The following is a 57,671-nucleotide window of genomic DNA, read 5'->3' on the forward strand; positions in this document are numbered from 1 at the left end:
CTGTGGGAGGCGCGCCCTCGCGGCGACTGTCCAGGCACCGGCCGACGCTGATGCAGGCGCCCTCCGGGCAGCGCAAAGTCAGAAAGCAATCGCCCCGAGGGCGGGCCTCCCATAAAAAGCGCAAAAGCCGCAGCGGCGGCGCCCCTGTGGGAGGCCCCTGGCGACGGGCGAGGAGCCGGGGCGGGACCAAAAGGGGCATGGCCCTCAATAAATGCGTGGCATACCTCTAAAATGCACAGACATAGTGCTCCCGGTCCGAAAGCGGTGCAGTTTCCGCGGAACCAGAGGCACTCCTTTAAAGGCTGAAAAACCTCAGGCGCTGCCGCCTCAATCTTCCGCAAATTTTAATTCTTATCTTTTCAGTAGCTTAGCAACTGGCCTCGGCACGGCGTCGTTCATGGCATATGCATTGCTAAATACTTCCGCAAGAAAAAATATCTCGATCGCAATACGGCAATGGTCCGTCTATTCCGGATTCCGGATCAGACAAGCACAGGGCTGATGCAAACGAATCGGAGAATAACTAAGCCATGATAGCCTTGCGTGAACATGCGTCCCCGAATACCCGCTTTACCGGAAAGACCGACGCCATCCGTTCAATTATCGATATCGATGGCGTCTGCAAGACATACGACACCGCCTCTGGCGAACAAGTAAATGCACTTCACGACGTCAATCTTCATATAGGCGCGGGAGAGTTCGTCTGCGTGGTCGGCGCCTCCGGATGCGGCAAGACCACCCTGCTGCGATTGATCGCCGGGCTCGAGAAGATCACCAACGGCTCGATCCAGGTCAACGGCAGCCAGTTGGCCAAACCCTCGCGGGACGTCGGCGTCGTCTTTCAGGATGCGACGCTGCTTCCCTGGCGCACGATATTGCAGAACGTGCTGCTGCCGGCGGCGGTACTCAAGCTCGAGCCGAAGACCCATGACGAACGCGCCCGCCAGCTGCTCGGGATGGTCGGCCTGCAGGACTTCCTGAAGAAGTATCCGCACGAGCTGTCCGGCGGCATGCGCCAGCGGGCCGCTATCGCCCGCAGCCTCGTCCACGACCCCGCCATGCTGCTGATGGACGAGCCGTTCGGTGCGCTCGACGCCCTGACCCGCGAGCAGATGAACCTCGACCTGCTGGATATCTGGAACTCGACGGGCAAGACCATCCTGCTGATCACCCACTCGATTTCCGAGGCGGTCTTCCTCGCCGATCGCGTCGTGGTGATGTCGCCCCGGCCGGGCCGGGTCGTCGACGTGATACCCATCGACCTGGAACGCCCTCGCCGGCTGGAAATGATCAACAGCGAGCGCTTCGGCAGCTACGTCAGGCACATCCGCAGCTGCCTCGGCGGCAATGGCAACGGCCAATAGGAGGCGACATGGAAAACAAGATTGCGCCTGTCGCCAGCCTCGTCACGCCCCGCCCCCGGCCGGCGTCGATCAGCCGGCTGTGGAAACCCATCGCCAAGCAGGCCCCCGCGCTGCTGTTCGCGCTCTGCGTGGTCGCCTACTGGGAGCTGCATATCCGCCTGTTCGAGGTGGACGCCCTCCTGCTGCCGCCGCCCAGCGCGGTGGCCCAGGCCTTCTGGAGCGGAATGACGTCCGGCCTGTTCATGGAGCACTTCCAGATAACGCTGTTCCGCGCGCTATCGGGATTCCTGCTGGCGGCCACCCTGGGCATCGCCATCGGCACGCTCATTTCGCAGTTCCGCTTTTTCGAAACGACCATCTACCCCTGGATCATCGCGCTGCAGACGGTACCCAAGATTGCGGTCGCGCCCTTGATCCTCGTCTGGTTCGGCTATGGCTCGACGTCGAAGATCATCACCGCGGCGATGATTTCGCTGTTCCCGGTACTGGTCAACACCATCGTCGGTCTGAAAAGTTGCGACCAAGGCAAACTCGATTTAATGAAATCCCTCGGCGCGAGCCGCTGGACGACATTCCGCATGGTGCAACTACCGAGCGCACTTCCCTATATATTCGCCGGCCTCAATGTTGCCGTGGTATTCAGCATACTCGGCGCAATAGTCGGTGAATTCATCGGCTCCCAGGAGGGAATTGGCTATCTCATTCTGGATGCCAACTTCCAACTGAACATTCCCCGGGTATTTGCATTGCTCGTCCTGCTCGCCGCCTTCGGCATGGCATGTTTCGTATTGCTTCAAACCGCACGCAACAGGCTCCTGTTCTGGAACAAATAGAAGTTTCGCCAGGCAGGCTGCAAATTGGCAATAACCAGAACAAGCTACAAACAAGGAAACAAGGCATGCAGAAGATCAAGCTTTGTGCGATAGGGCTTTCCCTGCTCGTCATAGGGATGAGTGCGTCGGCCGCCGACCGGCCCAAGGTGGTTTTCTCGCCCACCACTACGGACATCTCGGCCGGGCATGCGGCCCACTCGTCGATTCCCCTGGAAATGGGCTTCTGGCAGCAGGACGGCGTGGACGTCGACGTGATCGGCATCCAGGGCTCGACGGCCGGCGTCCAGCAGGTTGCGGCGAAACAGGTGGCCTTCGCCACGGTCGGGCCGGAAACCGTGCTGCTGGCGCGCGCCAAGGGCGCCAAGATCAAGGCCATCTACACCTACGCCCGCATCACCATCCAGCGCGCGCTGGCGCTCGAGGGCAAGGGCATCGAGCAGCCGGAAGACATGCGCGGCAAGACCATCGGCGTGGTGTCCATGTCGACCGGCTCGGTGCCCTATTGCCGGCAGATGCTGGTCACCGCCGGCATCGACCCGGACAAGGACGTGAAATGGCTGGCCGTCGGCCAGGGCTCGCAGGCGGCCATGGCGCTCAAGCGCGGCACGGTCGACGTCTATTGCACCTGGGACACGGCGGCGGCGCCGCTGGAGGCCGGCGGCATGAAGTTCGTCGAGATCGAGCCGCCCTACCACGACGACCTGATCGGCAACGTGATCATCACCCACGAGGACTACCTCGCGGAGCATCCGGACATCGCCGCGACGGTCGCCCGGGGCATCGCCAAGTCCACCATCTTCGGCCTGGCCAACCCCGAGCGCGCCATCGGCATCCACTGGAAGCGTTATCCGCAGACCAAGCCGAGCGGCGACGAAGCGGACGTGCTCGCTGAATCGAAGGTGATCTTCGAGGCCAGGTTCAACCGCTTCGCCACGCCCGAGGGCGTCCGCTGGGGCGAGAACATCGACTCCAACTGGAGCAACTTCGCCGACCTGCTCAAGGCCGAGGGGCTGATCCCGCAGGACTTCGACGTCTCCCAGGCCTACACCAACGAGCTGATCGACGACATCAACAACTTCGACCCCGACGCCATCGCCGCCCTCGCCAAGGCCAGCAACGACTAGCGCAGTCCTCGCCAGACGCCCGGCCGCGCCGGCCGGGCGATTACAAGATCAGGGAGTTTCGCATGAACAACGCCGCCGAACTGTTCCACCCCAGCCACTTCGCCAAGGTCCGGCTGCCGGCCTATGAAGCCGAGCCCCTGCCGCACTGGGCCTATACGTCGCAGGCCTGGTATGACCGCGAGGTGGAGCGCATCTTCCACAAGGCCTGGAACTACATCGCCCACAAGAGCCAGATTCCCAACCAGGGCGACTACATGACACGGGACATCGCCGGGGTGCCGGTCATCCTGGTCAGGGGCAAGGACGACGAGGTGCGCGCCTTCTACAACTCCTGCCGCCACCGCGGTTCCAAGATTCTCTGGGACGAAGGCAACTGCAACCGGATGCGCTGCCCCTACCACTCCTGGTCCTACGAACTGGACGGCAGCCTGGGCACCATCCCGCTGATCGATGACGACCACCTGGTCAAGAGCGAACTGTCGCTGCACGCCGTACGCCTGGAAGAGATGAACGGCTTCCTCTTCATCACCTTCGACGCAGGGGCCGAGCCGCTTTCCAGCTACCTCGGCAGCCTGCCGAAGGAGTGGGCGGCCTACGGCCCGGACGACTTCGTCTGCACCCGCCGCGTCGTGCACCAGGTCAAGGCCAACTGGAAGCTCTACTTCGAGAACTTCAACGATTCGCTGCACGTGCCCTTCGTGCACCGCAGCACCCTGGCCCGTCAGAAGGTCTCCGGCCGCCAGCGCGCCTCCCATGTCGAAACCGACGGGCGCTACATCGCCCACTTCACCCACCACGAAGGCAGCCGCGGGCTGCTCGAGGAGGACCAGGGGCGGGGCTTCCCCCTGTTCGAAGGGCTCGAAGGCCGCTACCTCACCGGCACCTACTATCCCTGCATCCTGCCGGCGACCCTGTTCGCCTTCACCATCGACAGCGCCTGGGTGTACGAGCTCAACCCCAAGGGCCCCGGCCTGACCGAAGTGGCCCTGACCTCCTTCTTCTCCAAAGACCAGGTCGCCCGCCCGGATTTCGAGGAGGTCGCCCAGCGCTACTACCGCCGCGGCGACATCATCGTTCCGGAGGACAACTTCGTTGTCGAGCGCCAGCAGGAAGGGCTATCCCTGCCGGTCGGCATGTCCGGGAAGTTCACCAGCATGGAGACTCTCTGCCACGCCTTCGACAACTGGGTGCTGGACCAGATGGTCGAGCCGCAGCCGGCCTGACGGACCGACCGGAAAGAAGCGCCGCCGCTCAGCGAGCGCGCGGCTTGGCCCGGGCGGTGGGTTCGGCGATCAGCGGATCGTCCGGCCAGTAGTGCTTCGGGTAGCGCCCCTTCAGATCCTTCTTCACCTCGGCGTAGGTGTTGCGCCAGAAGCTCGCCAGATCCTGGGTGACCTGCACCGGCCGGCGCGCCGGCGACAGCAGGTGCAGCAGCACGCCCTGGCGGCCGCCGGCGATGCGTGGGGTGTCGCTCAGGCCGAACAGTTCCTGCAGGCGCACCCCCAGCACCGGCGGCGTCTCGCCGTAGTCCAGGCGGATGCGCGAACCCGAGGGCACCGCGATCGCGGTCGGCGCCTGCTCGTCCAGCCGCTGCGGCAGCGGCCAGGGCAGCAGGCCGGCGAGCATCGCCGCCAGGTCGAGCTGGGCGAAGTGCGCCAGCCGGGTGACACGCCCGAGGTAGGGCGCCAGCCAGTCGTCCAACCGCGCCAGCAGGCCTTCGTCGCTCACGTCCGGCCATTCGCTGTCGCGGCCCTGCTCGAGGTCGAGCCGGCGCAGCAGCATCACCCGCGCCTGCCACTGGCGCAGTTCCGGCGTCCACGGCAGCAGGGCGAGCCCCTTGCGCCGCACCAAAGCGACCAGCGCCCGGCAGCGCGCCGTCTCGTCCAGCCCGGGCAGCGGCTCACGCGCCAGCACCAGCTCGCCGACCCGGCGCTGGCGTTCGGCACGCAGCGCGCCTTCGCGTTCGTCCCAGTCCAGTTCGTCGCGCAGGCTGACCTGCTCGGCGAGCACGTCGTCGAACAGCGCCGGGTCGAGTTCCGCGGCGCGGAAGATGCGTTCCTCGCGCTGGCCCTGCTGGCCGCCGAGCTCGGCAATCACCAGCCAGGGCGACTTCATCAGCGGGTCGGGTTCGACGAAGCGCGCCGCGCGACCGTTGGCCAGGCGGTAGTCGCCGCCCGCTTCGCGGCGCTGGCGGGCGACCCGGTCCGGGTAGGCGAAGGCGAGCAAGGCGCCCGGCCAGCGGCGGTCATCCGGCGGGAACGGCGGCGCGCCCGCCGGCGTGCGCAGCAGCGCCGCGAACTGCCGGGCGAGCTGGCGCACGCGAGCCACGCCCGGCGCCTTGCCGCCGCTTTCCAGGGTGATCAGCCGGGTGGCCAGGTCGGCGCCGCCACCGCGCTGGATGTCGCGCTCCACCAGCAGCGCGGCGATGTCCGCGGCCAGCCGGCCGACGCCCAGCGCCTGGCCGCGCAGCAGCAGATGGGCGATGCGCGGGTGCGCCGGCAGCTCGGCCATCGCCTGGCCGTGCGCGGTCAGCTGCCAGCCGCCGGCGGGCCGTGCCCGCAAGGCGCCGAGCCGTTCCAGCAGCGCCTGCGCCTGGGCATGGGCGGCTGCAGGCGGCCGGTCCAGCCAGACCAGGTCCTCGGGCTCGGCGCCCCAGCGCGCCAGTTGCAGCGCCAGCCCGGCGAGGTCGGCCTGGAGAATTTCCGGCTCGTCGTGGGCGGCCAGTTGCTCGTGCTGGGTCTGCGACCACAGCCGGTAGCAGGCGCCCGGCGCCAGCCGCCCCGCCCGCCCGGCGCGCTGGGTCGCCGAGGCCCGGGATATCCGCCGGGTGTCCAGGCGGGTCATGCCGCTGGCCGGATCGAAGCGCGGCACCCGCGCCAGCCCGGCGTCGACCACCACGCGCACGCCCTCGATGGTCAGGCTGGTCTCGGCGATGTTGGTGGCCAGCACCACCTTGCGCCGTCCGTCCGGGGCGGGCTGGATCGCCGCGCGCTGGGCCTCCAGCGCCAGCTCGCCGTGCAGCGGGCAGAGCATGAGGTCGGCGCGAGTGCCGAGCGTGTCCTCCAGCGCTTCGTGCACGCGGCGGATCTCGGCCTGGCCGGGGAGGAACACCAGCAGGCTGCCGGGCTCGCCGGCCAGCGCCTGCAGGATCGTCTGCACCACCCGCGGCTCGATCCGCTCGCCCGGCTGGAAGGGCGCGCCCCAGCGGATCTCCACCGGGTGCATGCGCCCCTCGCTGCGCACCACCGGCGCCTCGTCCAGCAGCCGCGACAGGCGCTCGCCCTCCAGCGTGGCGGACATCAGCAAGACCTTCAGCGGCTCGTCGCGCAGCAGGCCGCGGGCGTTCAGCGTCAGGGCCAGGGCCAGGTCGGCGTCCAGGCTGCGTTCACGCATTTTGCCATTCGCATGGATTTATCATTAGATACCTAAACCCAGCAAATACGGGATCTTCCACCCCAAAGCAAGGACAAGAATTCGTTGACAATCATCAGCAGCACCCTGTTCTTACCCAACTATCCATTCCGAAAAATTTCGGAGCCCCTAGCCAAGGCCTTTCAAACCCACGCGTCGTCGGAGTTGATTAACGTTCCGCTGAAGCTGCTCGAGTGCTACCTCCAACTCATCGAGGCAGAACTCTCCTACGTCCATCTGTCGAGTCGAAGCTGCGAGCCGATCATCATCGGTTTTGTCGGTGCATTGCGATCAAGAACTTTGGCCGATAGCAAAGAGCCTGTTCGGATTCGCTGGGCTCGACGTTTCGTAGAAACACTTACAAGTCTGCGCGACGAAATTCCAGGCATGCCCAATTTCGACTATTTGATGGCCGACCTCGAAGAAGGGAAAGAACTCTGGGATTCCCAGCAGAAAAAATTGAACCCATTGGCCTTGCGCTATTGGAACGGATGGCAAGTCGACTCCCTAAAAGGAGTACCAAGTTTTCTCGCGCTGGGAGAACTATGGCACTCCCATGGCCCTGAGTTTACAGAAGAGTACTACCGGACATGGAAGACTTTTTCGGCCAAGCAAGCAAGATGCAACACCACATTGTGCAACAAGCTGGCCAGCTATTTATCGAAGAACTCTTTGGAGTGGCCAACTACAACCTTCCAAAACCCAGAAAATATAAAATCATTCTTTTTGCACTTCATGAAGGAGCACTTCTTAACCGCATATAGAGAAAATCTAAATATACCAACCCAGATAAAAACGTGGAACAGGTTCATATCGAACTGCGAAGAGGCCTTTATACAATCAGGAGTTTGGGCAACCCCTTTTGGGGATGGACTACCACGGCCCATCCGCCCCAAACAACACAGAGCGCAAACAAGAGTGTCCGTGTCTGATGAGGGGGTGGAAATCCATGAAAAACTTATCACTAGAGTCCCTCTCGAAATAACTGATAACGAGGCAATAGAAATATTATTCAAAAGTATCCACAAAGACATCGAAACCGTAAAATCCTGGGCAACAGAACAAGCCAATGAACTTTACTCGAGAGTCCAACTTCGTATACTCGCAACCACACGGATAAACTCCTCGGAAATCAAACCTCGAAAAGGCTGGCAGCGTCGGAGTTACGATCACGAATCAATTTGCGCGATTTTTCAAAGCAACGGCTTTCCATCCTCGCGCATGGACTTCGAACACCAATACGGATACACCATATTATCTGCTGATGTCGCAAATATACTTGGACTTCCGGCTGCTGGCACTCTTTATCCCTACCAATGCTTACTGGTAGCAGAGCACAATGAGATCACAGAATCTTTCCTTAAGAATTTTCGTTTGTATGACGACAAAGGTAGAAGATCCGGCTTTGTGAAAACCGACACCGGGTATCAGTTGGTCGGCTTCAAGGATAGAAGAGGTGGAAAGCTAAGCGAGCAGAAAATACAACTAAACGCGAACTCAACAAAGCGAATCTTCGAAGTAATAAAGATCACAGCACCGTTAAGAAAATATCTCAAGGGAATTGGCGACAGCCGATGGAAGGAGTTATTCCTGACCTGCGGGAAGGGTTTCGGTCACCCGCGGAGCGCTGTAATTCCGACTTGGAACAAAGCGCTATTCGATAAACACACACGGATTTTTGAACGACTTGCACAACAATTTTCAAATCATACTTCCTTGAGGGGTACTGAACTAAAAAATTTCTTATCTCGAGTCACCCTTTCTAGTCTTCGAGCCTCATGTGGGGTAGAGGTATATTTAAAAACCCAAAGCGTCGAAGCCATGTCCAAAGCGCTCGGCCACGCAAACCACGACTGCCTGCAACTTTCTCACTACCTGCCGGAGTCAATACTAGCCTTCTTCCAAGCCCGCTGGATAAGAATTTTTCAGCGCGGCTTAATCTGTGACGCGATGAAAGATAGCAGCTTCCTCATAGAGGCCGCAGACTTCGAGACAATGGAAGAGTTAAATCTATTTCTTAAGAACCATGCACTAAAAGACATCCCTGACCACCTGGTCAACCCGGAGAACACTCAAACAACTGAACCCTATTCAGCGAATCAGTACTCAGAGGTCTACATCTCAGTGGATCCAGGGATAATGACCGCCCTCGTATCATTAGAGAAAGCAGTGGCTACAGCGGAACGACCCGAAGAAGTGACAGGAGTAGCACGATACTGGGCAGATCTAACGAAGGCCGTTGTTGCCGAGATCAGAAGGGATAATGACGCACTACTGAAAGACCACCTTTATGTCGCCGAGCAGAGGTGTAACCCCCGCAGAATGGAGAAGTTGATATATGAATGTTGAATTACCAGCAGAGCTAGACTTCCTAAAAGCGTTCTACACCGACCCTAGGACAGAATACAAAAAATCAAGTTGGTTGCTGAGTGATTTCGACTTGCACATATGGAAATATGATTTCAATTTTGCGACCCCCAACACGATCAACTGGGACATTACATTAGACGACGAAACTTCTCTGCTTGCCCAAAAAAACAAGCCATTACTAGACGGGCTAAAGTATTTTTTAACAACATCTACACGTTCTGTTCGAGGATCGGCGATCGAATTAGGTTCACTAGCCGCACAGATGACGATGTTTAACAGGGCCATTCACGTTGCCGATTACATTCTTCTGAATGCAAAAGAATATCAGCTATCCAGATTCGGATTGGCTGGAATCAACAGCCATCACATGAAGAGAATGCTAGACGTCTTCTCAAGCGTCAACGGTTCGGAAGAGTCGGTTTACGAGTGGACCAAGACTATCAGCAAATTTTGTTTAAGCTTAATAAACACTTCCAGTTCTATCGAACTCGATAGCATTCTAGATCAATATCCACGAATGCGCATTGTGACTGACGAACAACTAGATGAGCATCACCTGGAAATACCTTTTGATTTAATACCTTATGCAAGAGCTGCCTTGCATTTGCATGGATATTATAAAAAAAGATCAACTGCTGGAGTCCGCACCCCTAACACCTTGCAGCTAGCGAAATCGCTTTATGCCAACACACTGAAAGGCGGGCATCTAAAACTAAAAACATTAAGCTCATTAGAATTCTATACTGATAATGAGAGAGAAATAATATCGAGAGAGTATCCCGGTTCATCGGTCAGGACAGGTGACCATGAAGCAATGACATCCGGTCCATTTCGCGCCTACAGATTTTTAACATACAACCTTGGAATTCTTCATGAAATTGGGCTTCCAGCTCCCGAAGTATCAGAGCTGAAGCAGATACTTGATTATGAACCATCACTCTCTGAAGCTGCTCGGTTTCGGACGCTGCCGTACCCAATAGTGAGAGACGCCTTCAGAAAATCAATCGAGTACCATTTCAAGTATGGAGAACTTCTAATAGAAGGTTTCTGCCGCATGGCAGAGCATTGCAACCTCAATGGAATTGCCCCTACGCAACTTACCAATGGAGAGTTACAAGACATTATGCCCCCTGAGCTTATCGACATGGGAATTAGGAAGCTTGGGCTTGTATGTCAAACGGTGTCTATTAGGCACGGCGCACTGAGAAAGCAGTCAAATTACTTCATAGAACTCAGAAATAATGTGGGACTGATTGAGTGCTTACGCATCTATATTGGATGTGTCCAGATGGTAGTTGGAACAATCATGGCTCGCCGAATAGGAGAAATGCTCGATTTGCACTCGACTGACTGCCTAGATAAAAGCGAAAGATGGTTGATCTTCTTAAATAGAAAAAGCACATCCAACCTGTTCGGCATAAGACAACGCCAAGCACGCCCAATCGAACCCATTGCCGTAAAAATGATTAAAAACTTAATTTCCATGCAGCAGAGACTTTTAAAAAGCGGATTCATAACTGAAATGACTAGCCTCTTTGCCCCCCCCGGACTCCTCGGAAATGCCGGGCTTAGTCAGCAAACAATGTATGCCTACAATAGAAACCTAGACTTGTTGTGCGATTATTTCGAACTACCACTAAATTCAAAAGGAGAAAGGTACTATATCCGACAACATCAACTTCGACGCTTTTTCTCCATGGTATTCTTCCACTCGAGCAGTTTTGGAGGACTGGAGACACTGCAGTGGATGCTCGGGCACACCGACATGCAGCATGTTTGGAATTACATTACTGAGTCCACTGATGGTGCAGTTTTGCGTAGCGCTAAGGCTCAGTTCATAGCAGAAAGCTTGCATAATGGCGATATCACTGCTTACGAAGATCTAGCCGAAATACTAAAAATTCGTTACAACACAGATAATTTTGCTCTAGTAGACACTGCTGAACTTGAAGACGCAATCACCGACATGATAAAGACAGGGAAAGTCCAGATTGAGCCAGAGTTTTTCACAGACGAAACCGGCCAACATATGCGCGTGGTAGTAAAAATTCAGAGCACAGACTAAATGAAAAAAATCTCCGACCTAGAGCCACATGCTAGCGCCACATTAATAACCAGTGAACTTTTAAAGCTAATCTACCGTAATCCTGACTATTTTTCCAAAAACGAGAACATTCTAAAGGCTCTCAGAAGCCAAGGAGCGCTAGCCAAGCTCGAATTCAATTTCGAGGACTCAGGGGCTATAAAGTCAAAATCCCCAATGAGCATCAACACTTTAAAATCTCACGCCAACTTACAGTTCAAGGGAGGATTTAAGGAACTTGATACCCTCCGCCTAGCGGCATTGAGGGCCATTGAGAAGGTCAATGGCAGCAAAGAGGCCACTTCAACAAAACGCACTAAGTCCGGACTTTCGCGACTAGTAACTGAACTAGAGGAGAGACTTGATAAGCAGCGCTGCGCCAACATGGTCCTCCTCCAGGGATTAAGCCTGGCAATTAACGAGTTAAGAAATATACGTAGCAATCTAGATCCCGCTCTACTTGAAAAGCGGGCAAGCGATGCCGTTCAGGCACTTACTGCTCTACTGAGCCTCCCTCCAGAACAGCCACCCCCCCCCTCCCCTTCTTCCGGAGACGGGCGAGTTACGCGACTGGAGGAGTATCGCAAGTGACAAACCACCTTCGCCAACAACTATTTAAACCACTTAAAGAGCTAACACTCTTTAGCTACCATGCGCATGGAAGTACTATAACAAAAGATGGTTCTGGCCTGCCGTTTTGCTGTTGGCCTGATGGCACGCCCAATAACGTCGCAAATCTCTACATGCTCGCACTACGTGACCGCCCTGGCCGAGGTGGAAAAGGCCTATCAAGGCACGGCGGTAAAGGCGGAAGCATTGGGGAGTATGCATCCAAAATAAGCCCACTAGTTCGCTACTGCTTCAGATACCGAACTGACTTTATAGGACTGTCTGACCAACAGTTCTCAGACTTCATTGACGAATTAAGAAAGGAGCGATCTGTCAACGATCCCACTGTAAATAGGCGCACCGAAACTACACTCCTAGCAATTGGTAGGATCTGTCTAGATTTTTTGCAATTCGTAGGACGTCTTTATGGCGACGATGCATTTGTATCAGAGAATGGAACCATCCGCGCCGTAATGAAAACATTTACTATCACAACGCGCTCAGGAAGAACGATAAAGCGGAGTTATCTGCATCACCACTCTCTTCATGTATCTGGAACGCGCTACCACACGCGCGATCCGATCCCGAGCGAACATATAAAGCTTTTGCGAGATTCAGCAAACAAAATCCACCCATCGAGACACCTTCAACTTCGACGGAATCTGGTGATTTCCTTGCTTGAGCATACGGGCGCTCGACGCAGCGAGATAATTGAAATTACCGTTTCGGACATACGTAATGCCATGAACATGTCGTTCCCATTGCTACGTCTGCGAACCTTGAAACGTGGAACCTATTCCGAGCGTTTTATCCCGATTTCAAGAGTGGTACTAAGCGAAGCTAAGAAATATATTCAGTTTGCCCGCAGAATATCTCTTCGCAACTTCAAGGACACGGATCACGACAGACTCTTTGTTCAAGAAAAGACTGGTAAGCCGCTCGGTGCCTGCAGTATTACGAATGAAATGATTCAACTTAGAAGTCACGCCGGCATCGAAGAAAAAGTCTGTGCACACATGTTCCGCCATGCTTTCATCACCAATCTTTTCGTACTCCTAATCAAAAGACACAAGTTCAAGCAAAAGGACGACTTCAGAAGCGCCCTGCTTAATAGCAAAAAGTTTCTTTACGACGTCATGCTGTGGACTGGCCACAAAGATCCCCTCTCGGTAGAACGGTATATTCATCTTGCATTCGCCAAACTTGATGGATACGAAGACATCGTTTCATCTGCCCATATAATCAGGACTAACCGTATATATGACCAGGCCGAGGAGCTACTTCTGAACGCATTAAAAAATGGTATGCCAGTTGACGAGTACGTGCGTGAACTGGAGAAGCTAAAGCAACTTCGGCAAGAAGATCTCAAGAAAGAGACAAAGGAAGAGGAAGAGGAAGAGAATACGGAGTCAGTCAAAAGCTGGGAGCATTGGCATAACCACCTTTGAATGTTGCGATACAACTCGCTTCACTGCCGAAGCGTCCATAAAGCGCGTGTCTAATGACGACGACGTTTACCGGTCGTTCACTGGGGCGAAAGAGACAATCCGCTCCTGCCCGTGCAAGGTGGCATCCTGAATGCCCGACTCAATCCGTAGGGCTCTGTCCGGATAGATGTCCTTGAGGTTCGTCATCACCTGACCCTTGTCAAGGCTGAAGATCACTTGGCCGTTGTGATCAACCAGGAATGCATGGTCGATGCCGCCAAAGTCCACGACATCTATGATCCTCCACTAGGGTGTCAAGGGTGAACCGTCGCTTAAGTTCCGGAGCACACATTTACAAAGGGCCGAAATCTGCAAAAAACGGGCACGTCGACTCTACGAATGGCAATACGGTAAAACTCGCACGGCCCTAGTACGCCGGTTGACTGGCACACTCAACAGAGAGCCAACCTGCGTTGCTCTCGAGGCAACACTGGGTTCCGGTTCACACGCCCGCATTGAGCAACAGCCTACGATTTTCGCGGCTTAGCTCTAGCTGTAGCCTGGGCCACAAGCGGGTCCTCAGGCCAGTAATGCTTAGGGTACCTACCTCGTAAATCTTTCTTCACTTCCGCGTAGGTATTGCGCCAGAAACTCGCCAGGTCCTGGGTGACCTGCACCGGGCGCTGGGCCGGGGACAGCAGGTGCAGCTTGACGCCCTGACGGCCACCGGCGATGCGCGGAGTGTCGGCGAGGCCGAACAGCTCTTGGAGGCGCACCGCGAGAACCGGCATCTCGTCGCTGTAGTCGAGGCGGATGCGCGAGCCGGAGGGCACTTCCAGCGTACGCGGCGCCAGCTCGTCGAGGCGTTGCGGCAGCGGCCAGGGCAGCAGGCCATGGAGGATGCCGGCGAGGTCGAGGTTGGCGAAATGGCTGAGGCGGCTGACCTTGCCCAGCCAGGGCTGCAGCCACTCCTCCAGGCTGGCCAGAAGCGCCGCGTCGGAGAGGTCTGGCCATTCGCTGCTGCCCGTGTCGGCCAGGTCCAGTCGGCGCAGCAGCGCCACCCGCGCCTGCCACTGGCGCAGCTCCGCACTCCACGGCAGCAGCTCCAGCCCCTTGCGTCGCACCAGACCGAGCAGCGCACGCGAGCGGGCCTCGTCATCCAGTTCGGCAAGGGCTTCGCGGGCCAGCACCAACTCACCCACTTTCACCTGACGTTCGGCGCGCAGCACACCTTCGCGCTCTTCCCAGTCGAGCAGGTCCTGGCACCTTACCTGTTCGGCCAGAGGGCCGTCGAACAGTGCGGGATCAAGGTCGGCCGCGAGATAGATGCGCTCTTCACGCTGGCCCTGGCGGCTACCGAGATCGGCGATCACCAACCAGGGCTCCTTCATCAGCGCATCCGGCTCGCCAAAGGTGGCTGCACGGCCATTGGCCAGCCGATAATCGGCCCCTCCGGCACGACGTTGCTGGGCAATGCGGTCCGGGTAGGCGAACGCCAGCAGGCAGCCGAGCCAGCGCGGGTGATCCGGATCGGCCACCGGCTCGCTGGCCGGGCCACGCAGGTAGGAACGGAACTGCCGCGCCAGCTGGCGAGCACGCTGCACGCCGCCACGAGCGCCACGCGCTGCCTTGTCGTTACCGGCCAGCAAGGCGAGGCGGCTGTGCAGGTCGGCACCGCCACCACGCAGGATGTCGCGCTCGCCCAGTAGGGCGGCGAGGTCACAGGCCAGGCCGCCGAGTCCCAGGGCGTGGCCACGTAACAGCAGGTGGGCAATGCGCGGATGGGCGGGCAGTTCGGCCATGGCCTGGCCATGGCGGGTCAAGTTGCCATCGTCGGCCAGTGCGCCGAGGCGTTGCAGCAGGTCACGGCCCTGGGCGTAGGCAGCCGTGGGCGGCGGATCGAGCCAGGCCAGTTCATTGGGATCACCAATCCCCCAGCGCGCCAGTTGCAACGCCAGTCCGGCAAGGTCGGCCTGGAGGATTTCCGCGCTCCCGTGGGCGGCCAGTTGCTCATGCTGGGCCTCAGACCAGAGCCGGTAGCAGGCACCCGGCTGCAGACGGCCGGCACGGCCGGCACGCTGGGTCGCGGAGGAGCGGGAAATACGCTGGGTGTCCAGGCGAGTCATGCCACTGGCCGGGTCGAAGCGCGGTACACGCTCCAGGCCCGCGTCCACCACCACGCGCACGCCATCGATGGTCAGGCTGGTCTCGGCGATGTTGGTGGCCAGCACCACCTTGCGCTTGCCCGCCGGTGCCGGCTCGATGGCCGCGCGCTGGGCAGCGAGGTCCAGTTCACCGTGGAGCGGGCAGAGCAGGATCTCTGACCGGCCAGCGAGGCGCTCGGCCAACTGCTCGGCGACGCGGCGAATCTCCGCCTGGCCGGGGAGGAACACCAGCAGGCTGCCAGGTTCATCGGCCAGGGCCTGGAGCATGGTCTGTACCACCCGGGGTTCGAGCGCCTCGCCGATCTGACTCGGCCGCCCCCAACGCTGCTCCACCGGATACATGCGACCTTCGCTGCGTACCACAGGCGCCTCGTCCAGCAGGCGCGACAGGCGCTCGCCTTCCAGCGTGGCGGACATCAGCAGCACCTTCAGCGGCGGTTCGTCGCGCAACAACTCACGGCCGTTGAGACACAAGGCCAACGCCAGATCGGCATCGAGACTACGCAGATGATACTCATCAAATATGAGCAGCCCAACGCCATCTAGGGCAGGATCGTCTTGAAGCCGACGAGTAAGAATGCCTTCAGTCACTACTTCAATTCGAGTCTGTGGTCCGACCTTACTCTCCAAGCGAATTCGATAGCCGACTGTTTGCCCAACGCTTTCTCCCAGCTCGCTCGCCAGTCGCTCAGCTGCGGCTCTGGCAGCTAGTCGACGTGGTTCGAGCATGACAATAGTCTGGTCGGCCAGCCAAGGCTCTTCCAGCAGCGCTATTGGTACTCGCGTTGTTTTGCCTGCCCCCGGCGCTGCCTCAAGTACAACTTCATTACGTGCAGACAAGGCATCTCTTAAAGCGGGCAAAACAGATTCAATCGGCAACAAACTCATGATGGCTCCTAGCTGAGCCACCAATTATAGATACGAGGGAAGCTGTTACGGCACGGCGGTATGTCAATCACGCCCAGTGCACGGCTCCCTTCGGGCCGCTCAGAGATAAACGGGGCCTATTTAAACGGCATGATGGACATCAAGGCCACAGCCAGCATCTGCCCCTTGAACACCTGACGAGGGGGATCCTCTTGCCAGTGTTGCGCCCCGGCTCAGCTGGCTCCGTGATCCGAAAACATCGGATCATTTAACAGCCAGCTGACTAACACCGGATGTAGAGGTCCATGCTTGTCGGCCAATAGGGAAAGCTCTTGCTTGGATCGCTCTTCCACTCGACCAGCCAACCAGACGGCTTCTGCTGTCGGGTAATGCCGAAGTAGATTATTTGCTTGGTACCGTACGTTTTCAGGAAGGCTCGTGTCCCTAGCCAGCTCCTGTAGGAAGTCCCGTGTTTGAACAACGCTACGGGTGCGCTCATGGGCCATCGTCATGGTATTGCTCCTGAAATGTCCGCGGGGAGAGGCGGCTTCTCGTCACTCAACATGAGTCGTCAGCCTCTCCGCCTCACTTTTCGATCACTGCATTGAGCGCGCCAGAGCCATCCCATATGGGGTAAGGGAGCCCTTTCACCTTCTTATCCTCGACGAGGAAGGCCAGGCTATAGCGCGCGCGGGTAATCGCGACGTATAGCTTGTTTCGCGACTCCTCCGTCTTATCCTTGTCGAACACTTTGGCATTTCCGCCAATGAACTTCAGATGTTTATCTGACGGGATCACAAGCACTCGATCAAAGCCTAAGCCTTTGCAGGAACCGAACGTATAACAGATAAGGTTACCCGGTAGGTATCCAGTGCCGGTGGTGGACGACCAGCGCAGTACTTGAGGCTGAAACGCTGCCAAGTAATCGCTCACCTGAGATTGTTTCACTATGAAGGTGCCATGGTGATGCGATATTTCGTCTGGCACTTTCTCGACACCTGTTACCGTCTTGTCATACAGCCCCAGGTGGATCGTGTCGGAGAGGTCGCAGATTTCTTGTATGCACCTGCGATTCTTCGGCATCGAATGCTTTTCGAACTTCATTTTCCCGACGAAGTAATCGACCTTCTGTTGAGGCGTCTGCGGAGCCTTATGGCCGAACGTCGTTGTGTAGATTGTCTGTCGAAAGTCGCCCACACAACAGATCGAGTCGACCATGACCTTGTTGAGTGATTTGATCACGTCGTAGTCCCAACCGACCAAATCCTGCACTTCATCAAAATAGACCCTTTGATAAATCTCCTTCAACCGCTTGGCAGGGGCATTTTTGGATAGTTTCGCAATGAGGGTCGCAAGCTTTGCCAAAAACCCGGAGTACGCCTTTGTTTTGCAGGGCGTCAGGTAATGCAGTGGATTGATCGTGCCATCTTCCGATTTTTCAGCTCTGCCTTCAATGTAGTAGGTTGTACCTGATATTAAGTGAGGGTTGTTCTCAGTGAACGAGATAGTCGTGATCCGATCTGGAAATACCTCGCTCTGATAGGGACGCACCATATCTTCCAGGTAAAAAGAGAACAGCCCCTTGACGACGAAGTGCTCACTGCTAGCACCGTACAACTCAACAAAACGAGAGCGCAACTCTGCCTGATTATTGGTTGTATAGGTGACTACAAGCACACGTCCACCAGCCTTGATGGTCTCAATGGCTTCAGTAATGATCTTGTGCGTTTTCCCTGATCCGGCGCCTGCGACCCAGAGTTCGTTAGGCAAAATCGAGCACCTCGTCTAGAAAGGCTGGGTACTTGAAGTCCAGTGCGCCATCGAACAGTTTGACCGCAGAGTCGACCTTGCGAGCGCCTTTACCGTTGCCCTTTACGCTCTTGAACCAACGGATCAAATTTTCCCTTCGATCCTCCAGAGAGACCTCTGCGTTGTAGATATTGAAGGTTTCCGTCGACAAGACTTCCTTTGCGAAAGCGTCAAGGGTTTTAATGTCAACTGCGTTGGCATAAATCATCGCTGGCTCAAGCGAAAATTCGGCGTCGTTCATCGACGAGTACAGCTTGATGTTAGGAAACGCAGCGTATTCCAGACGTCCTTGTACAACGTTACCGTTATAGTCGCCGTCATTATCCCTGAGCACATGGATCTTGGTGCCGATCTCTTTACCGACTTCGATGAACGTCTTGAAACCTACACCGCGTACCACGATGATATCTATCCCGTCCTGCTCAGGCAGTCGGTTGTGTTTTCGTTGGTAGATTTTCTTGAGCACCAGTTCGTCCGACGGCCCCTCGACCAGGATGACCTTGCCCGACAGTGCCACCCGCAAGGTGTCGTAGCCAGGAAGACGCTTGAGGGTCTTCACCACTTTAGCGTCTAGCGTGTGCAGCCTTTTGTACCCTGACTGCACAAGGCAAATTTTGTCGATACTCAGCTTGTTCAACACATACGAGCTGTGGGTGGTCAGGAACAGCTGCTTGTCTCCTCGCTGGGTTTCGATGTAGTGCACAAGCTTGTTCAGATTGGTGTGAGATAGATGATTTTCGGGCTCTTCCATCATCACCAGATCGATGTCGTGGGATTTGTTCTGAATGGCCAGTTTAATCTGCACATTGCTCTGTTCACCCTTGCCGATGAGGTGAAAAGGCACATCATCGACCTCAAGCTGTAGGCCGGTCTGGATGGAGCCCGCAGGTAACGTACTTGCTGCAATGGTGAGCTTGCTATCGGTGATAAGGTGACCCGCATCAAGGCTGGCATTGACCGTCCTGACCTCCCCGGAGTTGTTAAACACCTGCAGGTTTTCACGATAATTGAGGGTCAGCTTGACGAGCTCTTCCTTCGCCAATGCGGTGTTGAGAATGCTCGAAATGTACTGGTTCTTCCCCATGGTTGGGTGGATACGTGTGGGGTCGATGTACAGCGCCTTAAACTTCTTAGCGATCGGTTTTATCGGATTCCAACCGAAATCGAGCCATTCCACCTTATAGAATTCGATCGGAATGCTGGTGATGTTCGGCTTGGTCAGCAGGTGGCTCTCGTATACGGCCTCCAGCGACGGGTCGAAACAGGCTTGTACCAAGACGCCCTGGGCGTCAGCCTTGAGGCTGTTGTTCGAGCCTCGGTACTCAGGCACACCGTCAATGTAGGCTTCGATGATAAGGCTGGGCAGGTGCTTGGAGCTCAAGTCAGAGGCGAGAAACCGCGTGACGGCATCCTGATTGAAAAGATCAGGGGAGAACTCGCCGTTGAAGGGCCGTCCACGATGATTGTAATTGAGCACAATTTCTAACGCTTCCAAGATTGTGCTTTTACCAGCATTGTTGTCGCCGACGAAAATATTGACGTCGTCGTTGAATTCTAGAAGTTCGTCGCGAAATTTTTTGAAGTTGATCAGCTTGATGGCTTTAACGTGCACTCTAAATCCCTCTAGGCATCGCTTGATAATGGCGTATTACCATGGCAAATGAACCGTACCTTGGGTGGTGTGTGCTGTCCATATGGCTATCAGCTGAAGACGAACGTCTAGAGCAGTTTTGAATCACCTCGAGTGCCGTGGTCACATCTAATGCCTGCTTTTGGCCCAGAGTGTGTAAAAACGCTTCGTCAAAATTGAAGTGCGCGCGTCTACGTGAAATCTGAAATTTTTCGGCACCTCAGCAGATGTGGATTTCGCCCAGATGCGCGATTTCCAGTCCGGTTTTGAGTACCTGTCGCGCTCGAAAACGTTTTTACACAGCCTCGGCCGATTGCAGCCGGTGACGACAGGCACCTGTCGGCCAAAAGCTGCCTGTCGTTGAGTGCAATTTTTGACTCATGGCTGCCAGCAACGGCAGCAGTTAAAATGCTCAGAGACGATCACTCAACGAGCAATAGACCTAGTTTGTTCGACCGAGCTAGATTAGTAAAAGCTCTTTCACTTTTTGCTTGATTTCAGCAGGGCTTTCTTCAAATCCGTATTTACCGGCATTATCTTTAGAAGAGTTATATCCCAAGAAATAACCATTGTATTGAAAGTAGTTAGTGTCAATTTTTCGCCTGCTTGGCTTGCCTTTTTCCAGCATATCCAGAAGCGTTTTTAAGTGTGAGCGTGTTAGCCAGAATTTTAGAAGTAATCCGCTCCCTAGCACTTCAGTGCCGATCATTGGAGCTGCTTGAAAGCCCAAGGCCTAGCTCAGGGCTAGTCGTCTACACCAGTTCCGCTATGTATGCTGAAGGGGGCCCAACCACTCTACCTGACCAGCAACCTCAAGCGCTTCGGCGAATTCAACCTCAAGCTAAACCGGCCACCGGAGCCCTGGATCAAGGACTCGGTGTTCCAACAAGCTGCCGGCTCGCTGCGGGTGATCAGACCTAGCCAGCTAGATACCGAGAAAACGCCATGATCAACATTCCTCCCGCATCCTTCCGCCTTACACCGTACGGCGAAGTGGACGCCGTGGCGTTGGAAAACCTGCGCGACAGCTTCGACACCTCTCAACTGCTCCGGCTGGTTGATCGCTTGGACGTCTGCTTGGTGGAACTGGGTGGAATCACCTCCATTCGCGACGAGCTACTGAGATTGCATGCGATGGCTCTGACGATAGTTGAGGGCATCGCTCTTACGGTGCCTGCCGAGAGTGCTTGTATCTGGACAGAAGCCCAATCTCTACAGATGGATCTTGAGGCACTGGTTTCTTGGGCGCGCTCCGCTCAGCTCATCATTGCGCCGCTGATCAATCTTGCTCCACAGCACGAGGCATGAGCGCTCTCGCCGATTTCGACGAGGCTCAACTGTTTCTGACCATGGCTGGAATCGCCCGTAAGTAGATCAATTCACCAATCAGTTCTACGAGTGTCTGAGTAATCACAGCCGCCGCGGCCAGCGCGCGAATGGACTCCGGGAGCGCTAGGGCCAGGGGAAGCACTACAAGCGAGTTGCGAGTGCCTGAGCTAAAGGCCACTGCCCGTGCGGCAGAAGCCTCCAAGCCAAATAGCCGGGAGCTGAGTACGCCGAGGGCCGGAGCGAGTAGTAGAAACGCTCCGTATACCGGAAGCAACGGCGCCAGGATGTCGAGTTGGTACACGACAGCCGCGATCTGCGAACCCACCACCACGATTAGAACCAGGGCCATTGCAGGCACTGGCAGCCAGGCCCAACCTGCGCTCCATGCGCGAAGCAGCAGAGATCGGCGTCCGCCAAATTCGGTGAGCACAGCCGCTACCAAGGGTAGGACGATCAGTAACAGGAAGGCTTCTGCGAAGGGCCACAGCTCGATCACTGTGCCGGCTTCGGGGCCAAGGATTAGCCGCAAGTAGAGGGGCAGCAGCAGAAGCTGGAGCAACAGCAGCAATGGCGTCGCCGCGAGCACCAGACGAGAGTCCCCTTTGCCCAGGTGGGTGAAGACCACCACGTAATCGATACAAGGCGTCAGCAGGACAAGCAGCGCGCCGACCAACAAGGCCTTGTTCGATGAGAGCGGCCACGTCACCAGCCACACCATCAATGGCACCAATAGGAAGTTGGCCAGCAACAAGGCACCGACGAAGCGGCGGTTGGCAAAAGCTTCTCGCAGCTCCAAAAAAGGAATCTGCAGAAACATGGCATACATCAGCACGGCAATCGCCGGTGTGATGGCCATGGCCGTCAGTCCGGTGAATTGCGCAGAGCTCAGGCCTGCAATGGCAGCGGCCACCACCGCCGCGAAATAAAATGCTATCTGGTGTTCTTCCAGCCAGTCCCGCGACATCTGATATCTTCCCTTGTTGCGCAAGGGCGACATTCTCCCACTGGCATCGGATTTAACCCAGCGTTGAGGCTGGTTGCTTTTCGCTTTGCCGTTGGGCGAAGTCCGCAACGGTCCTAACAAGTCCTGCCGATAAGAGGATGCATGATGTTTCGAAATAACTGGATGGCGGGTCTGAGGCAAGTGCTCGCCATCGCCAGGAGTTAACCGCAATGAATCCTCAACCTTCAGGCATGCCCTGGAACCTGCTGCTGCTAACCTGGCTGGTCGCACTGGTATCGACCCTGTCCGCGCTGTTCATTGGTGAGGTGATGGGCCAGGCACCCTGCGTGTTGTGCTGGTTCCAGCGTGCCTTCATGTTTCCGCTGGCGGTGATCCTGGCCATCGCCTGCTACCGCTCGGATTTCACCGTCTGGCACTATGCCCTGCCGCTGACCGCTATCGGTGCGGCACTGGCATTTGTTCACACGCTGCTCTATGCAGGGCTGATTCCACAGCCGATCCAGCCCTGCACGGCCACTGGTCCATCCTGCTCAGGCGCCGGAATGACCCTCTTCGGCGTGGTGCCCCTGCCGGCACTCGCCTTGTTCGCTTTTATCCTTATCGCCATCCTGCTCATAATCATCCGTCGGAGAACCACCCCATGAATCGCCGTTCCGTGGTCCTGATCGTCAGTGTCGTGATCCTGGCCGTCTTTGCTGCCGCCGCATTCTTCTATTCCCCCTCGCAATCGCCTCAACAGGCCCAGGCTCCCGGTTCGACAGCCCAAGAGACCGCGACACAACCCAAACAGAACGGCGGCCAGTTGGTTCGCTTCCACTCACCAGTGTTCGGCCCGGCGCAAGCGCCAGTGACCATCGTCGAATTCTTTGACCCTTCCTGCGAGGCATGCCGCGCCTTCCACCCCTATGTGAAGCAGATCCTCGCCGAGAACCCGGAAGACGTGCGTTTGGTGCTGCGCTATGTACTGTTCCATCAAGGCTCCGAAGAGGTGGCGCGAATGCTGGAGGCGGCGCGTAAGCAAAATCTCCATGAACAAGTGTTGGGGGCTGTGCTGGAAGCCCAACCCGGTTGGCACGACGACCCCAAGGTAACGCAGGCATGGGCTGCTGCAGAGCGCGTCGGTTTGAACTTGGAACAGGCCCGCCAGGACATGCATACGCCTGGCGTCAACGCCGTGCTGGAAACGGACATGCAGGACGTTAAAGCCGTTGGGGTTCGTGGCACGCCGACTTTTTTTGTCAATGGTCGTGCGCTCAGCGAGTTTGGCCCGGAGCCGCTGCGCCAGTTGGTGAACAGCGAAGTGGCCAAGGCACGAGAATGACACTATGAGCGCGCTGGAAAACCGCGTGCCACCGCTGCTCGTGGCCGGCCTGATCGCTGTGCTGATGGGTTTGTCGGGAACCAAATTGCCGGGTTTCGAACTGGCATGGACCGCGCGCCTGACCTTCGCTTTGCCAATACTGCTCCTGGGGCTCGGCGTGTGCCTCGCCGGCGTCCTGTCGTTTCGCCGCGCGCGTACTACGGTTAATCCATTGCAGCCGCAGCAGGCTTCTGCATTAGTGGAGGCTGGCATCTACCGGTACAGCCGCAACCCCATGTACTTAGGCTTTGCCATTATCCTGGCGGCTTGGGCGCTGGTCTTGGCCTCGCCTCTAACCCTGCTTGGCGTAGTTGCTTTCGTGCTGTACATGAACCGTTTCCAGATCCCAGCCGAAGAGTGGGCGCTGGAAACATTGTTCGGCGAATCATTTGCCCGCTACCGTGCACGAGTCCGCCGCTGGCTCTGAGCGTCCGCGGCGGTAGCGACTGGCGGGGCTTGCTCGTCGCGGCAGCCTGCCGAAGGTGCCACGACCTAGCCTGATCTCCTCGTGACGAGCTGCTTTGGCCACATGCCGCTAGCATGTCTCTGGTCGAAGACATAGCGCCAACGAGTGATGTCGCAAGTTCACTCCGTTGATATCGAGCTAACTACCTAGCAACAGCGTTGAGCGCAAAGCAGGCTTATGCTTCGCTGCGATGACTGTCGGCCTGCCTGGTGTCGATACAAACACTGCCGTCTAGCTCCATTTCAAGTGTCGAGTGGCTGACTTTGAATTGCTCATGAAGTACTCGTTTTAAATCAGTCTTTACTCGTTCAATATCGGGCAGGCTAGCCTTCTTGATGACAACATGTGCTTCCAGTGCGATTGTATGCTCAGCGATTTCCCATACGTGTACGTGGTGAACACTCACAACGTCGTTTACATGTTCCATGATATTGATTATGTCGGCGATGGAAACTCCTTCTGGCGCGCCCTCCATCAACAAGTGAATGGTTTTAGGTAGCATGCTAAAGCCCTGCCATAGCACGTAACCAGCAATCATCAGCGTCAGGACAGTATCTGTCCAATACCAGCCATACAGGAGGATCAATGTTCCGGCAATAATAACGCCGACGGAGGCCAACGCATCCGACACGTTGTGCAAGAATGCCGCCTTTATATTCATGCTATTCTTAGACATTGTGTAGGTGAGCAAGGCCGTAGCGATATCTACAATCAAGGCTATTCCCGCCACCACGACCACTGTCCATCCTTCAATGGGCTGTGGGGAAAAAAACCGACCTATAGCTTCGTAGATGAGGTAGAGACCAACGATAATCAGCGTGACCAAGTTAATCAAAGCCGCTATGGTTTCACTGCGTCGGTAGCCAAAGGTTTTAAAAGCATCTGGCGGTTTGCGGCCGATCTTACGTGCGATGAGCGCAATAACCAGTGATGCAGCATCGCTCAAGTTGTGTAGTGCATCCGCTATGAGCGATAAGCTCCCAGAAAGTATCCCGCCAACAACTTGTGCCAGAGTTAGTGCAGTATTAACGCCAATAGCTGCGATTAAACGCTTATCACCCATGGCTTCGGTGTTATGGTTATGTTCGTGAGCCATATTTTTACCGCTCCTTAAAAACTAGCGTAAGAAAAATAGGGGAGCCAAACGACCGCCCATAAGAGATAATAAAAATACTAGCGCCTATACCATCTGGCCCTCCAAGCCACACTGACAGAAAATGCGACCACCCTCGAGCGAGTTCGTGCGTTATCGTCTTTAACTCGCCGACAACAGGTCGATCTCTCTCAAACGATAAACGACGTTGCTCGCTAATGATATGGATTATGCGGTGCCATGATCTGAAGATGACAAAAATGTAATCTTCCAATCAATTTTGTCGTAGGCTCAAGCCCCTTGCAGATTGGTGCGCCTTGTTGCTGCAATGACGAAGCAAGGCGCTCATGTCACTCCACAATGGAAGCATTACATTTCAATAATGTAATGCTTGGCTCATGCTGCTGTTAGCTTCAGTCAGGCAAAATTCATTCGAACCTGTAGAGCTCACCGAGAAAGCTCAGCAAGCCACCTTTGAATTTAGCGAGGACTGCCCTATGAATCTGTTGAAAGCTATTGTTGTTGGTTTGGTAATTTTCGGCTCCGCATCGTCTTATGCAGGAGATGGATACGACCGTTCAATGAAATTTAATGAAAAATTCCGAGCAGATCAAAAGCGAATTCACGGAACCGAATCCGCCGAAAAAAAAGCAAACGAGTTGAAGGTTAATGATATTCGCCAAGATCAGAACAACACGGAAATTAAGAAAGAAACCAAAGCTGACTAACCGCTTAATATCTGAACGATATCCGCCGCCGGCAGCTTCCAAGCACCGTTGGAAGCAGTTGTACTCTAAGCGCCCTTCGGGGCGCTTTTTTGTGTCCATCACTTGCCCGCAACATCGCTACCAGCGAATCGCCCCGGCCTTTATAGGCCGTTTCGTTAAGTCAGGCCGCTATCGCCTGATCTGTCTGTTATTAGCGTTCGCAAGAGCATATCCGATTGAGCTGAACAGACGCTGGTGGCGTACAACGCATCCACGTCAGGGTCGCCATCTCAACGGCCTCGCGGTTCGTCCATGATTGAAGGTGTCAGCTCGGCCTTGTAAAGCCCGCTGATCGTTCCAGCCAGGGCGTTTTCGTAGCTATCGCCCGTGCTGCCGCCCGGGGCAGGTCAGCCGCTGCTTGCATAATCTTTCGTCAGCTCACCGTGGGTGAAAGCCATCAGCCGAGGAGGCGTATGTAGCGCGGAGTCATACGCACTAAGCGCTGAGCACCCTTTCTATTCACCGTTTAGATGCATTAGACCTACGCTATAAAGGCTTTGCTGCCCGCTGCGCCGCCGCTGAATCTTAGCACTCCGAAACCAACACGCCCCGTTCTCGCGAGCTAGCAAGAACGGGGCGTTGTGTGCCGCCATCCAATCTCTAGCTTGTTCTGTCAGCGGCCAACGCGATTTCTTGCTCCTCCAATTCGTCTTCGCGCCGATGAGCCAGCTGGTAGAGCAACGGCAGTACCAATAGCGTTAGCACCGTTGAGGAGAGAATCCCCCCGATCACCACCGTCGCAAGGGGGCGCTGTACCTCTGCACCGGTACCCACATTCAAGGCCATCGGAACGAACCCGAGTGAAGCCACCAAGGCTGTCATCAATACCGGCCGTAGCCGGGTCAGAGCGCCCTCGCGGATCGCGGTGCCCAGAGGTAAACCTTGCTCCCGTAGGCTACGGATGAAGGAGATCATTACCAGGCCATTTAGAACGGCGACGCCCGACAGAGCAATAAAGCCAACTCCTGCTGAAATGGACAATGGGATATCTCTCAGCCACAGCGCAACAATGCCTCCGGTGAGCGCAAATGGAATCCCTGTAAAGACCAACAAACCGTCTTTGACATTGTTGAACATCATGAAAAGCAGAATGAAGACCAGGAGCAGCGCCGCGGGGACGACAATCTGCAGCCGCTTCGTTGCCGATTCAAGCTGCTCAAAGGTACCGCCCCAGTCGATCCAATAACCTGCCGGGATATCTACCTGGGCCTGGATTTTCTGTTCTGCCTCAGATACGAATGATCCAATGTCACGACCACGGACGTTTGCACTGACGACAATTCGCCGTTTCCCTTCTTCTCTACTGATCTGATTCGGACCGGGGGCCAAATCCAGGGTGGCCACCTCGCCGAGGGGGATATAACTTATGGTGCTGTTTAATTCCCTTGGAAGGGCAATTGGGAGCCGCTCAATTGCGGCGAGATCGCTTCGTATCTCGTCCGGTAAACGAACTACGATATCGAAACGCCGGTCTCCTTGAAACAAGGTGCCTACCTCTCGGCCCCCGATGGCTACTGCAACCGCTTGCTGTACAGTATCTAAACTCAGGCCGTATCGTGCGATTTGATCGCGATCGATATCAATCGTGAGCATAGGAAGGCCAGTCGTTTGCTCGACCGTAACCTCGGAGGCGCCTGGTACTTGTCCTAGCACCTCGGACACTTCCGCCGCCGTGCTGTTAAGAACCTCCATGTCATCACCATAGATTTTCACGGCTACAGCGGCACGAACACCGGAAATCAACTCGTTGAAACGCAGCTGAATAGGCTGGGAAAACTCGTAGTTATTGCCCGGTAACTCAGCGGCGGATGCTTGGACCTCGCTTAAGAGTTCGTCGCGCGACTTGCCTGGATCCGGCCACTGCTCTTGTGGCTTCAGCATGACGTACCCGTCAGAGATGTTTGGAGGCATGGCATCGGATGCCACCTCCGCAGTGCCTGTGCGCGCAAAAATCCGCTCGATCTCCGGAAACTCATCCATGAGCTTTCGCTCCAGCTGCTGCTGCATCTCGACAGACTGACTAAGGCTGGTAGCCGGTACACGAAGGGCTTGGATAGCGAAGTCCCCCTCGTTGAGGCTAGGCACGAATTCACTGCCCATACGTGCCCCTACGAGGCCGGAAAGTACAACTGCAACAACGGCAAAGGTGAGCACTACTGGCTTGTTGGACATCACCGCATCGAATGCAGGTGCGTAGGCCCGTTTAGCATTGCGGATTAGAAAGTTTTCCTTCTCTGTAACACGCTTGCCGATAAAGAGCGCAACGGCTGCCGGGACGAACGTCACCGAGAGAATCATCGCCCCGAATAGCGCTGTCACTACGGTAAACGCCATGGGCGTGAACATCTTACCTTCTACCCCTGTAAGGGCGAATATCGGCAGATATACGATCATAATGATCAGCTGCCCATAGAGTAGAGGCCGACGCACTTCCTTTGCCGCAGCGAACACTTCATGAAGCCGTTCGGACAGCGTTAATGCCCGCCCGTGATGGGACTGAGCGTGAGCAAGTCGACGCACGCAGTTCTCAACAATCACCACGGCACCATCGATAATGATGCCGAAATCCAATGCGCCTAAGCTCATCAGGTTGGCGCTGACCTCGTTGGCTACCATGCCGGTGAACGTAAAGAGCATCGCCAGCGGTATAACAAGTGCGGTTAGGATCGCCGCACGGATATTGCCCAAGAAGAGAAAAAGTATAACCACAACAAGAATGGCACCCTCAGTGAGGTTCTTCTTAACGGTGGATATAGCTTTGTCTACGAGTACAGTTCGATCGTAGACAGTAATCGCCTTTACGCCCTCTGGAAGCGAAAGGTTTATCTCTTTCATCTTGTCATCGACAGCCCTAGAAACTACCCGGCTATTTTCACCGATAAGCATGAAAGCCGTACCTAGAACCACTTCGCGGCCATTCTCGGTGGCTGCGCCAGTACGGAGCTCCTTTCCAACCTCTACCGTCGCAACGTCGCGGATACGTACTGGGGTACCGTCAACGTTGCTAATAAGGGTATTGCGGATGTCCTCTACTGATTGCATTTGTCCTGGAGCACGAACAAGATACTGCTCGCCGCGTTTTTCAATATATCCGGCACCTAGATTGTTATTGTTTTGCTCAACCGCCTCGATCAAATCTTGTAGTGTTAGTCCAAACGACCGCAAAGTGTCTGGGTTGGGGGCGATCTGATATTCCTTTGCATATCCTCCGATCGTATTGATCTCAGTTACGCCTGGTACATTGCGGACTTGCGGTTTGATGATCCAATCTTGAATCTCACGCAAGTCAGCAGAGGTATAAGGCGTACCGTCCGATTTGGTGGCACCGTCCTCAGCTTCAACCGTCCAAAAATAGATTTCGCCAAGCCCAGTGGAAATAGGGCCAAGTGTTGGAGTGACGCCTTCCGGAAGCTGATCTTTGGCCCCTCCCAAGCGCTCATTCACAAGTTGGCGGGCAAAATAGATGTCAGTGCCTTCCTCAAAAATAACTGTGATCTGAGAAAGTCCATATCGAGACAAGGAACGGGTCTGCTCGAGCTTGGGCAACCCGGCCATTACCGTCTCGAGCGGGTAGGTAATGCGCTGCTCCACTTCCAGCGGGGAATAACCTGGGGCCGCAGTGTTGATTTGCACCTGTACGTTGGTGATATCAGGGACAGCATCGATAGGCAGCTTTTGGTAGCTGTAAGCTCCTAACGCTGCCATGCCAAGCACGGCTAGCAAAACCAGCCAGCGATGCTCTATAGAAAAGCGAATGATACGTTCGAACACAGTCTATAACTCCGTATCAGTGAGCATGCGAGGCGCTGGCTTTGCCAAGCTCGGACTTAATGATGAAACTGTTGGCCAAGGCATAGCGCACTCCGGCCTGAAGACCTTCCTTGATTTCAACCGCTTCACTATCGCCGCGACCAGTCACGATTGGCTGAGCAGCAAAGCCATGGTCGGTCCGTACAAACACCACCGGATTATCTTCCAACGTGTGGATCGCATCGGGCTTGACTGCAACCGGCACGGACACTCCGCCAGAGCCTACCCGCACTTTGACGAACAGGCCGGGACGCCAAACACCTTCCGGGTTCGGAAGCGTGACCCGGGCGGTAGCGGCGCGGCTTTGCTGACCAACAAGTGAGCCGACATAAGAAACGGTGCCATTGGCACTGGACTCGAATGCTGTGGCTTCGATAACCGCGTTGCTGCCGACTCGTACCGCGCTGAGTGCATTGGCAGGAACGCTGATATCTGCCCAAACGGTAGAGAGATCGGAAATGATGAATATCTGGTCGTCGGTATTGACTGACTCACCGAGCGTGATGTCCTTCTCAACGATCATCCCATCGAACGGCGCCCTGAGTTCGTAGCGGCTCAATGCGTCTGGCTTGCCAGCATCACTACCAAGCGCTTGTAGCTGTGCTTTTGCATTCGCAACCGTCAGCTCTGCTTCCCGTAGAGCCTGTTGTGCCTGTAAATAATCCTGTTCTGCAGAAATACGCTCTTCCCACAGCTCCTTTTCGCGTCGATAGGTTTTCTGAGCCAATGCAAGACGTTTTTGTGCCGCGTAGAACTCGCTTCTACGTTCCGACAGGTCGGTACTCGCGATCACAGCAAGCACTTGCCCCTGTTTCACCTGTTCGCCCAAATCGACTTTGACCGCTTCAACGACACCTGAGAGACGAGGCACAACTTGCGCTGTACGATCCTGGTTAAACGTAATTTCACCTGGCAGCTCGATTGCGCTTTGTATCTTTGCGGGCTCAGCAGTTGCCAGTGAAATGCCGGCGGCTAGGATTTGTGTCTCTGAGAGTTCTACCTCTGCTGTTTCAGTGTGCTCCGCTCCCTCGGGCTCATCTTCATGCTCATCTTTCTCTGCCGCACCGACCTCGTGATCGCTATCGGCGCCTCCTTCATCATGGCCATGATCTCCTTCGGCTTCAGCATCCTCATCCGAATGCCCTTCATCCTCCTGCTCCGATGCGTCACCATGCTCGCTATGTGCGTCGCCCGCTTCGGGCACAGCTGGACTACTGCGAAGAAGCAATCCGCCAAGCACAAGTGCCACGCTTAATATGACGACGATCCAAAAAATCTGCTTCTTGTGACCAGCCAAGGAAGATGTATTCGATTTACTTTTCATATGGATTCCTTATGGCTGAGTGGCCGAGGTGATAACGGCCGACCCATCGCCGACGATTCGGGCGATTTCCGCCGCCGCCTGGTTAGCTTGCGAGAGCGCAGACAGATACTGAGAGCGGGCTTGGAAAAGCGTGCGTTGAGCATCCAGTACGTCAAGGAAGGTGAACTTTCCTAGTTCGAACCCCTTGCTGGCAGCTTCATAAGCGCTTTGGGCACTGGGGAGCATGTCGTTGCGCAACAGTTCGAACTGCTGGCGAGCAGTGCGCAGCCGCATGTGCGCTTGGGAAAGTTCGCTTTTCAGGCGTATATGGACGGCGTTAAGCTCGTCCTGCGCCTGGTAGGCCCGTTCCTGTGCTGCTCCGATGTTGCCTTGGTTTCGATCAAACAACGGCAGGGGCATCGAGATACTCACCAGTCCCAGCGTGCCGTTATATTCATCTGAGCGTTGGGCACCTACGCTAACCGTCACGTTAGAAAAGCGATTCGTCCTTTCCAGCTCCAACGCAGCCCGACGTCTTTCAGCCTCCCGACGCGCGCGGGTTAGTTGGGCGGAATCGTTCAAACGGCTATAAAGCTCAGCTAGCTCGGGAAGAGGAGGCACTGCCTCTACCGGCTCTTTTACTCGCTCAAAGCGTGGCTGTGGATTTCCCCAGTTGGCCGCCAGCCGAGTGCGCGCAGCTTCGAGTTCAGCTGTGGCCTGGGCAAGCTCTACTTGCACTCCAGTAGCCGCAACCCGCGCCCGGGTTTCCTCTACGGGAGAAACCATGCCGGCCCTCACACGTCGATTGGCCACGTTCACTGCTTGCTTCGCAAGCTTTGAAGCAGCCTGAGCGAGGTCCAGCCGTTCTTGAGCAGTAAGCACATCGTAGTACGCGCCCATCACTGCCCCCCTCAGTCGAGCTTGGGCGTCCTGTAGGTCAGCAGCTGCTACGTCCAAGGCTCGTTGCGCCGCCTCAATACGAGCCGAACGTTTACCACCCAGCTCTATTTCTTGGCTCAGTTCAAGCGTGGTCTCCGGGGCATCGCCCCGGATTCCCTCCTGGCTAGCGGACAATATTGGATTCGGACGTGCTCCGGCTTGGCTAATTAATGCGCGAGAAGCAGCCAGCTCACGTCTTGCAACAGCCAGTTCAGGGCTTGCAGAGCTAGCGAGTTCCAAGGCGCGTAGAAAGCTTATGGATTCGACAGACTCAACGGGGAATGTATTTGACACACCGACAGGTAAGGTCTGTGTGAAGGTCGGCAACTCTAAGGGTTGCGCAAAGGCGAGATTGCACGACAACGTCGTCAACCCCAGCGAGAAAAGAGCTTTTCGCACCGAAATCTCCTAAAAAAAGGGAAGGTTCGGTGAGACGTCAGATACAGATAAATGGCGCTTACTGGTTACTTTGGCGTCCCACCGGTTTTGCACCGATGCGCCAATTAGGTTTCTCAGGACGCCCCGCTTCAGCCGATGCGTAGCTAGCAGAAGGAAACGGTTTCAAGCTCATTGATAATACCGAACCAGGACAGATCCCTTTCGTTATAAGCGGCTTGATATGGTCGCCATGAAAGACACAGTCTCCATCCAGACTGATTTTTTTTGCGGCTTTTGACGATCCTTCCTCGTCAGTACCCAGAGACTCGTGCGGATGTTCGTGATGTCCAAGATGATTTGCTGCCGAACCATCCTCATGACTGCAGCTCGTGCTAACAACTGCCCATGATGATTGCAATGGGAACAAGGCTAGCAACATCAGCAAAACTATTTTTCTCATCCAAGGCAAAACGATGACTTCCTGGTTTAGATGTCGAATCCAATCATAAGAACTACCCCCGCCAAGACGCGAAACACATGCGCCTCTACTGCGATAGTGATTCGCCCTGAATTTAGTAGACAAATACACGAAAGCGTTTTTATCAGCCTTGCCAAGCCGGCGAGATAGCTGATGGCTATGGGGTGGTGACTTTAAATAAGTGTGGATAACGACCTGGTGACCGCAACATTACAAATCTGTAATCGAAGGAGTGCGCGATTGGGCTTCCTCAGATTACAAAATAGTCATTTGCCGCTAATCCTGCCGTCATCTCTAGGGGAAGAACATGGCCAAGCGCTAAAAACAAAAAGGCGAAAGGCGTCATTCGAGCACTGACCTGCCGTACATAAGGAGCATCATCATGAGCAAAAAGGCCGTTTTTTCGCTGACAGCCCTTTCACTGGCATTGGGCAGCGCCCCGGTCTTTGCCCAATCGGAAACAGCCGAGGGCTTCATCGAAGGCAGCACGCTATCGCTGATAAATCGCAACTTCTATTTCAATCGGGATTTTCGCGACGGTGAGAGTGCCGCCGGCAATGGCTACTCCGAGGAATGGGCCCACGGATTGATGGCCTTCTTCGAGTCCGGATATACCCAAGGCTCGGTAGAGATTGGCTTCGACGCTTTCGCCATGCTCGGCCTCAAGCTCGACTCCGGTTCGGGGCGCTCCGGTGTGGGCGGCAGCATCGACCTGCTTCCCCACGACAGCGCTGGCGATCCTGAGGATGACTTCACACGGGTGGGGGGCGCGGTGAAAGCACGCTTGCTGGACACCGAGATCAAAGCCGGCGATGTATTTCCCACTACACCTGTCGTGCACTTCGGCGACTCTCGGCTGCTGCCGGAGTCTTTCAAGGGTGTCACCGTTGTGAACAACTCGCTGGACGACCTCACCCTTCAGGGAGGCCGCTTGCACGCGATGAGCCAGCCCAACACCAGTAACATGAACGAAGACTTCGTCACCTTCTACGGCGGGGGCGTAGACGCGCCTTGGCTCGGCTACGCAGGCGGTGACTACAGCGTGAATGAAAATATCAGTCTTAGCCTGTACACCAGCCGCCTCAAAGATGCCTGGAACCAGCATTACTTCGGTGCGTCGGCCACCTATCCGCTCTCCGATATCGTCGCGCTGCTGGCCAGCTTCAACTATTACAAGGCAACCGACGAAGGCCGTGAGTTGCTGGGCGAGTTCAACAACAACATCTGGAGCTCCAGCCTGGGTGTCGCCTTCGGCGCGCACACCGTCACGGCGTCGTATCAGCGAAACAACGGTAACAACGACTTTGACTACTTGCGCCAGGCGGACTCGATCTACCTGAACAACTCCATTCAGTACAGTGATTTCAACTCACCTAAAGAGCAGTCCTGGATGCTGCGCTACGACCTGAACATGGCGGAGTACGGCATACCCGGGCTTACTTTCATGACCCGCTACGCCCGCGGTTGGGGCGCCGATTACAGCAACGCGAACGAGGTGTACATGCGCCAAGACGATAACGGTGCGCCGCTGACGGGACAGAACCGCTGGGAACGCGACGTCGAAGCCCGCTACGTTGTACAGACTGGCTCTCTCAAGGATTTGTCTCTGCGGGTGCGCCAGGCTACCACGCGGGCGACTGCTTTCGAGTCCGACCTCGATGAGGTCCGATTCATCGCCGAGTACCCTCTCTCGATCTTGTGAAACACCATGAGCAACACCACATCTTCTTTAGTTTTGCTCCCTTGGTTTGAAGATGTGTTTCAGGCGCCCATCAGGGCGCCTTTTTTCGTTTGGTGCACCCGCTCGCGCTGCGGGTCAACCAAATGACCGGTAGATTACAAATTCGCAAGATAGCCCTCACAGGGCTTTTACCGCGTTAAAGTGCTTCCCGCTTCCCTGGGCAGATCTTTTCGCCTCTGCCTTTCACGCTAGAGCCAAGCCGCTTTCGTCTTGACCTAGTTACTACATGGATTTTTTTGGTTCCGCTTACCGCGCACCTCCTTGCCGAGTTACCTCAAAACATGCGCATCCTGGTTGTCGAAGACGAGATCAACGCTGCGGAATACTTGCAGCAGGGTCTTATCGAATGTGGTTACTTGGTCGATTGCGTAAGTGATGGCCTCGATGGGTTTCACCTGGCACTGCAGAACGACTATGACATCGTGCTGCTAGATGTGAATCTGCCAACCATGGATGGGTGGGAGGTTCTCGAACTCATCAGGCGGCGTAAGCAGACACGCGTCATCATGCTGACTGCCAATGGCCGCTTAGAGCAAAAAGTCCGCGGCTTGGAATCGGGCGCCGACGACTATCTGGTCAAGCCGTTCCAGTTCCCCGAGCTGCTTGCCCGTATCCGGACACTGTTGCGGCGAGGCGAGGCAGTCACACTTCCGAGCAACCTGCGTGTAGCCGACCTCGAACTGGACCCGGCCCGGCATAGGGCTTACCGGAGCGGTCAGCGTATCGACCTCACCAGCAAAGAATTTGCGTTATTGCATCTGCTCATGCGCCGGACTGGCGAAGTCCTCACGCGTACGGAAATAACTGCCATGGTGTGGGACATCAATTTCGACTGCGATACCAATGTGGTGGATGTTGCGATTCGTCGCCTGCGGATGAAAGTGGACGAACCCTTCGGCGATCGCCTGATACACACCATCCGGGGTGTGGGCTACGTGCTGGAGGCGCGGCCTTGAAGCCACTCAGCCTCGCATCGCGTCTCGCGCTTCAAATCACACTGACCGGCGCCGCTTTGGTCGCGCTGCTGATTGCACTGAGCTACTGGGTACTGGTGCGCCAACTGGAACTGCGCGCCCAGGAGGAAGTGACGGCCAAGCTCTCTCAGATCGATCATGGACTCCTCGAAGACACCAAAGCCCGTATGGGCCGCTCCTGGCAACACGCATTGAGCGATACCGTACTCGGCCATGACAACCTTTCGATTACGGTCATCGGCGATACAGCGAAATCACCCATTTTCAGTATCGGCCGATTCGCCAATGCGCCGCAGCAGCTGGATCTCGTGAGCAGGGACGGCGACTATCTTGGCTGGACAACGAAAGATGGCGTGCAGATGCTAACCGGGCGCAAGCAAATCCAAGTCCCGGGACTGGCTCCAATGACGCTTTTACTTTCGCAAGATCGCAGTGCCGATCAACGGCTGGTGGCTGCATTCCTGCGCTCGGCCTTAGTGACCGTGCCGATGCTACTGATATTGATCGGATTGGCTGGATGGCTAATCGCCCAAAATGGCTTGCGGCCGCTTCGCAAGTTCCGGGCCTTGGCGACTAAGGTATCTACACAGGATCTATCACCTCGAATCCGCACCGATCGGCTTCCGCAAGAGCTCCAGGCATTGGCGCACAGCCTCAACGTAATGCTTCATCGACTCGATGACGGCGTTCAGCAACTGTCACAATTCTCGGACGATGTGGCTCATGAGTTAAAAACTCCGCTGAACAACCTGATAGGCAAGGCGCAGGTGACTTTGGTGCGTGAGCGAAGCAAGGAGCATTATCGGGAGGTGATCGAGTCGTCGGTTGAAGAACTCGAACGCATGGATCGAATCGTGTCAGACATGCTGTTTCTCGCCCAGGCCAGCCACGCCAGCCCAGCACTGAAGCTCGAACAATTATCTTTAGGAAGCGAGGCGAGGCGCGTATGTGAATACTTCGAAGTCCTTGCCGAAGAAGCGGGAGTCGCTACGACAGTAACGGGCGATGCCATGATTTTGGGAAATCGACTTATGGTCCAGCGGGCCATTTCCAACCTGCTATCCAACGCGCTGCGGCATTCAAATACTGGCAGTACGGTCGAACTTAAGATCCTTGAGGAGGACGTAGACATCGTCTCGCTGGCTGTCACCAATCATGGCGCGACTATCGAATCGGATCATCTCCCACATCTGTTCGACCGCTTTTACCGCGTTAACGGCATACAACCTCGCGGGGCAGGATTGGGGCTAGCGATTGTCCGCTCAGTGATGAACCTCCACAAAGGCCACGTGGCCGTCGCCAGCAAAGACGGTCGGACCACGTTTGAACTCACGTTTCCTCGGCAGGCCTGACTCAAAGTGATACCGCACGGAGACAGCCATCACTACGAAGGGGCAAAAACCACAGGGACAAACAACCATTTCGAGGGCATGCGCGTTGGCCGGGTAACCAGGCCCGCAAGCCCCAACGCCGTTCATTTAATGCATGCGTCCTCGCTAATTCCGGCGAGAATGCCGCAAGCCTCAACTTCCCGCCCATCGTTGCAATTAGCCCGCAGTGAAACGAGTTGTCGTTCGAGTGATTGCAGAGCGGTTATCTGGGATCTGACTTGAGAAATGTGATCATCGAGTAAGGCATTGACGGCCGTACAAGGCTGGCGAGGGTCATCCTGGTAGCTTTGGAGTGCGTGAATCTCTGGAAGTGACAGATTCAAGATTCGGCAGCGCCGGATGAAAGCTAGCCGCTCGCCATGCTTCTCGGTGTAGACACGATAGCCGTTCGCCTGGCGATCAGGCGGTGGCAACAAGCCCTGCTGCTCATAGAAGCGGATCGTCTGTGTATCAATCCCTATTAGCCTTGCTAACTGACCAATGCGCATCGTGTGAATCCTCATCGGCTCTGCGTTATTGACCTTATAGTAGCTATAAGGCTTTTAATGATCCCATCTTCGATTTCAAGTGGAGCCGTATCATGAGCAAGTCCGATGGTCCCTGCGGCTGCGATGCGACACCAGCCGCTGATGCCGATATGCAAAACCCTTCCGATACGACGGGGCAATGGGTCAGTGTTTACGCCGTGCCCAAGATGGATTGTCCATCAGAAGAGCGAATGATCCGCTTGGCGCTGAATGGTTTGGACGGAGTTCGGAAGCTGACTTTTGATCTGTCGGACCGTCGGTTAGATGTCATGCATGACAGTGCCGTTGAGCCCATAACCAAAAAGCTGGCGACGTTAGGGCTAGGCGCCACTCTTCAGAAAACTGTCGCGGCAGACCCTGAGATGATCAAAGCCGCCGAGAATCCGGCGAACTCTACACAGGAATCCCGCTCCCTACGTTTACTGTTAGGCATCAACGCCTTCATGTTCGTGGTAGAGATGACTGCTGGCCTGATTGCCAGGTCCGCGGGTCTGATTGCCGATTCGCTCGACATGTTCGCTGACGCGGCAGTGTACGGCCTGGCCCTTTATGCGGTTGGGCGCAGCGTCAATCTGCAGGTGCGTGCTGCACACCTTGCTGGTGTGCTCCAGCTGATTTTGGCCCTCGGCGTGCTCGTAGAGGTGATCAGACGCTTTATATTCGGCAGCGAGCCCGAGTCGCTGATAATGATGGCCGTCGCGTTCCTGGCATTGCTCGCCAACACGGGTTGTTTGCTGCTGATTTCCAAACACCGGGAAGGTGGTGCTCACATGAAAGCGAGCTGGATATTCTCCGCCAATGATGTGGTCATCAACATGGGCGTCATAGTCGCCGGAGCGCTCGTCGCTTGGACTGGGTCCAACTACCCAGACCTGATTATCGGTACCGTCGTGGGATTCATCGTTCTCAACGGCGCTCGGCGTATTCTGGCGCTCAAGGGTTGAAGGAGCTCCCGTTACAGAAAAAGGGTGTCTTCATGCCTGTAAGCCATCCGGGTCTAGCGGCGTCAGCTAAAACTGGCGACGCCGCTTTAGCCGTTGGCGGATGGTGGGTATTGCAGAACGTGGGCTGCAAAGTCCATCAGCGAGACGAAGCCGCACTGATCGGCTTTTCCTTCACGCTGTAGGTGGTAGCCCCGCATGCCTTGCCCAATTGGACCAAGCATATCGGCTTGCAACGTGTCACCGATCATTGCGATAGCGGAGGCTTCGCAGCCAAGCTGTTCGATCATCTGACGATAGATTGCGGGCTCAGGCTTTATTGTCCCAACCTCAAAGCTCCATCCGTAAACATCGAACGACGGCAGTAACAGTTTGGCCGGAATCGCATATGGGGCTGCGAGATTGGAGCACAACGCGAGATTCAGGCCGGCGTCCTTTAGCTGATTTAGCGACTCCAACGCATCATCGAAAAGGCGAACGCTGGCCAGCTCGGTGAAAAGGTCGCTTTCAAGGCTAGCTAACTCAGAGTTGCTCAACTGCGCACCGAAATAATCGGCAGCTCCAGCCAAGCCCAGATTTCGAGTCATCAGAGTCCGTGCGTCATCCGGCCTTGGTGTTTTGCCCTGAAGCCGCAGGTTCTGCATCAGTTGGCGGAAAGGATGGCGGCGCTCACCTATCTGGAGAAGCGTGCCAAACACATCGAAAACTACTGCTTGTATCATGCCGGTACCTCTACCGTTGGAGGCGAACCGCCCACCCGAAGAGCGATGCCGCCCCTCTCAGTTTTCTGAACTGGATTTCTTCAGAGGTGGCACGAAGAAGATGGGTCTTTGCGGGGGCGCTATCAGGATATCTGTCGACTTGATGCTTGTGCCTTTTCGACGCCTTGTTTTGCCGTTCTTGTCGACCGCCAGCAGATCACCGGTCGCGACAGCAATGTCGAGTGCCTGCTTTACGCGAAGCTCGTCAGCCATGGTGTAGTTGGTCAATCCGCTCATCAGGCCCAAAAAAGGTTGCCGTTCTACCTCGTAGACCTGTTTGGGCAAGAGCTCCGAAAGTTCTCCTCGGATGCGGTCATTGGTAGCATCGTCGAAATAATGCTCATCCAACAGCAAATCGTGCTGACCTGTCACGGCGATATCCCGATTGGCGTCGTAGCTGAAAAAGCTGGAAGGCGACAGCATATGGGAAAAGTTGTTGCCGTATTTCCAGTGGATCTTCTTCATCACATCGTTAGCGCGGTAGTTGTTCGCCAGATGGATAAACCAATAGGCCATCGGGTTGCTGCCGGCCGGACGAATGAAGAAGACGGTCATGTACTGGGCACCGCTTTCCTGCTTGATCCCCTCGGACAGATAGCGCTGGATCAGGTATTGCCAGCTCCGTGGCTGATGCGCCTTCAGCTGTTTAAGCATGTCCCATGGCACATGCTGATCCAAGCCGATATTTGCAATGGCTTTCCGGTTCGCTTGGCGGTCGGCTAGATACGTAACCAAAAAATCGACATTGAAGGTCAGCAGGACCTCGGCTTTGTTGAGATTCTGGAAAATCCATTTGATCTTAGGGAACGGCACATCGCCATACATCATGCCCAGCCCCGCAGCGAGGATTGCCTTTTTCCGAGCCGGCTGCATATCTCAGACCATCTATCCACTCGTCAATACGCTCGTATCGTCAAAGGTTGGGTGAAAGCCATTGGCCCTGATCCAGCCCTGTATGGCATTCACACAATAAGACGTACGAAGGCATCGCTGATCTATCGCAGGACGAAGAACCTGCGGGCAGTTCAACTGTTGCTCGGCCATACGAAGCTGGAGAGCACCGTTCGATATCTGGGGATTGAGGTCGATGATGCCCTAGAGATGGCGGAACAGACCGAGGTTTGACCATGCATAGCGACGGTCGAAGCCAGGCCGTCGCTAACCGGCCAATAGCCGCCCTAGTCTGCCCACCAGTTCGGTATGACAGATGCTAGGCCGGTCAGGGCGCCGACTACCCCAATCATGATGCTACTCCAGAAGGTTACCGGCTCGCGGCGCTGCCTACGCTCCTCGCGGATGTCTGCCCTGACAATGCGAATGCCAGCATCTGTGAGATACCTGGGCTCCCGCGGGTCGCTATCAAATTCGACTCGCCCCCAGAAAGTCCTGTCATCGCGATCAGGCAGTGGGACACCGAGGCGGTCTGCCTCTATCATCCAGTACTCGGTCAAGATCAGCAGCCGCCATTCGTACAGACTGTCCGACTTCTGAATATAGTCCTGAAGCTGTCCATCCTGTTCCGGTTGGACGGTGTGGGGCGGGTGCATCTTCTCCAGTTCGGACCTGGCTTTTTCGCACTTGGCCAACTCAGATCGCATCACTCGGTAATGCTTTGTCCACATCGCTCGCCCCTCCCTTGGAAGAGCGCGACGCTACCTGACTGCAAATCTGAATACCACCTTGCCCGGCCGAATCCTTGCCCGATGCGCGGCCGGCGGGCGTGCCGTGGAGTATAGGGCTAGCCCAAAATAATAGGGGATGGAAGAATCGATTGAGCATTCGGCTGAACGTATCGTCGGGATAATAGGCATTTAGTAAAATTCAATGCCAATGCTTCGGAATCAGTGGTAACTCCCGGCTGTAACATGCTACCGCGCCCTTCGACAAGAATGGCTGCAAACGACAATAAGCTAATTAAATTAAAAAGCCGCAAGAAATTACTCGGTGTTGCGTAGCCTTTAAAGAATCCATGCGCAATCCCATGCCGATTTAAAACAAAGTGCGATGGTAACGACTCTGTATGACCGTAAAAACACCCACGGAAGTACATTTCCATGCTCTCCAGCATCTGCACTCGCTCATGATATCGACTTAAATAGTTTATCGTTAATTCCTTGTCTGGATACCAATCATAACCTGCGACCAGTCGTTTCAACTCACCTTGCTTTATTCGATGAAAAACCTTTAGAAGCGTCTCTATATTCACGGCATCCTTAACTGGAAGAGAGACGTGCTTTCCAAGCTCTCTTAGGAACCCTTCTATGCAAGGCAGAATTCCAACAATTGCCACGCCGTACAGACCCAGACAGTATGCCTTTACAGCCTCAATCAGCTGTTCTTGATACTGAGCAAAAGTGATGCGCTGAGACCATGCCCCACAAATCAGGTCGGCCATTCGTGGGGGCGTGTACATTTCCAACAGCATATTATTCGCGTGAGCGTACCTTTCCTCTTCACTGTTGCTTTTCGAGATTTTTCCGCCGTATTCAGATAGAAATCCAAAGCTATGATATGGGGGGAGTACTATCTCAGTAGTCGCAAACGTATCTCTGTACCAAGCTAGCCCAGAGCCCACTTTGATTTCCGAAAGATCTCTTGGAAAAAATGCACACTCACCAGATGAAACAATTTTATATCCGCGAATATCCCGAAAACAGCTCAGCTTCGCTTCCTGCAAACTATCAAACTCATGCTTCCCTCGATGTAAGCAAGCTTCTACTGCTTTTATTCCTCGCCCCAGCGCCATCGATTTTCTGCACTGCTTGTAAGCCTTAGCGAAGTCCATAGCTGCCCTTGTTATTCGACCCACTGATTCGATCGAACCTACCTGACAACACCTAGCCACGCAAACCATCTGCCGGCGCAGCCCGGCGGTAATGACTGACACGCAATTATTAGACGAATTTGAACGTCAGCTTCTGGCCGGTTAGCGACCATTGCTCTGGCTAGCCATCCTTGTCCTCCCACACGTGGAGGACTTGCCATGAACATCATCGCTACCTGGAGCCGTCAGCCCTGGAACAAAGGGAAATTGGTCGGGCAGAAAATCCCGCTCCGACTGAGAGATATCTGGGCGATCCGAGTAAGGGGTCATGCCGAGATATAAGTAAAATTCACTCACTTCGCACGTAACGTGTTGATGCCAAGAGAATTTACCAAATCGACCGCACAGCCTCTGATCGTGGACTATCTTTTCTGACTCCTCAGAAAAGGAGTTCCTATGGCTTCATTAGAGCGTACGGCGTATCCCACTCTGCCAAAGGCGTATTCAAAAGCAGAGTACCTGCGCTTAGGCTTTTGCACGGTTCGGTATTCATCAAAATGAAGCGGCCGAGCATCGAACAATGGAGGCATAGGCTAGGCCAGCAGGCGGTATCTGCGCGAGCTACTTTTCCAGCAGCTCGCTTCAACATACATACGACCTGACATACCAGAGAACCTGACAGAAATGTAATGGTTACTTCAGCCTTTGGTCAGGACGCTTTGCATATATTGGCTGTCAGACGCTGCAAGCATTGAAAAACCGCAAATGTCCCTGCAATAGGCCAAGTTCGTCGCTAACCAATCCATAAGGTGCCCCGTATGTCCTCTCAGCAGTGCCATCACCAGCCCGACCAAACGAAAGGTACTGCAGCACTCACAGACCCCGTCTGCGGGATGAAGGTGGAAGAGGATAGCGAGCATCAAGAGCATTATCAGGGAAGCACTTACCGCTTCTGCAGCCAGGGTTGCCAGACCAAGTTTCGTTCCGACCCTGCTCGATATCTCGCTGCACCGCAGGCTCATGGAACCTCCTCTCGGGCATCTACCCCACCCGCACAGAAACCACCCGCCGGTGATGCAACGACAGAGTACACCTGCCCGATGCACCCTGAGATCCGCCAAATGGGTCCAGGTGATTGCCCTATCTGTGGGATGTCATTGGAACCTCTGATCCCTGAACTCGACGAGGAGGAGAATCCCGAACTCAAGGACTTCTCGAAGCGATTCTGGTGGTCTCTGCCCCTGACCGTAGCAGTAACCCTGTTGGCAATGGCGGGACATGCGATACCGCTGTTTCACGGGGCTAGCCAGAACTGGGTTGAACTGGCCCTCACGACCCCGGTTGTCTTGTGGGCAGGCTGGCCATTTTTCGCGCGCGGTCTCGCCTCGGTCAAACATCGCAGCCCAAACATGTGGACCTTGATCGGGCTTGGCACGGGGGCTGCCTATATTTACAGCGTCGTAGCAACCCTCTTACCGAGCATGTTTCCAGAGTCATTCACAGTAGGCGGCCGGATAGGCGTTTATTACGAAGCCGCCGCGGTGATCATTTCATTGACTCTGCTGGGCCAGTTGCTGGAATTGAAGGCCCGCTCGCAGACGTCCTCGGCAATTAAGTCCCTGCTTGGCTTATCACCTAAAACCGCTCGCCGTATCGCCAAAGATGGTTCAGAGGAGGACATCCCGCTCACACATGTTCATGAGGGCGACCATCTGCGCGTTCGTCCTGGTGAAAAGGTACCCGTTGATGGAGAGGTATTGGAGGGCGAGAGCGCCGTCGATGAATCCATGCTAACGGGCGAGCCGGTTCCGGTGACGAAGCGGACAGGCGATTCGCTTATCGGCGCGACGATGAACACGAGCGGCTCGCTTGTCATGCGAGCCACCAGGGTTGGCTCCGGGACTATGCTTTCACAAATCGTCCAGATGGTTGCGAATGCACAACGCTCCAAAGCACCCATGCAGCGAATGGCAGACACGGTTGCAGGTTATTTCGTGCTGACGGTCATCGGTATCGCCTTGCTGACATTCTTTGCATGGGGCCTGTTCGGGCCTGACCAGGGCTGGGTATTCGGCCTGATCAATGCAGTTGCGGTTTTGATCATTGCTTGCCCTTGCGCACTTGGCCTGGCAACGCCTATGTCGATCATGGTTGCCACAGGCAAAGCGGCTGGAAGTGGAGTGCTTTTCAGAGACGCAGGCGCCATCGAAAATGTCCGTAAGGTAGACACGCTGATTGTCGATAAAACAGGAACCTTGACCGAGGGCCGACCTGTCTTCGATCGGGCCATAGGCGTCACGCCGTTTGACTCGCAGGAAGTCATCCGTTTGTCTGCCAGCTTGGATCAAGGTAGTGAGCATCCCCTAGCCCACGCGATCGTAGACCATGCCAGAAGCGAAGGTCTCCAGCTGGCGAAGCCAGAGACCTTCGAGTCAGGGTCAGGGATCGGAGTCCGTGGTCTGGTGGAAGGCAAGCAGCTACAGCTAGGCAACACCGCGCTTATGGAAGATGCGGGTGTGAGCGTCGAGCCGTTGAAATATCAGGCAGAAAAAATGCGCGAGAGCGGTACCAGCATTGTGTACCTGGCTGTTGATGGGGCACTTGCCGGCTTGCTGGCCGTATCGGACCCAATCAAACCGACTTCCAAGGAAGCTGTAGCGCGGCTCCAAGCGGAGGGCGTGCAAGTCATCATGGCCACCGGCGACGGGCTTACCACTGCCCGCGCGGTGGCTCGTGAGCTATCGCTCGATGAGGTGCATGGCGAAGTGAAGCCGCAGGACAAGGAGGCGCTGGTGGTTAAGCTACAAGCCCTAGGTAAAGTAGTCGCCATGGCAGGCGACGGAATAAATGATGCGCCGGCGCTCGCCAGGGCTGATGTCGGCATAGCGATGGGCACGGGCACTGACGTCGCCATGAACAGCGCCCAAGTTACGCTCGTTAAAGGTGACCTGATGGGGATACTGCGCGCGCGCACGCTTTCGGTGGCGACGGTTCGCAATATGCGTCAGAACCTTCTGTTTGCCTTTATGTACAACGGGTTGAGCATCCCGATTGCCGCAGGTCTGCTCTATCCGTTCTTCGGACTGTTGCTGTCTCCGATGATTGCTGCCCTGGCCATGAGCCTCAGCTCAGCATCGGTTGTGTTCAACGCACTCCGGCTCCGTCAAACGCGTGTAGTTTGAAGCCTGTCGGCTTAGGCTTAGGCTTCGGTTGCGAAGCGACCGATTGCCTCATTGATTGCTCATGAATTGCCCCGTAAGTTGGAAATATGACGTCCTACATGCGCTCCTTCCTTATCCTGCTGCTAGTGCTTGCGCTTCAGATCAATGGGATAGCGGAAATGCTCATGACGGTTGGATCGTCCGGGCATCACATGATGTCCGATATGGAAGGTGTGGGCGCCATGACGACCGACCACGCTTCGATGGTTGGCGCCGATGACGGTGCTGAACACGAGTGCTGTGAAGCGAATGAGCATGGAACGGCGACCGTCTGCAAGACGGGCCAAGAATGCAAAACTGCAAGTATCCTTCAGCTTGTCTCAATAAAAGCCCAGCTGATGCCTGCTGCTAAACCCGTGACCACTCCCTATAACGGCCTGATCCCCTCTAGCCTTTTAGACGCCGTCTGGCGTCCACCCCGCGTCTAATTCCGATCAAATTATAGGAACCGCCCGAGTGAGCATTCGGGCCGGCTACTGCGCGCCTTTGGCTCGCATGAAAGATCAGGAATCCTTCGCAAATGAAACCCCGTATTTATTGGGCGCCGCCGTACGTGGCCGCCTTGATCATGGGCGCGCTCTCGTTTCCAGGGTTAGCGTCCGCTTTGACCTTAGAACAAGCTCTGAGCGTGGCCGAGCAAGACGCGCCTTCGCTGCATGCGCAAGCCGCCAACCTGGTGGCCGCACGCAGCGCTGCAATCCCTGCCGGCGAGCTTCCTGACCCTAAACTTAAGCTTGGACTGCAAAGCGTGCCCATCGAAGGTGACGCTCGCTGGCAGTTGGAGCAAGAGGCCATGACCATGCAAATGGTTGGGGTCATGCAAGATGTGCCAAACCGAGCGAAAAGGCGCGCTCGTGTCGAGGCCGCGCAGGCTAGTGTTGCGCTCGCAAACGCCCAGCAAACGGTTGAACGTCTCGGTGTGCGCCAAGCAACCGCCGAGGCATGGATCGCTAGCTTCGCGGTCGAGCAGAAGCTAAGCCTTTTCAAGCAGCTTTACAGCGAGAATCAGCTCCTTTCGCGGGCTGTTCAGGCCCGCATTGCTGGCGGCAGCGGACAAACCGCAGACAGCGTACTTCCGAGGCAAGAGGCAGCATTGCTGGCTGAACAAGAGGATGAGCTGCTGCGTAACCAGGCTGTTGCGCGGGCCGGCCTCCGGCGCTGGATAGGCGAGCTAGCAGGCCAGCCGCTTACAGGTGACTGGCCGCAATGGCTTGCCGCCGTTGATAACTATCAGCACAACCTGAACCGGCACCCGGCGTTACTCGCCTTCGACCCGATGACTCGTGAAGCGGAGGCAAAGGTTCACCAGGCCATCGCAGAGAAAACACCGGATTGGAGTTGGGGGATCGACTACCTGCGACGTGGCCGTGAGTACGGCGACATGGTGAACCTCAGCGTCAGCTTCGACCTGCCGCTGTTTACCAGCTCTCGGCAGGATCCGAAGATCGCGGCCGAACGAGCTCGCCTTGCCCAGATCGAGGCTCAGCGCCAAGCGACCTTGCGCCTGTACAACCAAGAGCTGAGTACTGACCTCGCTGAGTATCAGCGTCTGGACCGCGCACTCATCCGCCTCGACAAAACCTTACTACCCCTCGCTGAAGAGAAGGTCCGCCTTGCCATGGCCGATTACCGCTCCGGAAGCGGTGAGCTGACCGCTGTGATCGAAGCGCGACGACAGCTTGTGGAGACCCGGCTACGGCGTATTGACGTCGCCCGCGATCGATCGTTGAGCAATGCCCGCCTGCATTTCGCCTTTGGAGATACCCGACCATGACATTCCAACACAAGCGGCTGGTACTCGCCTTCAGTCTGCCTCTGATGATTAGCGCTGCAGCGCTAATCGGTCTGCCTACCGCAGCCTTCGGACAATCGCCTGCAGAAGAAGACAAGGAAGTGCTCTATTGGTATGACCCTATGGTCCCCCAGCAAAAGTTCGATAAGCCGGGCAAGTCGCCATTCATGGATATGGAATTGATTCCACGCTATGCAGATGAGGGAAGCGACGGGGCATCGATCAGTATCGACCCGAGCGTGACGCAGAATCTCGGCGTGCGCTTTGCAACCGTAACGCGTGAATCGATCAGCCAGTCGCTCGAAGCGACAGGCGCATTGATGTTCGACGAGCGAGACGTGGCGGTTGTGCAGGCGCGTGCCGGTGGCTTTGTCGAGCGCGTTTACGACCGAGCACCGGAGGATGTCATCGAAAAAGGCGCGCCGTTAGCCGATCTGCTGGTTCCCGAATGGGTTGCCGCACAGGAAGAGTACCTGGCGCTCAAAGGGATTGGCGAACCCCAGCTGCTCGCAGCGGCTCGCCAGCGGTTGCGCCTTGCTGGCATGCCGCCAGAAGTCATAGTGCAGCTAGAACGAACTGGTAAAGCGCGCCCTGTTTGGACAGTGAGGAGTCCAATAGGCGGCGTGCTGAACAGCCTCGACGTTCGCGAGGGCATGACCGTATCCACTGGTGCGTCTCTGGCACGTGTTAATGGGCTGGAAAAGGTATGGTTAGAGGTTGCGGTGCCTGAGGCGCAGGTTGCAAATGTGGCGCCTGGGCAGCTGGTCAACGCGCGCCTCCCGGCCTTTGCAGGTGAAGTTCTGGAAGGGACGATCCAGGCCGTACTACCACAAGCCAACTTGGATAGCCGTACTGTGCGCGTCCGGGTTGAACTGCCTAATCCGCAACAACGGCTTCGTCCCGGCATGACGGCCGAGGTGACGTTGAGTCGCAACGTCGAAGATGTCTTGGTCATCCCGTCCGAGGCGGTCATTCGCACCGGTCGGCGCGCATTGGTGATGCTGGCCGAGGATCAAGGCCGTTACCGCCCGATTGAGGTTCGCACAGGCCGGGAATTCGATGACCAGACAGAGGTGCTTGAAGGGCTGGAAGCCGGTCAGAAGGTCGTGGCGTCCGGTCAGTTTCTCCTGGATTCAGAGGCGAGCCTACGCGGGCTGACCGCTCAGGGTTTGGAGGAGCCTGCAACTTCTACAGAACCTGCGCTGCACGAGGCTGAAGGTACGATCGTCAGCCTGGAAGATGGCATGGTTGGCCTGTCGCATGGGCCGTTCAAGACGCTGAACATGCCTGGGATGACAATGTCCTTTCCGGTTGCAGATCAATCGCTCCTAACAAAGTTGCAGACCGGCGATCACGTCCGTGTCGGCGCGCGTGAAAGCGAAGAGGGCCTGGTCATTGAGCACATCGAGAAGCTGGGGGGCCAGCGATGATCGCAGCCATAATTCGCTGGTCAGTGGCCAACCGCTTTCTGATCCTGCTGGCTACTGTGTTCGCGGTGGCTTGGGGTGTCTGGTCGGTCAAAAACACCGCTGTTGATGCATTGCCAGACCTTTCCGACGTTCAGGTCATCATCCGCACGCCATACCCCGGGCAGGCGCCCCGGATCGTTGAGAATCAGGTCACCTACCCACTGACGACGACCATGCTGTCTGTCCCCGGCGCAAAGACGGTCCGCGGCTACTCCTTCTTCGGGGATAGCTACGTGTACGTCCTGTTTGAGGACGGCACCGACCTCTATTGGGCCCGTTCTCGGGTGCTGGAGTACCTGAGTCAGGTGCAGAGTCGGCTTCCCGCCGCCGCCAAACCCGCTTTGGGCCCTGACGCCACAGGTGTCGGCTGGATCTACCAATATGCTTTGGTAGACCGAACGGGCAAACATGACCTCTCGCAGCTGCGCTCTTTGCAAGATTGGTTCCTGCGCTATGAGCTCAAGACACTGCCCAACGTGGCGGAAGTCGCGCCCATAGGCGGGATGGTCAAGCAGTATCAGGTCGTACTGGATCCCGTGCGCATGGCAAGCAGGGGCGTGACGCAGCAGCAGATTGCAAAGGCGATCGATGAAGCCAACCGTGAAACCGGCGGGAGTGTTCTGGAACTCGCAGAAACCGAGTTCATGGTCCGTGCGACCGGGTATCTCAAGACACTCAAAGACTTTCGAGCCATTCCTTTGCGTCTCGACGGCGGCGTGCCTGTGACGCTAGGGGACGTTGCGCATATCCAGCTCGGCCCGGAAATGCGCCGGGGCATCAGCGAGCTTGACGGTGAAGGTGAGGTAGTCGGCGGCGTGGTGATCCTGCGGAGCGGCAAGAACGCTCGGGAAACCATCGCTGCCGTTCAGACCAAACTGGATGAGCTGAAAGCGAGCCTGCCCCAAGGCGTCGAAATCGTCACGACGTACGACCGTAGCAAGCTGATCGACAGTGCCGTTGAAAACCTCACGCACAAGCTCATCGAGGAGTTCATTGTCGTTGCGTTGGTTTGCGCGATTTTTCTGTGGCATCTGCGCTCGTCGTTGGTCGCCATCGTGTCGTTGCCGATCGGCATCCTGATTGCTTTTGTGATCATGCAGCGGCAAGGCATCAACGCCAACATCATGTCGTTGGGTGGCATCGCGATCGCCATCGGAGCGATGGTCGATGCAGCAATCGTCATGATCGAAAACGCCCACAAGCACATTGAGGCCTGGCACAAGCGGCATCCTGACTCCACCTTGAAGGGCCAGGAGCACTGGAAGGTCATTACTGACGCGGCTGTTGAAGTGGGGCCGGCACTGTTCTTCAGCCTGCTGATCATCACGCTGTCGTTCATACCAGTGTTCACCCTGGAGGCGCAGGAAGGCCGGCTGTTCGGTCCACTGGCGTTCACCAAAACCTATGCAATGGCAGCCGCCGCGGGCCTGTCTGTCACGCTGGTTCCGGTGCTCATGGGGTATTGGATCAGGGGCAAAATCCCTGACGAACACCGTAATCCACTCAACCGTGGCCTCATCTGGATCTACAAGCCGGCCCTGGACGCGGTACTGCGCTGGCCCAAGATGACTCTGCTGGTGGCTGTTCTGGTCTTCCTGACAGGCTTGTGGCCGGCCTCTCGCCTTGGTGGGGAGTTCTTGCCCCCGCTGGATGAAGGTGACCTCCTTTATATGCCCACTGCGCTTCCAGGCCTCTCCGCTCAGAAGGCTTCTGAGCTACTGCAGCAGACGGACCGGCTCATAAAAACGGTTCCAGAAGTTGCACACGTGTTCGGTAAGGCTGGTCGAGCCGACACCGCTACAGATCCCGCCCCGCTGGAAATGTTCGAGACGACCATTCAGTTCAAGCCGAAGGATCAATGGCGCCCTGGGATGACGCCTGACAAGCTGGTTGAGGAGTTGGATCGCACCGTACAGGTACCTGGATTAGCCAATCTGTGGATCCCGCCGATTCGAAACCGTATCGATATGCTGGCGACGGGTATCAAGAGCCCGATCGGGGTGAAAGTGTATGGCACTGACTTGGCACAGATCGACAAAGCCACCCAGGCAGTGGAAAAAATCGCCAAAACGGTGCCTGGGGTCAGTTCGGCACTTGCTGAGAGACTGACCGGCGGCAGGTATATCGATGTGGATATCGATCGTGTCGCCGCCGCACGCTACGGCCTGAATATCGCGGACGTGCAATCGATCGTGGCCGGTGCCATCGGTGGTCAAACCATTGGTGAAACCGTGGAAGGGCTCGCCAGGTATCCGATCAACCTCCGCTATGGCCGCGAGTGGCGCGACTCGATATCCGATCTGCGCAACCTACCGATCTACACGCCGCAAGGCAGCCAGATCACGTTGGGGACCGTGGCCAAAGTACAGGTGACAGACGGACCGCCCATGCTTAAAAGCGAAAACGCAAGGCTGTCGGGCTGGGTTTACGTCGATGTTCGTGGCCGCGACATGGCGGCTGTGGTGGGCGATCTGAGGGAAAAGATCAGCAAAGGGGTCCAGCTCGAATCCGGCATGAGCATCAGCTATTCCGGCCAATTCGAATTCATGGAGCGAGCTAACGCGAAGCTGAAGCTCGTCGTGCCGGCTACCTTGCTCATCATTTTTGTCTTGCTCTACCTCACGTTTGGGCGCTTTGGGGAGGCGTTGCTGATCATGGCCACGCTGCCATTCGCCCTAACCGGTGGCGTCTGGTTCCTCTATTTGCTCGGGTACAACCTATCCGTAGCGACAGGAATCGGTTTCATCGCACTGGCAGGCGTTTCTGCTGAGTTCGGCGTCATTATGCTGCTGTATTTGAAGAACGCATGGACAGATCGGGTTAACGCTGGAGCCCATGGCGAAGGCGTACTGCTCGACGCAATCCGCGAAGGCGCTGTGCAGCGGGTGCGCCCCAAGGCCATGACCGTAGCAGTGATTATCGCCGGTCTGCTGCCCATCCTCTGGGGTAGCGGAACCGGCAGCGAAATCATGAGCCGCATCGCCGCGCCCATGGTGGGCGGGATGATCACCGCCCCTTTGCTCTCCCTGTTCGTTCTGCCGGCAGCTTACCTGCTGATGCGCCGCCGGCAATTGCGAGTTACCACCCAGCAAGCAACCAACCCCACTGGAGAACATCCATGAACATTAAGCACATCACCCTTGCCTCACTCTTCCTGGTGCCAGTCGCCTATGCCGCCGACAAGGAGCCAATGGACGGCATGCCGATGGATCACAAAGGCATGAACATGCCAATGGACCAGAAGTCGGCGGGACAGACCGCTACAGCCACAGGTACGGTCAAGAAAGTAAACACCGAGAGCGGAACCGTCACCATTGCCCACGGCCCGGTCGAAGCGTTGGGCTGGCCGTCGATGACGATGGGCTTCAAAGCAAAGCCTGATCAGCTCCAAACGCTGAAAGAAGGGGACCAGGTCGAATTCGAGTTCTCCTCGAAAGGTATGGATTCCACCATTACGCGCATCGAAAAGCAGTAAAGAGCAGAAAGCGACCGCCGCAGGCGCGGCGGTCGTACCAACACGAGAATGAAGCGATTACCGCTTTGTAACCTTGGCAACAGCTTCTTGTAAGTAGCAAGCCTTTAATCTACAGGCATCAACTAACCAAGAGGTGCAAACCATGAACCGCATAACCAAAGTAATCGTTCCTTTTATTCTGACCGTTGCTTCCTCGCTTGCAATGGCCGAAGGCGGAAGCGAACGTACGCTGAATCGCTTAAATGACTCGGCAGGAGCAAAGCCCACCCTTAAGGAGCTTGTCAAAGAGGGTCAAGTGCTGAGCATCGCACCTGCAGGGGCGACCGGCACGACTCGAATGATTCAAAACTATAGAACTAGTGCCCAAGTCCAGACGTATGAGATGAAGGTCAAGACCCCCGACGGGAAGATCCATACGGTAGAGTTCCTGAGCACCCCAGTTGGCGTGAACAATGGCTAATCTGCCAAGCTTAATATCCGAGGGATAGTTAGATGAGCAGCATAATATCCAAGATTAAAAGCGTACTGCAGCGCAATCCGGTCGTAACGGGGTTAACCGCAGCTGTGGTTGGCTACATGCTACTGAACCAAAGCACTGCGGCGTTGGCAACAACGCTGCCAAGCCTGCTCTTTCTCTTGCCCTGCTTGTTGATGATGGTCGTATGCATGAAGCATATGTCTAGCGGTAAGTGCGACAAGCCCAAGGAGCCCAACGTTGGCGAAAACACCTTGTTAAGCAAAAGCGAATAACCCACTGAACTTAGAGATTTAACATGCGAAAGGCCATCACCGTTACAGCAATCGCAATCACCTTGGCGAGCGGACTGAGTTTCGCAGCGGCAGATAAAGCGGACCAAAGCCATTCAGAAACCGGCATGATGAGCGGCGACAAGCATATGGAAATGATGGGTGACATGCGTGGAATGATGAAAGAGTGTCGTGAGATGATGGGGGCCGCCAAAGCCGACCACTCGCAAAATGGCGAAAATCCAGACGCAGCATAGGATATGAGGGTGTGAGTAACAATGATCGAAGCAGGTGGGGGGTGCCCCACCTGCTTTTTTGTGCTTGATGGCCTAACCAGGACCGTACTGATGGGAAAAGTGTCACTGACGAGCAGAATGGCGATAGCTTTCATGCTCGTGGTTACGGTTGTGCTGCTGGCGGCCGCAATCAGCTTTAATTATTTTTGTCAGCTCCATTTCGAACGCAAAGATGCACAAGTGCTTAATGAAAAGGCCGCTGCAGTAGAGCGTACGCTACTCAACAGCTCAGCATTCGGGCCTGAGACCGCTTCAAGGATCGATGCCGTTATTGAGCACTCCTTTGGCTTCGCGACTGCGGTTGTAGTAGACGGTAAGACGGTTTACTCCCATCACAATCTGTCTGAGAGCTTGCTACCTCTTGTCACAGACATCCAAGAGGAACGCTGGACGGTAAGTTTCGGTGGCCACCAGTACAGCGGAATTACCAGAAAAGTAAATCGGTGGGTAGAAGGGCAGGACACTGTTATCTATTTGGCTTTGGATGTAACGCACCGAATCCACTTCTTCGATATGATTCAGCAGTGGTTTGCTTATACGCTTGTCGTTAGTGCACTTCTGAGTGGCGCGTTAGGTGTTGTTCTGATCAGGAAAGGCTTAAAACCAATAGACGAACTGTCCAAGACTTCTTCTACAGTAACCGCCCACTGCTTAGATACCAGAATTCCAACCGAGTCGGTGCCAGGCGAGCTGCATGAACTCGTAGACAACTTCAACGAAATGCTTTCGCGCTTGGACGACTCTTTTCTCAGATTGTCAGGTTTCTCAGCGGATATCGCGCATGAGCTAAGAACGCCGCTGAACAGCATGCTTACCCAAATGGAGGTCGCGCTCTTGCGCGACCGCGAGAATACCGACTACAAAGACATTTTGTATTCCGCCCTCGAAGAACTTAGGCGCATGTCAAAGATGGTCGATGACATGCTATTCCTCGCCAAGGCGGACAACGGGAAGATTACGCCCAATGCCGAAGATGCCAGCATGGCTGAGATTACCGCGAGCGTTATCGAATATTACGAGCTTGCAGCCGAGGACAAAAAGGTAGAAATCGCGCTTTCAGGCGATGGATCGGTACATGGCGATAAATCGATGCTGAGACGGGCCGTCTCAAACATAGTCTCTAACGCAGTTCGATATGCAGAGGAAGGCAGCACCATCAGCGTTGAAATAAGCGAGAGCGGTGGCTCGGTTTGCACAGCCATATCCAACCGAGGCACAACGATTCCAGCCGAGCTTCAGGCCCGAGTGTTTGATCGATTCTATAGGGTCGACACCGCAAGGCGCGAAGGAACCACCATGAATGCGGGCCTCGGCATGGCTATCACTCGTTCGATAGTCGAAGCGCACAAAGGGCGCATCGCTTGCGAATCAGCTGAGGGGCATACGACTTTCACAATGACGCTTCCAAAGCTTATGTCTAGTTAATGGCAGAGTGCCAGCAACGACCCTGACCTACGCTCATAGAAACGCCAGGCTGAACCGAAAGAGGCCGAGACTTTCGAAGCTGTATGTTTGGTTCTGGAGGTTCCCGTGCAAGCGTCCTCATCGAGAAAATGCGGTACGACAGCCGCAGCGCTCAACGAAGCGTGCTTCTGCGTAAGCCTAGATCAAGCTGCGCTCGTAAACTCATTGACCGAACAGCTTGGGAATTCAGAGCTGTCGGAGCTATTGAAGTCACGTTGCCCTCATGTGTTTGCAGCACGACCGGTCTTTGTTTCATCCTTGCGGCTGCGCCAGGTTAATGAGGTTATTCAGGCCATCGAGCAGACCGTGAGCTCGCCCGGTTGGCGTGAGCATGCTCTGGATTCTGCACCTCCTATTGCCCGACACGATCCTCGGGGCGCGCGCGGCGTCTTCTTTGGCTACGACTTCCATCTGGATGATGACAAGCTTGGGCTCATCGAAATAAACACAAATGCGGGCGGAGCGATGCTAAACGTATTGCTCGCCCGCGCGCAGCGTAGTTGTTGCAGCGGCGTAGTCGGGCTTTCGCCAGGTCAGGAAGGACCCGGCGGCTTCGAGCGTTCGATTCTGGATATGTTCGCCCAGGAATGGTCTACGAGCGGCGAGCCACGTCCGCTCACGCGCGTGGTGATCTTGGATGAAAGCCCACAAGCCCAATACCTGTATCCGGAGTTCCTTCTTTTTCAGCGGTTATTCGAGTCAGCAGGAATCGACTGCCTAATCGCAGACCCAGCCGATCTGGCCTTTCACAACGAGTCCCTCTTGGTCGACGGAAAGCCTGTGGATCTCGTCTACAACCGACTCACCGATTTCTATCTGGAAGGCGACAATTGCAGCGCGCTGCGCAGCGCTTATTTGGCTGATGTCGTGACGGTAACGCCACACCCTCAGGCCTATGCCCTTTACGCCGACAAACGCAGGTTGGTTGACCTAACCAACGCACGTTTTTTGGAAGAGATTGGCGTTGATCAGCAAATCCGAACCGTATTGGCCCAATACGTCCCGCTTACCGTTCCTGTCGGGCATGGTAATGCAGAGCACCTGTGGCAAAACCGCCGTAGCCTCTTTTTCAAGCCTGTCAGCGGGTATGGTAGTCGCGGTGCATACCGAGGAGACAAGCTCACCAAGCGCGTTTGGGAAGAAATCGTTGGCGGAAACTACGTGGCCCAGTCCCTTGTAGCTCCTGGCGAGCGTAGAATCGTCGCCGACCCTCAGGTACGATCGATGAAGTTTGATCTGCGCGCTTACGCTTATGCTGGCGAGGTGCAGTGGAACGCTGCCAGGGTCTACCAAGGCCAGACGACCAACTTCAGAACAGAGGGGGGCGGTTTTGCTCCCGTTTTTACCTTAGGCGAGGAAGAGGAGCGAGCCGGTTCTACAGAGCAACGGTCGCACGCCTCGTTCATGTTCTTGCTCGACGAAACCGGCGCCGTAGAGGAACTGCCGCACCCGCTATATCTGGCGCTGGTTCGAGCCGAAATGGCTACTTCTAAGCTTGCCGGTAAGCGTTTCCGATTGGCGGACTGGTATGTGGCAATGGAAGATGGCCATCCTTCCGAAGTCATCCGAGAATTGTACGGCTGGGTTGCTTTCGACGCAGATGGCGCCTACCACCCTGAAGTTGGCCCACCAGAAAATGGTCAGCCAAATAGTATTGGCAATGTTGACTCATCTGCCCTGCCAACACCGGAAGAACATGATCGAATCGAAGGTCTGTTGTTTCAAAGTGAGTGAGGTCCCGCGCGCCACGAAAGGCGCGGCTTGGGACAGAATAACCTCGCCGCTCAGTTTTGGAGCCAGCTACACCCAGCCGTCTTAGCCGCCACACATCTAATGTGCGAATACTAACCCTGCGGTCACACTCGACAAGAACGTGGCATATGCTGGGTGCTGAATTGTTCTCTCCGAGTGTTCTATTGCTCACGATAACTCTTTGGGCTTGCTAAGCCGAGTAGTCGGGTCTCAAGGCTTGAAGGCCATCTTAGTGGGCCCGCTCTTTCGCGCAGTGGTCCATAGCGCGACGTTGGTATTGTCTGCTTATAAGCTATTAGCGATTGATTAGTTCAGGGGAACATTACGCGTAGTACAGCGCTGGCAGCGCTTTAAGCCGGTCTTAAAGCGGTCGATGATTACATTTTTGTAAGCTTCTCAAAAAATCGAAACCTCATCATCTTCGGCTTGTCCGTTTTTAGGAGAGCATTCGAAAGCCACTTCTAAGCAGGGCTGCGCGAACACGTTGAGTCGCCGATCCAGCAGCAATCATTAAAGAGGTCTAACTATGCAAATGTCTTACTGGCGCTTTGCAGCGATGGTAGCCACGTCTACGATCATTATGTATGGCGTGATGTACTTAAATACTTACTCGTTCGAGCATGTTTTTTGGAGCGAGACTCGCGCTTGGATGGCATTAGTGATGGGCGCGGTAATGGCAGTAGTCATGCTCGCATTCATGCTCAACATGTATAAGCGTAAGTCAGTAAACCTAGCGATATTGGCAGGAAGTGCAGTAGCTTTTACCATTGCACTATGGCTTGTACGTGGGCAAGCGACGGTAGACGACACGGACTACATGAAGGCCATGATCCCCCACCATTCCATAGCAATCCTAACAAGTGAACGAGCTCAGATTTCAGATCCTCGCGTCCGCAAGTTAGCTGACGAAATCATCGACGCTCAGCGCCGAGAAATCGCAGAAATGAAGTCCCTGATCAATGAACTAGAAAGGGCAAATTGATTCCCAGAAACGGTGTGTCCACAGCCCAGGGCATGACGGTGGCGACATTGATGGTCTCGCTACCGCTCAGGCGAATCTCCTCAGCGATTGCCGCGCCGAGATTTATGACGCCACCTTTGGTCGCTGCGGAGGAGGCATGATAAGCCAGCGGTATCTCGCTCTCGACTGAGCCCACGTTGACAAGCGTGCCGAAGCCTTGAGCTCTGAACTGGCGCATGGCTGCGTGGCTGCCATAGATCATGCCCTTAAGATTGACATCCACGATCCGCGCATGGTCCTCGACGGGAACGTCCTCGAAACGACCCAGCGCTCCGACCGCAGCGTTGTTAATCCAAACGTCGATCCTGCCGAAACGCTCGATGGCGGCTCGTGCCAAGTCCTGCATCTCGTTCGGGTTGCTCACGTCGGTGGTCACCACCAGTGCCGATCCTCCAGCCATGCGTATCTGCGCGGCCAGTTCTTCGAGCACGTCGGTCCGGCGGGCCGCTAGCACCACGTCGCCTTGCAGAGCGGCAAGCTTGAGCGCCACGCCGCGGCCGAAGCCACTGGAGGCACCAGTGATGACAAAGGTTTTGCGAGCAACGCTTGGCTGGTCGCTTGGTTTCAGGCGCGGGGAAACGGCGCAGCCACTGAGTTGCAGAACGGCGAGCAGTACTAGCAGCAAAGCCAATCGCTGCGATGGGAATATTCGCAAAACCATTTTCGTTTTCTCCCAGCAAAATAAGGTCGCATGGCCCGCTTGGTTGTTGTTGGACCGCCTTTTTGCCAGGAGCTTTCATGCTAATTCACTCAATT

General features: G+C 55.7%; 44 protein-coding genes and 6 pseudogenes. 32 read left to right on the plus strand and 18 right to left on the minus strand.

What is annotated here, in order from left to right:
- The first annotated feature begins 530 nt into the window (after positions 1–530).
- The 4 genes from H610_RS0117560 (at position 531) to H610_RS0117575 (ending at position 4,544) form a co-directional block, all read left to right on the plus strand.
- Positions 531–1,364 carry an ABC transporter ATP-binding protein gene (locus H610_RS0117560; RefSeq protein WP_084166496.1) on the plus strand — a complete coding sequence of 278 codons (834 nt, stop codon included), beginning with the start codon at positions 531–533 and terminating at the stop codon, positions 1,362–1,364.
- 8 nt (positions 1,365–1,372) lie between these two features.
- Positions 1,373–2,197 carry an ABC transporter permease gene (locus tag H610_RS0117565; RefSeq protein ID WP_028240906.1) on the plus strand — a complete coding sequence of 275 codons (825 nt, stop codon included), beginning with the start codon at positions 1,373–1,375 and terminating at the stop codon, positions 2,195–2,197.
- Between the two features lie 65 nt (positions 2,198–2,262).
- Positions 2,263–3,321, plus strand: coding sequence for an ABC transporter substrate-binding protein (locus H610_RS0117570; protein ID WP_028240907.1), 1,059 nt, complete (start codon positions 2,263–2,265; stop codon positions 3,319–3,321).
- 62 nt (positions 3,322–3,383) lie between these two features.
- The gene (locus tag H610_RS0117575; RefSeq protein WP_028240908.1) at positions 3,384–4,544 is read left to right on the plus strand and encodes an aromatic ring-hydroxylating oxygenase subunit alpha; all 1,161 of its coding nucleotides are present in this window, start codon (positions 3,384–3,386) and stop codon (positions 4,542–4,544) included.
- Between the two features lie 28 nt (positions 4,545–4,572).
- On the opposite strand, the pseudogene hrpB (H610_RS0117580) reads toward H610_RS0117575, so the two are convergent.
- Positions 4,573–6,717: pseudogene (hrpB, locus tag H610_RS0117580) on the minus strand (ATP-dependent helicase HrpB); the annotation flags it as partial.
- A gap of 402 nt (positions 6,718–7,119) precedes the next feature.
- Between hrpB (H610_RS0117580) and H610_RS25580 the strand changes: the two are divergent.
- The 4 genes from H610_RS25580 to H610_RS24135 are packed head-to-tail and all read left to right on the plus strand — an operon-like array spanning position 7,120 to position 13,242.
- Positions 7,120–9,081: a hypothetical protein gene (locus tag H610_RS25580; RefSeq protein ID WP_138407004.1), complete on the plus strand. Its 1,962-nt coding sequence runs from the start codon at positions 7,120–7,122 to the stop codon at positions 9,079–9,081.
- Positions 9,071–11,167 (plus strand): phage integrase, encoded by a 2,097-nt coding sequence (locus H610_RS25585; RefSeq protein WP_015275583.1) that lies wholly within the window; start codon positions 9,071–9,073, stop codon positions 11,165–11,167. Before H610_RS25580 ends, H610_RS25585 begins: the two co-directional genes overlap by 11 nt.
- Positions 11,168–11,776: a hypothetical protein gene (locus tag H610_RS25590; protein WP_015275582.1), complete on the plus strand. Its 609-nt coding sequence runs from the start codon at positions 11,168–11,170 to the stop codon at positions 11,774–11,776.
- Positions 11,773–13,242 (plus strand): tyrosine-type recombinase/integrase, encoded by a 1,470-nt coding sequence (locus tag H610_RS24135; protein WP_063613243.1) that lies wholly within the window; start codon positions 11,773–11,775, stop codon positions 13,240–13,242. The genes H610_RS25590 and H610_RS24135 overlap by 4 nt, the downstream gene beginning before the upstream one ends.
- A 78-nt stretch (positions 13,243–13,320) precedes the next feature.
- Here H610_RS24135 and H610_RS0117590 read toward each other — a convergent pair.
- From H610_RS0117590 to H610_RS25595, 6 genes and pseudogenes are all read right to left on the minus strand, one after another.
- Positions 13,321–13,524: pseudogene (locus tag H610_RS0117590) on the minus strand (chemotaxis protein); the annotation flags it as partial.
- A 224-nt stretch (positions 13,525–13,748) separates the two neighbouring features.
- Positions 13,749–16,274: an ATP-dependent helicase HrpB gene (gene hrpB, locus H610_RS0117595; RefSeq protein ID WP_003292681.1), complete on the minus strand. Its 2,526-nt coding sequence runs from the start codon at positions 16,272–16,274 to the stop codon at positions 13,749–13,751.
- A gap of 212 nt (positions 16,275–16,486) precedes the next feature.
- Positions 16,487–16,765: a BPSL0761 family protein gene (locus tag H610_RS25120; RefSeq protein ID WP_015275580.1), complete on the minus strand. Its 279-nt coding sequence runs from the start codon at positions 16,763–16,765 to the stop codon at positions 16,487–16,489.
- A 73-nt stretch (positions 16,766–16,838) separates the two neighbouring features.
- Positions 16,839–18,023: a UvrD-helicase domain-containing protein gene (locus tag H610_RS0117600; RefSeq protein WP_003292679.1), complete on the minus strand. Its 1,185-nt coding sequence runs from the start codon at positions 18,021–18,023 to the stop codon at positions 16,839–16,841.
- Entirely contained in the window at positions 18,016–19,674 is a 1,659-nt protein-coding gene (locus tag H610_RS0117605; RefSeq protein ID WP_015275579.1) for an ATP-dependent nuclease, read from the minus strand. The genes H610_RS0117600 and H610_RS0117605 overlap by 8 nt, the downstream gene beginning before the upstream one ends.
- Positions 19,675–20,152: 478 nt before the next feature.
- Entirely contained in the window at positions 20,153–20,401 is a 249-nt protein-coding gene (locus tag H610_RS25595; protein WP_101153433.1) for a hypothetical protein, read from the minus strand.
- A 63-nt stretch (positions 20,402–20,464) separates the two neighbouring features.
- Between H610_RS25595 and H610_RS25725 the strand changes: the two genes are divergently transcribed.
- Positions 20,465–20,641: a hypothetical protein gene (locus H610_RS25725; RefSeq protein WP_003292677.1), complete on the plus strand. Its 177-nt coding sequence runs from the start codon at positions 20,465–20,467 to the stop codon at positions 20,639–20,641.
- Positions 20,638–21,000, plus strand: coding sequence for a Tn3 family transposase post-transcriptional regulator TnpC (tnpC, locus tag H610_RS0117610; protein ID WP_003292676.1), 363 nt, complete (start codon positions 20,638–20,640; stop codon positions 20,998–21,000). Before H610_RS25725 ends, tnpC begins: the two co-directional genes overlap by 4 nt.
- A gap of 25 nt (positions 21,001–21,025) precedes the next feature.
- Here the strand turns inward: tnpC and H610_RS0117615 are convergent, their stop codons facing one another.
- Positions 21,026–21,985 carry an arsenic resistance protein gene (locus H610_RS0117615; RefSeq protein ID WP_003292675.1) on the minus strand — a complete coding sequence of 320 codons (960 nt, stop codon included), beginning with the start codon at positions 21,983–21,985 and terminating at the stop codon, positions 21,026–21,028.
- A gap of 209 nt (positions 21,986–22,194) precedes the next feature.
- On the opposite strand from H610_RS0117615, the gene H610_RS0117620 reads away from it, so the two are divergent.
- From H610_RS0117620 to H610_RS0117630, 3 genes are read left to right on the plus strand one after another with little or no spacing between them, the layout of a single operon-like run.
- Positions 22,195–22,629, plus strand: a complete 435-nt coding sequence (locus tag H610_RS0117620; RefSeq protein WP_003292674.1) for a disulfide bond formation protein B — start codon at positions 22,195–22,197, stop codon at positions 22,627–22,629.
- On the plus strand, positions 22,626–23,306 hold the full coding sequence (locus H610_RS0117625; RefSeq protein ID WP_008569955.1) for a DsbA family protein: 681 nt from the start codon (positions 22,626–22,628) through the stop codon (positions 23,304–23,306). Before H610_RS0117620 ends, H610_RS0117625 begins: the two co-directional genes overlap by 4 nt.
- 4 nt (positions 23,307–23,310) lie before the next feature.
- Positions 23,311–23,772 (plus strand): methyltransferase family protein, encoded by a 462-nt coding sequence (locus H610_RS0117630; RefSeq protein ID WP_003292672.1) that lies wholly within the window; start codon positions 23,311–23,313, stop codon positions 23,770–23,772.
- Positions 23,773–23,986: 214 nt separating this feature from the next.
- Here H610_RS0117630 and H610_RS0117635 read toward each other — a convergent pair whose 3' ends face one another.
- Positions 23,987–24,907: a cation diffusion facilitator family transporter gene (locus H610_RS0117635; protein WP_003292671.1), complete on the minus strand. Its 921-nt coding sequence runs from the start codon at positions 24,905–24,907 to the stop codon at positions 23,987–23,989.
- A 494-nt stretch (positions 24,908–25,401) separates the two neighbouring features.
- Between H610_RS0117635 and H610_RS25600 the strand changes: the two genes are divergently transcribed.
- Positions 25,402–25,632 carry a hypothetical protein gene (locus H610_RS25600; RefSeq protein ID WP_031311380.1) on the plus strand — a complete coding sequence of 77 codons (231 nt, stop codon included), beginning with the start codon at positions 25,402–25,404 and terminating at the stop codon, positions 25,630–25,632.
- Between the two features lie 168 nt (positions 25,633–25,800).
- On the opposite strand, the pseudogene H610_RS25125 reads toward H610_RS25600, so the two are convergent.
- The 4 genes and pseudogenes from H610_RS25125 to H610_RS24140 form a co-directional block, all read right to left on the minus strand.
- Positions 25,801–26,006: pseudogene (locus H610_RS25125) on the minus strand (IS3 family transposase); the annotation flags it as partial.
- Between the two features lie 265 nt (positions 26,007–26,271).
- A complete protein-coding gene (locus H610_RS0117640; RefSeq protein ID WP_028240910.1) occupies positions 26,272–29,442 on the minus strand; it encodes an efflux RND transporter permease subunit in 3,171 nt (1,056 codons plus the stop codon).
- A 16-nt stretch (positions 29,443–29,458) separates the two neighbouring features.
- Complete coding sequence (locus tag H610_RS25130) at positions 29,459–30,805, minus strand: efflux RND transporter periplasmic adaptor subunit (protein ID WP_031323264.1); 1,347 nt, start codon at positions 30,803–30,805, stop codon at positions 29,459–29,461.
- Positions 30,806–30,814: 9 nt separating this feature from the next.
- Positions 30,815–32,122, minus strand: a complete 1,308-nt coding sequence (locus H610_RS24140; RefSeq protein WP_043238932.1) for a TolC family protein — start codon at positions 32,120–32,122, stop codon at positions 30,815–30,817.
- Positions 32,123–32,961: 839 nt separating this feature from the next.
- Here H610_RS24140 and H610_RS0117665 point away from each other — a divergent pair.
- The 3 genes from H610_RS0117665 (at position 32,962) to H610_RS0117675 (ending at position 36,646) form a co-directional block, all read left to right on the plus strand.
- A complete protein-coding gene (locus tag H610_RS0117665; protein ID WP_023444719.1) occupies positions 32,962–34,281 on the plus strand; it encodes an OprD family porin in 1,320 nt (439 codons plus the stop codon).
- 320 nt (positions 34,282–34,601) lie between these two features.
- On the plus strand, positions 34,602–35,276 hold the full coding sequence (locus H610_RS0117670; RefSeq protein ID WP_003292664.1) for a heavy metal response regulator transcription factor: 675 nt from the start codon (positions 34,602–34,604) through the stop codon (positions 35,274–35,276).
- Positions 35,273–36,646 (plus strand): heavy metal sensor histidine kinase, encoded by a 1,374-nt coding sequence (locus H610_RS0117675; RefSeq protein ID WP_003292663.1) that lies wholly within the window; start codon positions 35,273–35,275, stop codon positions 36,644–36,646. Before H610_RS0117670 ends, H610_RS0117675 begins: the two co-directional genes overlap by 4 nt.
- A gap of 122 nt (positions 36,647–36,768) precedes the next feature.
- Here the strand turns inward: H610_RS0117675 and cadR are convergent, their stop codons facing one another.
- Positions 36,769–37,173 carry a Cd(II)/Pb(II)-responsive transcriptional regulator gene (gene cadR / locus H610_RS25135; protein WP_003292662.1) on the minus strand — a complete coding sequence of 135 codons (405 nt, stop codon included), beginning with the start codon at positions 37,171–37,173 and terminating at the stop codon, positions 36,769–36,771.
- Positions 37,174–37,265: 92 nt separating this feature from the next.
- Here cadR and H610_RS0117680 point away from each other — a divergent pair, with 92 nt between their 5' ends.
- The gene (locus H610_RS0117680) at positions 37,266–38,156 is read left to right on the plus strand and encodes a cation transporter (protein ID WP_003292661.1); all 891 of its coding nucleotides are present in this window, start codon (positions 37,266–37,268) and stop codon (positions 38,154–38,156) included.
- Positions 38,157–38,242: 86 nt separating this feature from the next.
- Here the strand turns inward: H610_RS0117680 and H610_RS0117685 are convergent, their stop codons facing one another.
- Positions 38,243–38,875 carry an HAD family hydrolase gene (locus H610_RS0117685; protein ID WP_003292660.1) on the minus strand — a complete coding sequence of 211 codons (633 nt, stop codon included), beginning with the start codon at positions 38,873–38,875 and terminating at the stop codon, positions 38,243–38,245.
- 57 nt (positions 38,876–38,932) lie between these two features.
- Positions 38,933–39,736: pseudogene (tcmP, locus tag H610_RS0117690) on the minus strand (three-Cys-motif partner protein TcmP); the annotation flags it as partial.
- On the opposite strand from tcmP, the pseudogene H610_RS25140 reads away from it, so the two are divergent.
- Positions 39,734–40,039, plus strand: a pseudogene (locus H610_RS25140) (tyrosine-type recombinase/integrase); the annotation flags it as partial. The pseudogenes tcmP and H610_RS25140 sit on opposite strands and share 3 nt — an antisense overlap.
- Before the next feature lie 613 nt (positions 40,040–40,652).
- On the opposite strand, the gene H610_RS25605 reads toward H610_RS25140, so the two are convergent.
- On the minus strand, positions 40,653–41,699 hold the full coding sequence (locus tag H610_RS25605; protein ID WP_015275572.1) for a hypothetical protein: 1,047 nt from the start codon (positions 41,697–41,699) through the stop codon (positions 40,653–40,655).
- A 198-nt stretch (positions 41,700–41,897) separates the two neighbouring features.
- Here H610_RS25605 and H610_RS25145 point away from each other — a divergent pair.
- The 13 genes and pseudogenes from H610_RS25145 to H610_RS25155 form a co-directional block, all read left to right on the plus strand.
- A pseudogene (locus H610_RS25145) lies at positions 41,898–42,002 on the plus strand (integrase); the annotation flags it as partial.
- A 494-nt stretch (positions 42,003–42,496) separates the two neighbouring features.
- The gene (locus H610_RS0117710) at positions 42,497–44,860 is read left to right on the plus strand and encodes a heavy metal translocating P-type ATPase (protein WP_015275571.1); all 2,364 of its coding nucleotides are present in this window, start codon (positions 42,497–42,499) and stop codon (positions 44,858–44,860) included.
- An 86-nt stretch (positions 44,861–44,946) separates the two neighbouring features.
- Positions 44,947–45,327: a hypothetical protein gene (locus tag H610_RS0117715; protein ID WP_003292653.1), complete on the plus strand. Its 381-nt coding sequence runs from the start codon at positions 44,947–44,949 to the stop codon at positions 45,325–45,327.
- Between the two features lie 92 nt (positions 45,328–45,419).
- Entirely contained in the window at positions 45,420–46,673 is a 1,254-nt protein-coding gene (locus H610_RS0117720; protein ID WP_003292652.1) for a TolC family protein, read from the plus strand.
- Positions 46,670–48,121: an efflux RND transporter periplasmic adaptor subunit gene (locus H610_RS0117725; protein ID WP_015275570.1), complete on the plus strand. Its 1,452-nt coding sequence runs from the start codon at positions 46,670–46,672 to the stop codon at positions 48,119–48,121. The genes H610_RS0117720 and H610_RS0117725 overlap by 4 nt, the downstream gene beginning before the upstream one ends.
- On the plus strand, positions 48,118–51,282 hold the full coding sequence (locus H610_RS0117730; protein WP_003292650.1) for an efflux RND transporter permease subunit: 3,165 nt from the start codon (positions 48,118–48,120) through the stop codon (positions 51,280–51,282). The genes H610_RS0117725 and H610_RS0117730 overlap by 4 nt, the downstream gene beginning before the upstream one ends.
- A complete protein-coding gene (locus H610_RS0117735) occupies positions 51,279–51,635 on the plus strand; it encodes a copper-binding protein (RefSeq protein WP_003298789.1) in 357 nt (118 codons plus the stop codon). Before H610_RS0117730 ends, H610_RS0117735 begins: the two co-directional genes overlap by 4 nt.
- 142 nt (positions 51,636–51,777) lie before the next feature.
- A complete protein-coding gene (locus H610_RS25150; protein WP_003292648.1) occupies positions 51,778–52,095 on the plus strand; it encodes a co-regulatory protein PtrA N-terminal domain-containing protein in 318 nt (105 codons plus the stop codon).
- Positions 52,096–52,127: 32 nt separating this feature from the next.
- Positions 52,128–52,385: a DUF2933 domain-containing protein gene (locus H610_RS0117745; RefSeq protein WP_003292647.1), complete on the plus strand. Its 258-nt coding sequence runs from the start codon at positions 52,128–52,130 to the stop codon at positions 52,383–52,385.
- A gap of 23 nt (positions 52,386–52,408) precedes the next feature.
- Positions 52,409–52,639 (plus strand): hypothetical protein, encoded by a 231-nt coding sequence (locus H610_RS0117750; RefSeq protein ID WP_003292646.1) that lies wholly within the window; start codon positions 52,409–52,411, stop codon positions 52,637–52,639.
- A gap of 90 nt (positions 52,640–52,729) precedes the next feature.
- Positions 52,730–54,103 (plus strand): heavy metal sensor histidine kinase, encoded by a 1,374-nt coding sequence (locus tag H610_RS0117755; RefSeq protein WP_003292645.1) that lies wholly within the window; start codon positions 52,730–52,732, stop codon positions 54,101–54,103.
- Positions 54,104–54,307: 204 nt separating this feature from the next.
- Complete coding sequence (locus H610_RS0117760; RefSeq protein ID WP_226924959.1) at positions 54,308–55,876, plus strand: hypothetical protein; 1,569 nt, start codon at positions 54,308–54,310, stop codon at positions 55,874–55,876.
- A 544-nt stretch (positions 55,877–56,420) separates the two neighbouring features.
- A complete protein-coding gene (locus tag H610_RS25155; RefSeq protein ID WP_003292642.1) occupies positions 56,421–56,876 on the plus strand; it encodes a DUF305 domain-containing protein in 456 nt (151 codons plus the stop codon).
- Here the strand turns inward: H610_RS25155 and H610_RS0117765 are convergent.
- Complete coding sequence (locus H610_RS0117765) at positions 56,851–57,576, minus strand: SDR family NAD(P)-dependent oxidoreductase (RefSeq protein WP_003292641.1); 726 nt, start codon at positions 57,574–57,576, stop codon at positions 56,851–56,853. The genes H610_RS25155 and H610_RS0117765 overlap by 26 nt on opposite strands.
- Between the last annotated feature and the right edge of the window lie 95 nt (positions 57,577–57,671).

It is taken from the genome of Stutzerimonas azotifigens DSM 17556 (genome assembly GCF_000425625.1).
Lineage (GTDB): Bacteria > Pseudomonadota > Gammaproteobacteria > Pseudomonadales > Pseudomonadaceae > Stutzerimonas > Stutzerimonas azotifigens.

Bases quoted from the DNA above. Each gene is read 5' to 3' on its own strand.
- H610_RS0117620 (WP_003292674.1), top strand. From the start codon at position 22,195: ATGAATCCTCAACCTTCAGGCATGCCCTGGAACCTGCTGCTGCTAACC.
- H610_RS0117750 (WP_003292646.1), top strand. From the start codon at position 52,409: ATGCGAAAGGCCATCACCGTTACAGCAATCGCAATCACCTTGGCGAGC.
- H610_RS0117615 (WP_003292675.1), bottom strand. From the start codon at position 21,985: ATGTCGCGGGACTGGCTGGAAGAACACCAGATAGCATTTTATTTCGCG.
- H610_RS0117565 (WP_028240906.1), top strand. From the start codon at position 1,373: ATGGAAAACAAGATTGCGCCTGTCGCCAGCCTCGTCACGCCCCGCCCC.
- H610_RS0117635 (WP_003292671.1), bottom strand. From the start codon at position 24,907: ATGGCTCACGAACATAACCATAACACCGAAGCCATGGGTGATAAGCGT.
- H610_RS25155 (WP_003292642.1), top strand. From the start codon at position 56,421: ATGCAAATGTCTTACTGGCGCTTTGCAGCGATGGTAGCCACGTCTACG.
- H610_RS0117720 (WP_003292652.1), top strand. From the start codon at position 45,420: ATGAAACCCCGTATTTATTGGGCGCCGCCGTACGTGGCCGCCTTGATC.
- H610_RS0117730 (WP_003292650.1), top strand. From the start codon at position 48,118: ATGATCGCAGCCATAATTCGCTGGTCAGTGGCCAACCGCTTTCTGATC.
- tnpC (WP_003292676.1), top strand. From the start codon at position 20,638: ATGATCAACATTCCTCCCGCATCCTTCCGCCTTACACCGTACGGCGAA.
- H610_RS25580 (WP_138407004.1), top strand. From the start codon at position 7,120: ATGCCCAATTTCGACTATTTGATGGCCGACCTCGAAGAAGGGAAAGAA.
- H610_RS25120 (WP_015275580.1), bottom strand. From the start codon at position 16,765: ATGACGATGGCCCATGAGCGCACCCGTAGCGTTGTTCAAACACGGGAC.
- H610_RS25725 (WP_003292677.1), top strand. From the start codon at position 20,465: ATGCTGAAGGGGGCCCAACCACTCTACCTGACCAGCAACCTCAAGCGC.
- H610_RS0117715 (WP_003292653.1), top strand. From the start codon at position 44,947: ATGACGTCCTACATGCGCTCCTTCCTTATCCTGCTGCTAGTGCTTGCG.
- hrpB (WP_003292681.1), bottom strand. From the start codon at position 16,274: ATGAGTTTGTTGCCGATTGAATCTGTTTTGCCCGCTTTAAGAGATGCC.
- H610_RS25605 (WP_015275572.1), bottom strand. From the start codon at position 41,699: ATGGACTTCGCTAAGGCTTACAAGCAGTGCAGAAAATCGATGGCGCTG.
- H610_RS0117755 (WP_003292645.1), top strand. From the start codon at position 52,730: ATGGGAAAAGTGTCACTGACGAGCAGAATGGCGATAGCTTTCATGCTC.
- H610_RS0117710 (WP_015275571.1), top strand. From the start codon at position 42,497: ATGTCCTCTCAGCAGTGCCATCACCAGCCCGACCAAACGAAAGGTACT.
- H610_RS25150 (WP_003292648.1), top strand. From the start codon at position 51,778: ATGAACCGCATAACCAAAGTAATCGTTCCTTTTATTCTGACCGTTGCT.
- H610_RS0117745 (WP_003292647.1), top strand. From the start codon at position 52,128: ATGAGCAGCATAATATCCAAGATTAAAAGCGTACTGCAGCGCAATCCG.
- H610_RS0117665 (WP_023444719.1), top strand. From the start codon at position 32,962: ATGAGCAAAAAGGCCGTTTTTTCGCTGACAGCCCTTTCACTGGCATTG.
- H610_RS25595 (WP_101153433.1), bottom strand. From the start codon at position 20,401: ATGATCGGCACTGAAGTGCTAGGGAGCGGATTACTTCTAAAATTCTGG.
- cadR (WP_003292662.1), bottom strand. From the start codon at position 37,173: ATGCGCATTGGTCAGTTAGCAAGGCTAATAGGGATTGATACACAGACG.
- H610_RS0117670 (WP_003292664.1), top strand. From the start codon at position 34,602: ATGCGCATCCTGGTTGTCGAAGACGAGATCAACGCTGCGGAATACTTG.
- H610_RS0117575 (WP_028240908.1), top strand. From the start codon at position 3,384: ATGAACAACGCCGCCGAACTGTTCCACCCCAGCCACTTCGCCAAGGTC.
- H610_RS0117625 (WP_008569955.1), top strand. From the start codon at position 22,626: ATGAATCGCCGTTCCGTGGTCCTGATCGTCAGTGTCGTGATCCTGGCC.
- H610_RS0117685 (WP_003292660.1), bottom strand. From the start codon at position 38,875: ATGATACAAGCAGTAGTTTTCGATGTGTTTGGCACGCTTCTCCAGATA.
- H610_RS0117680 (WP_003292661.1), top strand. From the start codon at position 37,266: ATGAGCAAGTCCGATGGTCCCTGCGGCTGCGATGCGACACCAGCCGCT.
- H610_RS0117570 (WP_028240907.1), top strand. From the start codon at position 2,263: ATGCAGAAGATCAAGCTTTGTGCGATAGGGCTTTCCCTGCTCGTCATA.
- H610_RS0117725 (WP_015275570.1), top strand. From the start codon at position 46,670: ATGACATTCCAACACAAGCGGCTGGTACTCGCCTTCAGTCTGCCTCTG.
- H610_RS0117735 (WP_003298789.1), top strand. From the start codon at position 51,279: ATGAACATTAAGCACATCACCCTTGCCTCACTCTTCCTGGTGCCAGTC.
- H610_RS0117630 (WP_003292672.1), top strand. From the start codon at position 23,311: ATGAGCGCGCTGGAAAACCGCGTGCCACCGCTGCTCGTGGCCGGCCTG.
- H610_RS0117765 (WP_003292641.1), bottom strand. From the start codon at position 57,576: ATGGTTTTGCGAATATTCCCATCGCAGCGATTGGCTTTGCTGCTAGTA.
- H610_RS25585 (WP_015275583.1), top strand. From the start codon at position 9,071: ATGAATGTTGAATTACCAGCAGAGCTAGACTTCCTAAAAGCGTTCTAC.
- H610_RS25130 (WP_031323264.1), bottom strand. From the start codon at position 30,805: ATGAAAAGTAAATCGAATACATCTTCCTTGGCTGGTCACAAGAAGCAG.
- H610_RS25590 (WP_015275582.1), top strand. From the start codon at position 11,168: ATGAAAAAAATCTCCGACCTAGAGCCACATGCTAGCGCCACATTAATA.
- H610_RS25600 (WP_031311380.1), top strand. From the start codon at position 25,402: ATGAATCTGTTGAAAGCTATTGTTGTTGGTTTGGTAATTTTCGGCTCC.
- H610_RS0117560 (WP_084166496.1), top strand. From the start codon at position 531: ATGATAGCCTTGCGTGAACATGCGTCCCCGAATACCCGCTTTACCGGA.